This window comes from Paenibacillus aceti, assembly GCF_003614185.1.
In the GTDB taxonomy this organism is placed as follows: domain Bacteria; phylum Bacillota; class Bacilli; order Paenibacillales; family Paenibacillaceae; genus Fontibacillus; species Fontibacillus aceti.
Genome location: NZ_KZ987724.1, coordinates 2,553,791 through 2,611,461 on the forward strand (window position 1 = coordinate 2,553,791; position 57,671 = coordinate 2,611,461).

At 48.8% G+C, this 57,671-nt stretch carries 40 protein-coding genes, 1 pseudogene and 1 CRISPR repeat array (1 of these 42 cut by a window edge); of the genes and pseudogenes, 7 read left to right on the forward strand and 34 right to left on the reverse strand.

What is annotated here, in order from left to right; translation table 11 throughout:
- Positions 1-1,232: M13-type metalloendopeptidase (locus BFJ94_RS11485; RefSeq protein WP_162944410.1), on the forward strand; the 1,232-nt coding region annotated here is incomplete at its 5' end.
- A gap of 1,205 nt (positions 1,233-2,437) precedes the next feature.
- Positions 2,438-7,774: a CRISPR direct-repeat array (repeat unit 32 nt; unit sequence CTTTCAATCCACGCATCCACATAGGATGCGAC).
- A gap of 252 nt (positions 7,775-8,026) precedes the next feature.
- Here BFJ94_RS11485 and BFJ94_RS11490 read toward each other — a convergent pair.
- From BFJ94_RS11490 to BFJ94_RS11500, 3 genes are all read right to left on the reverse strand, one after another.
- A complete protein-coding gene (locus tag BFJ94_RS11490; RefSeq protein WP_229716784.1) occupies positions 8,027-10,684 on the reverse strand; it encodes a DUF5704 domain-containing protein in 2,658 nt (885 codons plus the stop codon).
- A 623-nt stretch (positions 10,685-11,307) separates the two neighbouring features.
- Complete coding sequence (locus BFJ94_RS11495) at positions 11,308-12,537, reverse strand: S-layer homology domain-containing protein (protein ID WP_162944243.1); 1,230 nt, start codon at positions 12,535-12,537, stop codon at positions 11,308-11,310.
- Between the two features lie 149 nt (positions 12,538-12,686).
- The gene (locus BFJ94_RS11500; RefSeq protein ID WP_120462800.1) at positions 12,687-14,717 is read right to left on the reverse strand and encodes a beta-galactosidase; all 2,031 of its coding nucleotides are present in this window, start codon (positions 14,715-14,717) and stop codon (positions 12,687-12,689) included.
- A 126-nt stretch (positions 14,718-14,843) separates the two neighbouring features.
- On the opposite strand from BFJ94_RS11500, the gene BFJ94_RS11505 reads away from it, so the two are divergent.
- Positions 14,844-15,710: an AraC family transcriptional regulator gene (locus BFJ94_RS11505; protein WP_240431906.1), complete on the forward strand. Its 867-nt coding sequence runs from the start codon at positions 14,844-14,846 to the stop codon at positions 15,708-15,710.
- Between the two features lie 168 nt (positions 15,711-15,878).
- On the opposite strand, the gene BFJ94_RS11510 is transcribed toward BFJ94_RS11505, so the two are convergent.
- The 17 genes from BFJ94_RS11510 to BFJ94_RS11585 form a co-directional block, all read right to left on the reverse strand.
- Positions 15,879-16,442 carry a TetR/AcrR family transcriptional regulator gene (locus tag BFJ94_RS11510; protein WP_120465201.1) on the reverse strand — a complete coding sequence of 188 codons (564 nt, stop codon included), beginning with the start codon at positions 16,440-16,442 and terminating at the stop codon, positions 15,879-15,881.
- Between the two features lie 73 nt (positions 16,443-16,515).
- Positions 16,516-18,189, reverse strand: a complete 1,674-nt coding sequence (locus BFJ94_RS11515) for a long-chain fatty acid--CoA ligase (protein WP_120462801.1) — start codon at positions 18,187-18,189, stop codon at positions 16,516-16,518.
- Between the two features lie 57 nt (positions 18,190-18,246).
- Positions 18,247-19,332 (reverse strand): phosphotransferase family protein, encoded by a 1,086-nt coding sequence (locus BFJ94_RS11520; protein WP_120462802.1) that lies wholly within the window; start codon positions 19,330-19,332, stop codon positions 18,247-18,249.
- Positions 19,333-19,415: 83 nt separating this feature from the next.
- On the reverse strand, positions 19,416-20,192 hold the full coding sequence (locus BFJ94_RS11525; RefSeq protein ID WP_120462803.1) for an SDR family oxidoreductase: 777 nt from the start codon (positions 20,190-20,192) through the stop codon (positions 19,416-19,418).
- Positions 20,193-20,275: 83 nt separating this feature from the next.
- Positions 20,276-21,490 carry an acyl-CoA dehydrogenase family protein gene (locus BFJ94_RS11530; protein ID WP_120462804.1) on the reverse strand — a complete coding sequence of 405 codons (1,215 nt, stop codon included), beginning with the start codon at positions 21,488-21,490 and terminating at the stop codon, positions 20,276-20,278.
- Between the two features lie 167 nt (positions 21,491-21,657).
- Positions 21,658-22,983, reverse strand: coding sequence for a DRTGG domain-containing protein (locus BFJ94_RS11535; protein WP_120462805.1), 1,326 nt, complete (start codon positions 22,981-22,983; stop codon positions 21,658-21,660).
- Positions 22,984-23,112: 129 nt separating this feature from the next.
- Positions 23,113-23,295 (reverse strand): hypothetical protein, encoded by a 183-nt coding sequence (locus tag BFJ94_RS11540; RefSeq protein ID WP_120462806.1) that lies wholly within the window; start codon positions 23,293-23,295, stop codon positions 23,113-23,115.
- 14 nt (positions 23,296-23,309) lie between these two features.
- Entirely contained in the window at positions 23,310-24,926 is a 1,617-nt protein-coding gene (gene aceB / locus BFJ94_RS11545) for a malate synthase A (RefSeq protein ID WP_120462807.1), read from the reverse strand.
- Between the two features lie 47 nt (positions 24,927-24,973).
- A complete protein-coding gene (gene aceA / locus BFJ94_RS11550; RefSeq protein ID WP_120462808.1) occupies positions 24,974-26,257 on the reverse strand; it encodes an isocitrate lyase in 1,284 nt (427 codons plus the stop codon).
- 34 nt (positions 26,258-26,291) lie between these two features.
- A complete protein-coding gene (locus tag BFJ94_RS25390; RefSeq protein WP_162944244.1) occupies positions 26,292-26,447 on the reverse strand; it encodes a hypothetical protein in 156 nt (51 codons plus the stop codon).
- A 632-nt stretch (positions 26,448-27,079) separates the two neighbouring features.
- Positions 27,080-28,093: an extracellular solute-binding protein gene (locus BFJ94_RS11555; protein WP_162944245.1), complete on the reverse strand. Its 1,014-nt coding sequence runs from the start codon at positions 28,091-28,093 to the stop codon at positions 27,080-27,082.
- Between the two features lie 142 nt (positions 28,094-28,235).
- Positions 28,236-29,321, reverse strand: a complete 1,086-nt coding sequence (locus BFJ94_RS11560) for an ABC transporter ATP-binding protein (protein WP_120462810.1) — start codon at positions 29,319-29,321, stop codon at positions 28,236-28,238.
- A gap of 40 nt (positions 29,322-29,361) precedes the next feature.
- Positions 29,362-31,020, reverse strand: coding sequence for an ABC transporter permease (locus BFJ94_RS11565; RefSeq protein ID WP_120462811.1), 1,659 nt, complete (start codon positions 31,018-31,020; stop codon positions 29,362-29,364).
- 93 nt (positions 31,021-31,113) lie between these two features.
- Positions 31,114-32,151: an ABC transporter substrate-binding protein gene (locus tag BFJ94_RS11570; RefSeq protein ID WP_162944246.1), complete on the reverse strand. Its 1,038-nt coding sequence runs from the start codon at positions 32,149-32,151 to the stop codon at positions 31,114-31,116.
- Positions 32,152-32,175: 24 nt separating this feature from the next.
- Positions 32,176-32,964, reverse strand: a complete 789-nt coding sequence (locus BFJ94_RS11575) for a DUF3919 family protein (protein ID WP_120462813.1) — start codon at positions 32,962-32,964, stop codon at positions 32,176-32,178.
- Between the two features lie 32 nt (positions 32,965-32,996).
- Positions 32,997-34,436, reverse strand: coding sequence for a sensor histidine kinase (locus BFJ94_RS11580; RefSeq protein WP_162944247.1), 1,440 nt, complete (start codon positions 34,434-34,436; stop codon positions 32,997-32,999).
- A gap of 4 nt (positions 34,437-34,440) precedes the next feature.
- Complete coding sequence (locus BFJ94_RS11585) at positions 34,441-35,109, reverse strand: response regulator transcription factor (RefSeq protein ID WP_120462815.1); 669 nt, start codon at positions 35,107-35,109, stop codon at positions 34,441-34,443.
- Positions 35,110-35,585: 476 nt separating this feature from the next.
- On the opposite strand from BFJ94_RS11585, the gene BFJ94_RS11590 reads away from it, so the two are divergent.
- Positions 35,586-36,614, forward strand: a complete 1,029-nt coding sequence (locus BFJ94_RS11590) for a CdaR family transcriptional regulator (RefSeq protein WP_120462816.1) — start codon at positions 35,586-35,588, stop codon at positions 36,612-36,614.
- A gap of 289 nt (positions 36,615-36,903) precedes the next feature.
- Here BFJ94_RS11590 and BFJ94_RS11595 read toward each other — a convergent pair whose 3' ends face one another.
- The 7 genes from BFJ94_RS11595 to BFJ94_RS11625 form a co-directional block, all read right to left on the reverse strand.
- Positions 36,904-38,064, reverse strand: coding sequence for a glycerate kinase family protein (locus BFJ94_RS11595; RefSeq protein ID WP_120462817.1), 1,161 nt, complete (start codon positions 38,062-38,064; stop codon positions 36,904-36,906).
- Positions 38,065-38,286: 222 nt separating this feature from the next.
- A complete protein-coding gene (locus BFJ94_RS11600) occupies positions 38,287-39,594 on the reverse strand; it encodes a 6-phospho-beta-glucosidase (protein WP_120462818.1) in 1,308 nt (435 codons plus the stop codon).
- Positions 39,595-39,649: 55 nt separating this feature from the next.
- Positions 39,650-40,624, reverse strand: coding sequence for an N-acetylglucosamine kinase (locus BFJ94_RS11605; protein ID WP_120462819.1), 975 nt, complete (start codon positions 40,622-40,624; stop codon positions 39,650-39,652).
- Between the two features lie 119 nt (positions 40,625-40,743).
- Positions 40,744-42,123, reverse strand: a complete 1,380-nt coding sequence (locus BFJ94_RS11610) for an ABC transporter substrate-binding protein (protein ID WP_120462820.1) — start codon at positions 42,121-42,123, stop codon at positions 40,744-40,746.
- A gap of 62 nt (positions 42,124-42,185) precedes the next feature.
- A complete protein-coding gene (locus tag BFJ94_RS11615; protein WP_308424630.1) occupies positions 42,186-43,091 on the reverse strand; it encodes a carbohydrate ABC transporter permease in 906 nt (301 codons plus the stop codon).
- Positions 43,091-43,981 carry a carbohydrate ABC transporter permease gene (locus BFJ94_RS11620; protein WP_120462821.1) on the reverse strand — a complete coding sequence of 297 codons (891 nt, stop codon included), beginning with the start codon at positions 43,979-43,981 and terminating at the stop codon, positions 43,091-43,093. The genes BFJ94_RS11615 and BFJ94_RS11620 overlap by 1 nt, the downstream gene beginning before the upstream one ends.
- A gap of 260 nt (positions 43,982-44,241) precedes the next feature.
- On the reverse strand, positions 44,242-45,267 hold the full coding sequence (locus tag BFJ94_RS11625; RefSeq protein WP_120462822.1) for a LacI family DNA-binding transcriptional regulator: 1,026 nt from the start codon (positions 45,265-45,267) through the stop codon (positions 44,242-44,244).
- A gap of 223 nt (positions 45,268-45,490) precedes the next feature.
- On the opposite strand from BFJ94_RS11625, the gene BFJ94_RS11630 reads away from it, so the two are divergent.
- Entirely contained in the window at positions 45,491-46,282 is a 792-nt protein-coding gene (locus BFJ94_RS11630; protein WP_120462823.1) for a histidinol-phosphatase, read from the forward strand.
- Positions 46,283-46,598: 316 nt separating this feature from the next.
- Positions 46,599-47,594, forward strand: a complete 996-nt coding sequence (locus BFJ94_RS11635) for a LacI family DNA-binding transcriptional regulator (RefSeq protein ID WP_120462824.1) — start codon at positions 46,599-46,601, stop codon at positions 47,592-47,594.
- A gap of 106 nt (positions 47,595-47,700) precedes the next feature.
- Here the strand turns inward: BFJ94_RS11635 and ltrA are convergent, their stop codons facing one another.
- The 6 genes and pseudogenes from ltrA to BFJ94_RS11665 all read right to left on the reverse strand — a co-directional run bounded on the left by ltrA (position 47,701) and on the right by BFJ94_RS11665 (position 54,705).
- Positions 47,701-49,032 carry a group II intron reverse transcriptase/maturase gene (gene ltrA, locus BFJ94_RS11640; RefSeq protein ID WP_120461934.1) on the reverse strand — a complete coding sequence of 444 codons (1,332 nt, stop codon included), beginning with the start codon at positions 49,030-49,032 and terminating at the stop codon, positions 47,701-47,703.
- Between the two features lie 734 nt (positions 49,033-49,766).
- Positions 49,767-50,221 (reverse strand): annotated as a pseudogene (locus BFJ94_RS11645) (aldo/keto reductase).
- Between the two features lie 64 nt (positions 50,222-50,285).
- Positions 50,286-50,723 carry an L-fucose mutarotase gene (fucU, locus tag BFJ94_RS11650; protein WP_120462825.1) on the reverse strand — a complete coding sequence of 146 codons (438 nt, stop codon included), beginning with the start codon at positions 50,721-50,723 and terminating at the stop codon, positions 50,286-50,288.
- Positions 50,717-52,222, reverse strand: coding sequence for a rhamnulokinase (locus BFJ94_RS11655; RefSeq protein ID WP_120462826.1), 1,506 nt, complete (start codon positions 52,220-52,222; stop codon positions 50,717-50,719). Before BFJ94_RS11655 ends, fucU begins: the two co-directional genes overlap by 7 nt.
- Before the next feature lie 16 nt (positions 52,223-52,238).
- Positions 52,239-52,898: a class II aldolase/adducin family protein gene (locus tag BFJ94_RS11660; protein ID WP_120462827.1), complete on the reverse strand. Its 660-nt coding sequence runs from the start codon at positions 52,896-52,898 to the stop codon at positions 52,239-52,241.
- A 16-nt stretch (positions 52,899-52,914) separates the two neighbouring features.
- A complete protein-coding gene (locus BFJ94_RS11665) occupies positions 52,915-54,705 on the reverse strand; it encodes an L-fucose isomerase (RefSeq protein WP_120462828.1) in 1,791 nt (596 codons plus the stop codon).
- A gap of 186 nt (positions 54,706-54,891) precedes the next feature.
- Between BFJ94_RS11665 and BFJ94_RS11670 the strand changes: the two genes are divergently transcribed.
- Together BFJ94_RS11670 and BFJ94_RS11675 are read left to right on the forward strand one after the other, a co-directional pair.
- On the forward strand, positions 54,892-55,302 hold the full coding sequence (locus BFJ94_RS11670; RefSeq protein ID WP_120462829.1) for a hypothetical protein: 411 nt from the start codon (positions 54,892-54,894) through the stop codon (positions 55,300-55,302).
- Between the two features lie 96 nt (positions 55,303-55,398).
- Positions 55,399-56,250: an AraC family transcriptional regulator gene (locus tag BFJ94_RS11675; protein WP_120462830.1), complete on the forward strand. Its 852-nt coding sequence runs from the start codon at positions 55,399-55,401 to the stop codon at positions 56,248-56,250.
- Here the strand turns inward: BFJ94_RS11675 and BFJ94_RS11680 are convergent, their stop codons facing one another.
- On the reverse strand, positions 56,251-57,671 hold the 3' portion of the coding sequence (locus BFJ94_RS11680) for an FtsX-like permease family protein (protein WP_162944248.1). Its footprint extends 346 nt past the window's final position; only the last 1,421 of its 1,767 coding nucleotides appear in the window; the start codon falls outside the window, past its right edge; it ends in the stop codon at positions 56,251-56,253. It lies immediately after the preceding gene.

The following is a 57,671-nucleotide window of genomic DNA, read 5'->3' on the forward strand; positions in this document are numbered from 1 at the left end:
AGTCCTTCGATATGGCAAAAATGATGAAAGAGCTTCATGTCGACAAAGCGGATAAAGTGATTGTGACGGATGTCGGGTTAGTAAAAAAATCAGCTGAACTGCTGACTGATGAAAATATCGATACCCTCAAAACTTATACGAAAGCCCTATTGTTAATGTCTGTGGGCGGCTTGCTCTCTGAAGATTTCAGTAAAGCCGGACAGGAATTCCAAGCGGAAATGTTCGGAGTTGAAGGTGAAAAGACAAATGAAGAGATCGCACTGATGACGACGAAAGCCATCATGAGCGACTATCTCAGCCAGGAGTTCGCTGAGCGCTACTTCACGAAGGAAGCCAAAGCAGACGTCGAGCAAATGGTTAAAGAATTCATTGAGGTTTATAAGGAACGGATTAAGAACCTGGACTGGATGTCCGAGGCAACCAAAGCCAAAGCCATTAAAAAGCTGGATAAAATGACGATCAAGATCGGCTATCCGGATCAATGGAATGATCCACTCAGCAAGGTTACTATTAAATCTTACGAGGATGGCGGGTCATTATTTGATAATATCATTGCCATCGTCAAAGCCAATAAGGCCAATTCAGTGGCTTCATTAGGCAAACCTGTTGATAAGAACAGCTGGATGATGAGTGTATATGACGTAAATGCTTACTATAATCCGCTGAATAACGAAATCGTATTCCCGGCAGGAATTTTGCAGGCTCCATTCTATGATCTCAATGCGAAGCATGAGACGAATTTGGGAGCCATCGGTATGGTCATTGCGCATGAGATCAGCCATGCTTTCGATAATCTAGGCTCCGCCTATGATGAGAACGGAAATGCAGTAGATTGGTGGACTCCAGAAGACTATAAGAAATTCCAGGAAAAATGCGAGCAAGTCATCGCTTACTACGACGGAGTCGAAGTCATTCCAGGCGTATACAATAACGGCAAACTGACCGTAAGTGAGAACATCGCCGATCTTGGCGGTATGGCGGCTTCGCTGCAAGTATTGTCCAAAACGAAAAATCCAGATTACAAAGCCTACTTTGAAGGCTATGCAACCATCTGGCGCACCACAATGAACAAAGAAATCGCGGCGTACATGTCAACCGTTGACACCCATTCCGCGAACAAGGTACGTGTCAACCGCACCGTCTCGAGCTTCCCAGAATTCTACAAAGCCTACGAAGTAACCGAGAAAGACGCCATGTACGTCGCCCCGGAAGACCGCGTAAGCATCTGGTAATCCTGCACGGACTTAACCTAAACGAAACAGTATTTGTAAATACAAAGCTGGCGTCGATATATTTACTGACGCCAGCTTTGTTATGTTTCGGCTTCTCAATATGGAGGGTACGATTACCGCACTTTCGGCGCACTATTAGCGCGCTTATTGCACACTATTAGCCACTTTCCACATATTTCAAAAACAGCTGCTAAAATGCAACTATTCTCGGAGATTCCCCCTGAAATCAGGAAATAACTGCGCATATACAACTATTCCCTGATTTAAGCCCCAACCGAAGCTAATTTCATCCAAATAGTTGTAGAAAAGCAGTTATATCTACTAGGGAGAGCATAATGCACCAATATAGTTGTATATTTGCACTTATGATCTGCACCACGGTACCAATTGGATGATACTGGAGCGCTATCGCAATAATGTTGCGTGATGTCAATAAAGTAACTTGCCGATTGGGCGGCCTGACCAAGCGAGGCTCTTCCCCGCTAACGTGACCTCTAACTGCATAAAGCACAGCTAAAATATCACATATCCGCTCCAGCCTCACCTTAATTGCAAAAAGTACACTTAGAATAGCAATTTTCCTAACTAAATCAAGAATCGGCTATTTTAAGTGTACAAAATACACTTGCAAGACGAGATTCCCAGTAATCCTGCAAAATAAATGTACCAACTACAACTAGACTAGGATAGAAACTTCCGACATTTGCACATTTATCCCTTCAACCACGCATCCGCGTAGGATGCGACGGGAGAGCATAATGCACCAATATAGTTGTATATTTGCACTTATGATCTGCACCACGGTACCAATTGGATGATACTGGAGCGCTATCGCAATAATGTTGCGTGATGTCAATAAAGTAACTTGCCGATTGGGCGGCCTGACCAAGCGAGGCTCTTCCCCGCTGACGTGACCTCTAACTGCATAAAGCACAGCTAAAATATCACATATCCGCTCCAGCCTCACCTTAATTGCAAAAAGTACACTTAGAATAGCAATTTTCCTAACTAAATCAAGAATCGGCTATTTTAAGTGTACAAAATACACTTGCAAGACGAGAATCCCAGTAATCCTGCAAAATAAATGTACCAACTACAACTAGACTAGGATAGAAACTTCCGACATTTGCACATTTATCCCTTCAACCACGCATCCGCGTAGGATGCGACTCTTAATACGCAATTATCGACAGCAATCGACAATACTTTCAATCCACGCATCCACATAGAACGCGACGATAGCCGACGCCATGGAGTCCGTGGAGATGCAAATCTTTCAATCCACGCATCCACATAGAATGCGACACTGGTGAAGGCGTCCTTAAACAAGTCGAGCGAGCTTTCAATCCACGCATCCACATAGAATGCGACGGGGCGAGGGGCTATTGTTTATCTTGACCCTGGACTTTCAATCCACGCATCCACATAGGATGCGACTTGAGCGGCAAGCTGCAGTTGAGGAGGAACGTCTGCTTTCAATCCACGCATCCACATAGGATGCGACTGCGGAAGGACTTGCGAAGTATAGCGGCGTTTCAACCTTTCAATCCACGCATCCACATAGGATGCGACTGCTAATTTACCATTATCATCAACAAACTTTAGGCTTTCAATCCACGCATCCACATAGGATGCGACGGTCCTCCAAACATATTCCCACTTCCTTTAGGTCAGCTTTCAATCCACGCATCCACATAGGATGCGACGGGAAACGTGGAAAGAGACTGTTCGGCGCGCAACGCTTTCAATCCACGCATCCACATAGGATGCGACCGGCGCGACGCGAACAAAGGACGACGTCTCTGCCGCGCTTTCAATCCACGCATCCACATAGGATGCGACGAGGGAAACGAGCTATTCGAGGGCATGTATTTTATCTTTCAATCCACGCATCCACATAGGATGCGACGAGAGTTGTACCGCGTGAAGTTGCATTTGCTCCAAATCTTTCAATCCACGCATCCACATAGGATGCGACGACGATCTTAAGAGGATGTCTTATTTTCAACTTCAACTTTCAATCCACGCATCCACATAGGATGCGACTTCGATACGTTCGATATTGCGGACGCAGGTGGATGGCTTTCAATCCACGCATCCACATAGGATGCGACCCTGGCTTAGTCGGCATTCGGCGCCGCTGCACAGACTTTCAATCCACGCATCCACATAGGATGCGACGGTTTAAAGAACATTAACAAATTCGTGATGTGCGATCTTTCAATCCACGCATCCACATAGGATGCGACAATTTCGTCATGGATGCTTGTATTACGGCTAAACTTTCAATCCACGCATCCACATAGGATGCGACCTTCTCTTAACGCAATCGCTTTGCCGATTTCTGCGTCTTTCAATCCACGCATCCACATAGGATGCGACTGAATCACTACGTTTGTCACAACGTAAGACAGTACTTCTTTCAATCCACGCATCCACATAGGATGCGACAAGCTTACAGGGATGTACGGACAGAAAGCTATCACTTTCAATCCACGCATCCACATAGGATGCGACTCGATGGTTTTGGTTTCGGTGCACCTCGGCTTCGTCACTTTCAATCCACGCATCCACATAGGATGCGACGCGTTTAATTTTTTCCTTATCTTCATCATTTATTGCTTTCAATCCACGCATCCACATAGGATGCGACGAGGTTGTAAAGACCATGCGTTTATATGATCTGACGCTTTCAATCCACGCATCCACATAGGATGCGACTTTCATTTTTCACCACTTGTTTTAATACGCCTGAAGCTTTCAATCCACGCATCCACATAGGATGCGACTAATACTGGATATGACTTTTTATCTGATCTCGTTCTTTCAATCCACGCATCCACATAGGATGCGACCACATTGCAGAATACCAATCACTTTCAGATGGGTTCCTTTCAATCCACGCATCCACATAGGATGCGACAGGATGTCGCTAGACTATAAATCTTAGTTTTCTGATCTTTCAATCCACGCATCCACATAGGATGCGACAATCGAATTTCTTGCTACAAAGGCGCACTCTAAAGCTTTCAATCCACGCATCCACATAGGATGCGACGTGTTGGAGTGACGTAAATTATGATGACTGTACACTCTTTCAATCCACGCATCCACATAGGATGCGACAATCGATTTTCTAGAAAGTGCAACTGTATCCGGAAACTTTCAATCCACGCATCCACATAGGATGCGACGGTATAGATTAGTTCGTTATTGCCTGTATTAAGGTCCTTTCAATCCACGCATCCACATAGGATGCGACCATTCCATTCTATCGCTTGCCTAAATATGCTCGCTACTTTCAATCCACGCATCCACATAGGATGCGACGCGGAGGTGTTAATTTGGGATGTATACCTCGTCCTTTCAATCCACGCATCCACATAGGATGCGACTATTTTTAAGCGGGGTATTTTTTAGATATTCTTCTCTTTCAATCCACGCATCCACATAGGATGCGACACATGGTAATACCCATTTTCAAACATTGGGGATTCCTTTCAATCCACGCATCCACATAGGATGCGACGGCTGATCGTCCCCCAAGCCGCTGTTGCTACTGCCTTGCAATCCACGCATCCACATAGGATGCGACGGCTGATCGTCCCCCAAGCCGCTGTTGCTACTGCCTTGCAATCCACGCATCCACATAGGATGCGACGGCTGATCGTCCCCCAAGCCGCTGTTGCTACTGCCTTGCAATCCACGCATCCACATAGGATGCGACGGCTGATCGTCCCCCAATCCGCTGTTGCTACTGCCTTTCAATCCACGCATCCACATAGGATGCGACTAACAGGGGAGGAAAACGGTGTGTATGGCTAAAAAAACTTTCAATCCACGCATCCACATAGGATGCGACACTAATTCGACAAGAGAACCCAAAATCCTATTACTTTCAATCCACGCATCCACATAGGATGCGACGGTGGCTATAAGCACCGAAGACACTGGCGAGGTGCTTACTTTCAATCCACGCATCCACATAGGATGCGACACTAATTCGACAAGAGAACCCAAAATCCTATTACTTTCAATCCACGCATCCACATAGGATGCGACGGTGGCTATAAGCACCGAAGACACTGGCGAGGTGCTTACTTTCAATCCACGCATCCACATAGGATGCGACGTGTTACATGTCGATCACATAAAGCCTGTAGCTCTTTCAATCCACGCATCCACATAGGATGCGACGGCCCGACAGTATTTCCTTGACCTCGAGCGTAAATGCTTTCAATCCACGCATCCACATAGGATGCGACGCAACGGAAGCGCAGTTTACTCAAATGAGTAAGGCTTTCAATCCACGCATCCACATAGGATGCGACGTGGGTTTTATTCCTTTGACTCGTCTTTCTTTATACTTTCAATCCACGCATCCACATAGGATGCGACCGGAGTCGATGCTCCGCCGGATGCCGTTGTAGATTCTTTCAATCCACGCATCCACATAGGATGCGACAGGTTATGCTTCGTGGCGGCGGCATGGAACCGGATCTTTCAATCCACGCATCCACATAGGATGCGACTGTTGAGGTTTCGAATGGTTCGGTTGCGGATTTCTTTCAATCCACGCATCCACATAGGATGCGACACAGGGGGTGAGGATAGGAAATGTCCGATAACATTCTTTCAATCCACGCATCCACATAGGATGCGACGATGCACTTGTTACTGCTTTGAAAAAACAATATCTTTCAATCCACGCATCCACATAGGATGCGACTTGCTGCTTTGATCGCTGCGGGCGTTGCATTGTACATCTTTCAATCCACGCATCCACATAGGATGCGACAACAATCTTACCTGGACAGACCCAGCAACCGGAACTTTCAATCCACGCATCCACATAGGATGCGACGCGATACGAACGATTTAAGCAAAATTGCCAGCATCTTTCAATCCACGCATCCACATAGGATGCGACCAATCTGCCGTTCAGGTCCTCACCAATAGCGTAGATCTTTCAATCCACGCATCCACATAGGATGCGACGCCTCGTTTAAAATCGAATCCGCTTTTGCGTTTGACTTTCAATCCACGCATCCACATAGGATGCGACAAGCAAGGCGTACAAACAAAGCCTGATATGACAAAACTTTCAATCCACGCATCCACATAGGATGCGACGGGCCTATGGACAGAGTGTCAAGAATCAGATCGTCCTTTCAATCCACGCATCCACATAGGATGCGACTCGCAAATCGGATAAACAATGTCTGTGATCAAATCCTTTCAATCCACGCATCCACATAGGATGCGACAGCTGGCTGTTTATATGTGCCGAACTCCTCAAAGTCTTTCAATCCACGCATCCACATAGGATGCGACTACATTGTTAGTTTGTATCTTTTGCTTGAGCAACGCTTTCAATCCACGCATCCACATAGGATGCGACCCTATCATTCTGTTTACTAGTCACAGCTTTTATAGCCTTTCAATCCACGCATCCACATAGGATGCGACAAAATTCCTGGGTCTGCTTTTGACCCCTAGGCATAGCTTTCAATCCACGCATCCACATAGGATGCGACATTTAGTAATTAATACAGGTGAGGATGCTATCAAGCTTTCAATCCACGCATCCACATAGGATGCGACCACCCAAACCGCGCACGGATCGCGCAGCTGCTCCAGCTTTCAATCCACGCATCCACATAGGATGCGACGCGGTTCGGAAAACATTTAATAGGGTTGGATATGGCTTTCAATCCACGCATCCACATAGGATGCGACGAGTAATGTTTCTAAGACGGATCGGGACCGTTACAGACTTTCAATCCACGCATCCACATAGGATGCGACAAGAAACCACGCCTTAGTTCGGATGGTGCGCCTTCTGCTTTCAATCCACGCATCCACATAGGATGCGACCGGAATCGATATGTCTCGCGGCGATTATTGCCTTTCAATCCACGCATCCACATAGGATGCGACTGTCCTGTATCACCTCAATTTGTTTTTTTCGTATACCTTTCAATCCACGCATCCACATAGGATGCGACTGCTCAAGAGAGGGCATTCAATAGAGATGGAGGCTTTCAATCCACGCATCCACATAGGATGCGACGCAAAACATCAAAACATAGGCCAGCGTATCCATCTCTTTCAATCCACGCATCCACATAGGATGCGACTAACAAAATGGGCTAAAAAATCTAATGTTCCACGCTTTCAATCCACGCATCCACATAGGATGCGACAGCTCTGCCCGATCTCGACGATCCTGAGACGGTTTGCTTTCAATCCACGCATCCACATAGGATGCGACACCTTTTCGGATCGTCCGGGAAAGCGATATATCGCTTTCAATCCACGCATCCACATAGGATGCGACGGACACTGGTTTCTGAACCAGTTACCTTAACTGGATTCTTTCAATCCACGCATCCACATAGGATGCGACATCATCAGCCAGAAGGGTTGGAGCGTTGTTGTTAACTTTCAATCCACGCATCCACATAGGATGCGACAGCCTTAGCTGCATTGGCAAGTCCTGTTACTAATCTTTCAATCCACGCATCCACATAGGATGCGACTCCGAATTTAAGGTGTGAAGACCTCAAAATCGGTACTTTCTTACTAAAATCAAAAAAGTATCACCTGAAAATATTGAATTAAATTCCAATTATGGATAAATCGCAAGATATTTCAGGTGCGAATCCCCCAGGGATTTTATGTTCACTTGAGGTTCGCACCAAATTATATTGTTGTAGACTATTAAATTTCGACTAATAATATTATATTCAACTCTCCAGGTCAATTTTCCTTTATTCTACTATAATCATATGTCAATGTGTCACCATCGATTGAAAATCATCCCGGCTCGATTGATCCGCATGGTAGAATACCACATCTCCGTCCAGCAATGTAAAATCACGACCATACGGGTCTGTAACCTTGCGTTGGAAACCCTCCATCTGCTGCCATTGGTTCATCAGCGGGGCATGGATATACTGCAAGTGTGGCTTGCCCATCTGCCCTTCACGGATTGTCTCAATATTAAAATTAACAACAATATACCCGTCCTTCAGAAAAACAGGCGATTTATCGGTTAATCCCTGATGGGTGCGTCCATATTCGGCGATATTCGTTCCCGCCTCTACTGCAAATAGCTCAGCAGGCAAGCTGTATTCCCCATACCAGCGCTGAATGGAAGCCAATGCCCGCGTGGGGTCGGCGCCTACCGGTATACTGGACTTCGGTCCAATCAAAGTACGAACATTGGCCGGAAGTTGGAGTAGACTAAGACGACCAACTGGTGTTTTTCGCTTCGTCATTTTCTCCTTATAATACTGGACATATTGAGCCCTACCAATATTCGCGATCTGCCCAAACGTATACTCATGATCATACTTGTAGAGCGCTGTATCCGTCAGTTCCTCATCAGGCACATTCCGCAATCGTTCGTTCAGGATCACGTAGCGCTGCACCTGATCCAGTGGCGAGCCGATCTTCACATAGCTTTGACGCCCTGTATGATAGTACAGATCCACTAGGCTGCGCTTACCATCCTTTGCACTTATGAAGTAGAAGGTCGGTGTAATCCTGATGTGATCCTGTACGCCGTGCATATTTCCCTTTGTCTTCAAATCGAACTTAAAATGATAGCCCGGTTTGATAACCACATTTTTATAGACAGGATGGCTCCCTGGACGAATCGGTAGCGTATATTTCTCTATATTACCCCGAGGCGCTCCGTCTATGCCGTTCCTGCCAACCCAGTAGGATATCCCTGTCTGATTCGCGCTCCCCTTCTCGGTGCGGAACACCAACTCCCAATTATAATCCATGATATCTGTAACCTGAAAATCATACACCCGACCGATCACATCGACCGGAAAAGTAGCATACGCCATATGGTGCACAAGATTCAAGTTAGCCTTTGTCTGATGAGTGGCCCCGACAGGAGCATTATGGGCAATCGTTCGAAACTCCACATCATAGAAGCCCTCATCTACCCACACCGGTAGATAGAAGGTAAAGCTCTCCTGGGACTTCTCAACTTCAATCCAAGTATTCTTGGGATAGAAGCTCGTCCTTGTCTCGTTGTACACGTCAAACGGAAAGCGAATCTGTTTGCTGCCTATGTATTTAAAAAAATTACGATTCCCGTAGCCTAGATAATCGGTATGCTGTCCACTGTGGGGCATCTGTACTGTAAACGGACGCTCCAGTATTATCGCTGAACGATTCAGAGCAGGGTTTGTCTTCTGGTTATGAGATTTATCATCGGAAACTCCCGGATAAATCACGGCCGGTGTATGTACAGTAATCGGGTTAATACCATAAATGCCAAAATTCATCGCCCCTGTCCCTTTGACCTGCTCATAGTAGATCGTGCCTGAGCTCGATTGATTTCCTTTATTGGTTTTGCTCATCGGGACCACATTACCTGATTTATATAACACGTTATCTCCAGTCATTACAGCCGTAGGGATCGGTCTTGGCGCGGGTCCGCTACTTCTCGTGGTTGACCCATTCATTAAAGTTTGATTATAGAAGGTGAAGGTGTCATTCCTGACGTTCACATGCACCGCCGATTCGGCAGCCGCTTGAGGGTTCCCAGTGTGACTCACCCTAATCCCTTCTGGAACCGGACTGGGCTCATATCTACCAGTTTGGGCTGTGGCGTAATAGGGAGCATTATACCCGCTTGGCTGAATCCGAATGCCTCCAGCATCGAACGCATAGTTCCACAGTGCAGCTTCCTTGATCTGATAGATTTCAATATTTTGTATAGTCCAATAGGAATAATCTTTGTCTACGGTAACTGTAACGATTTCCTCCACACCCGGTGTTGGATCTGGATCCTTCGGATCGGGCGGCGGTGGCATGACCGTCACATCTACCTGAAAAGTACATGTCCCAACCATTTGCTGATACTGGTACTTATTAAGATACTCTTTCGTCCACACATTTCCATACAAGCTCTCAGTTGTTGGAATACCGTCAAGGACATTGAACCTTTCATTCCCGCGGCTATCAGCTCTAATAACTGCGCTTGGATTCGGATAGAGATCCTCCCCAGTCATCGACTGACCAGAAACTGGTGTTGAGCAGTAGACACTTCCTCCGTGGCCACCACCGCCACCTCCATCTCCATCGCCCCCACAACCAGGTGCATTCGGATCGACAAGACACGGATTCGGTTCATCCCCAACGGTGATGATGGCTGTGGATTTTAGATGATAAGGTCCTTTTTTCCACTCCGCGCTGATGGTCGTTTTTCCCGGTTTCTTTGCAGTAACTTTGCCTCTAGCATCGATGCTTGCCACACTAGAATCACTAGACTCCCACTTCGTCTCAGAAGCCGTAGATACATTCACCCATTTATCATTCCAGTCGGACATATCATATTCCAAGGTTCTGACCTGGGCGAGCATATTCTTCGTTTCACCGACTTTTAGAGAAGCAGCTTCTAGCACACGAATTTGTTTCTTTTCCACAATATGACCTGTAAAGTTCACATCCATGGGGATCCAATATTCTACGATAAATTTAGGGTTACCATCAGGGCGAGTAGAGTATTTGTACTTATCGGTATATTCCTGTTCGTGACCTGTAAAAACCTTGATATTTGCTGTTTTTTCTCCTTTTTTGAATTCAGGCTTTGCCCCAATTGGTTTATATGATTTAGCTGTTGTCCAATCCATATCTTCTATTCCAAGATCCTTAATATATTGTTTGCGAAATGGATTTCCATTATTGTCTTGCATCGATGCTGGGGCATAAACAGTCATATCTATGATCTCAGAGGTAGGTTGTGTTATAGGCAATGCGTCCCAACCTTTCTTGAAAGTTTCGGTTGAAACTACCACACTCCCAAAATCCGCACTCCATCGAGTTCCATCTGATTGCACCCAAACCACTTTTGGTTTAGCCTCGGCTCGGCCAGTAACTCTTGCTTTCAAAGTTTGCATATAAGATGGACCTGCTGGACTGACTTCAATTCCTGCAGTTGGGTATCCATTATTAAAAGCAGCCTTCGAAAAATGCGGAAAAGTACTTAAAAAAAGTGAAATTATCACAAGACTGCAAATCCACCTTTTCATCATATATATTACTCCATTTACTTTTTAATTTTTATACTAACAAATGAATAATCATCTGTTGTTAATTGATCTCCAATTTTGTTATAATCTAAAAATCGCTCTACCCATAAAGTAACTCCATCGTTTTCATCTAGGTTGTCATGAAAAAATTGTTCACTATTTGTATTTGGCAAAGTAAGATAACCATATTTCCCCACAATATTCTTGTTGCTTACTCTACTTCCACTAACAATTCCATCAATTACACCATTCATGTAGTGGCCGATTCCAAATTTCTTCGATTTAGGATAAATTGTAATTTGAATATAGGCTCTATAGATCCCCTTTTTATCAAGACGCTCAACATAATCACTTCCATCTATAAACATCGGAGCATAAATACTTTTAATTTCTTTAAAATTCTCTGTATCGATCACGATATAATTGTGAAGCTTCAAGCTTCCAGATTTATTGCGAAACGTGTAAGTCTTGTTCACAACATCATTGAAAGAATTGTATCCTGTCGTAAACGGACTAATCGTCTCCATATTCGTCCGCTCGGTGCCGACTTGGCGCAGTTCTTTTAGGCCCAGGAAGTCATCCGCCTTCTTATCGCTCACGGACTCATATCTTAATAATATGGTAGAGGCTTCGGCCCGGGTTGCATGGCTATTAAGGCCAAACGTTCCGTTAGGATAGCCGCTGAGCAGCTTCGTGCCCATGGCCACGGCTACATAGGGAGCCTTCGATTCGGGAATGCCTGGTGTAAAATACTCTCGCACCGGAATGACCGTCGTCTTCGTGTCCTCCAAGGCCTGCTGATAATCGGCATCCACGGCCGCCAGGCCAGAGGTCATCCATTTGGCAATTTCAAAGCGTGTAATCGGGGTGTTCGGTTGGAAACCCTTCGGGTAATCCTTAGGATCGATAAAGCCCATGACTACCGCTCGATTTACCTCCGCTTCACTCCAATGACCAGATAGATCGGCAAAGACTTGTTCCGTGCTTTCGGCAGCATTCATCTTAGAGAGCCGTGCTAATGTCGCAGCAAATTCAGCCCGGGTCAGAGTAGCATTCGGTTTAAATGTACCGTCGGAATAGCCCTTGAAATACCCCTTACTCGCCGCGGACTCAATCGCTTTTTGGGCCCAATGGTCTGCCTTCACATCCTTAAAACCACCATTCGCCCCAGCTGATACAGGCATAGCCATACAGATAGCCCCTAATCCAATCGCTCCACCTAAAAGAACACTTAACCACTTTTTCACTAGCAATCACCCTCCCGGTATTTTTTCATAGAAACGGTAATTTCCAAGCTTTATATAGACAAAAAAACACACCCCTATTATCGCGTTAACAATAGTAGAAGTGTGCTTCACTAGTTCCAGTATATAACATTTATGTCATATCGTAAAGATTATTGCTCCAAAATCATCACTCCACGGCCCGGCACAGAAATTTTACCCGTCACCGTCTTGCCAGTCAACAAATCTACCGCTCCCGCTAAACCAAGATCTACCTCAGCCTCTTGTGCGTTATGGTTCAGCAAGAACAAGTAAGGGACACCATCCTTAACACGACGCGTTGTTTCCACGCCTGCTGGTGCATTTAGCAGCGGCTTTACGCCCTTCTCAGCACATAAGTTAGCCAGGAAGCCTTCCAGGAAGGAAGCGTCAGGGCTGCTGGCTACATAGTACGCTTTTCCTTTTCCATAGTTATTGACCGTTAGGACCGGCATCCCTTGGTAGAAATCCGAACCATATTCCGCCAAAACTTCGGCACCCTCTGAATGGATCAAATCACAGAGCAGGCCGCAGTTATATTCGCCATCCAGTTCTCCCCAAGCCTTCTTCAACACAATCTGGTTGTGCTGATCCGGGAACAGGGCGTCGATCTCCTCTGCCCAAATCCCAAGCAGTGAACGAAGCTCACCCGGGTATCCACCCAGCGTCACCAGATCATTCTCATTGACGATCCCGCTAAAGAAAGTCGTTACAAACGTGCCTCCAGAGGCGACATAATCCTCAACCTTCTTCGCAAAGCCCGGCTTCACCATGTACATGACCGGAGCGATGACGATATCATACTGGCTCAGATCCTCATGAACGCCTGCCATATCCACTTCAATATTTTTGTTAAAAAGAGCATCATAATACTTATGAACTTCCTTCACATAATCGAGAGCCACAGTCGGCCCACTCGACATCCCGACAGCCCACCGATTCTCCCAATCGAACAGGATAGCCACTTTGGCCTCGGCCCGTGCGTCGAGCAGCTTATCAGACAAGCCTTGTAGTTCCTGCCCCAGCTCGGCACATTCGCGGAAGACGCGGGTATGCTCATGACCGACATGCTCGATCACAGCCCCATGGTACTTCTCACAGGCCCCTATAGAGCGGCGCAACTGGAAGAACAAAACGGTATCCGCACCATGCGCAACAGCCTGATAGCTCCACAGCCGCATAACACCCGGACGCTTCAGCGAGTTATAGGCTTGCCAGTTCTGCTGGCTCGGCGTCTGCTCCATGAGCATGAATGGCTGCCCGCTCTTCAAGCTGCGCATGAGATCATGCGTCATCGCCGTATAACTGATTGGCGTATCAAGTGCAGGATAGTTGTCCCATGAGACGACATCGACATATGGAGCCCATTTATAATAATCCAATTCGTCGTACAAGCCCATCATATTCGTCGTCACTGGCACATCCGGCGTATGCTTCTTGATCGCTTCATACTCCCATTTATAGGCTTCCAGCAAGCTATCCGATTGGAACCGACGATAATCCAGAGAAATCCCTTGGAAATTCGTACACTTGACGTTCCAATACCATTCCTCACTCAATTCATTAGGAGGGACGATCTCATCCCAATCATAGAAGGTATGCCCCCAGAAGCGAGTATTCCAGACCCGGTTCACTTCCTCGATAGTTCCATAGCGCTCCTTAAGCCAAACGCGGAAGGCCTTCGCACAATTATCGCAATAGCAATAGCCGCCGTATTCATTAGAGACATGCCAAATCAAAAGACCCGGATGATCTTTATAGCGCTCGGCCAGCTTCTCGGCCAGAAGAGTCGAATATTTACGATAAGTAGGTGAATTCGGACAGGAGTTATGACGTCCCCCGAATTTGTGTTTTCTACCCTGTACATCGACCCGCGTCACATCTGGATATTTCTTGGCCATCCATGCCGGATGAGCGGCAGTACCTGTCGCCAGACAAGCATAGACTCCATTCTCATACAAGCGATCCATCGTTGCATCCAGCGCAGAGAAGTCATAGGTTACCTCGTCTGGCTGAATCATCGCCCAAGAGAAAACATTGATCGTCGCCACATCGATCCCAGCGAGCTTGAACATGCGATCGTCTTCCTTCCAGGTTTCAGAATCCCATTGTTCAGGGTTGTAATCCCCGCCGTACCATATCTTTGGAAGTTTGTGATTGATCATTGCAAGCACATCCTTTTATTCAATAGTATAATTATATTTCAATTGTAACCCCATCACTTTCCGCTTTATATATAATATAATTGAAACCATATATAATAATATGGAACTGGAGGAGAAAACAGACCCATGGATGGAACTATGGACAGATCTATGAAAACAACGGATACCTCGGCATGGCAGCGCTTTGTATTCTCCCCATCCGGGAACACGCAGCTTCCGCTCCTGATCGAGAGCCTTGGGTTCAATCCGGATCAGGAGAAGATCGACCGGCCCCAAGGATACCCCTGCTATCATTGGCTGCAGACGGAGGCGGGTGAAGGCATCATGTCCTACGGGCATGACAAATTCACACTGACTCGGGGCAGCGGCGTATTACTTCCGCCCGGCATGCCTCATGCTTATGAATCGGCTAAAGACCATAGATGGACGACCTTCTTCTTAACATTTGGAGGGGAAGCGGCTGGTTCAATCCTGTCTGCCTTCGGCATTCGGGATGCTCATTTTTTCCGCTGGGAATTGGACTCGCCGATCGCTTACTTCCTGGGAGAAATGATTGAGAGCTTCGGGACAGGCCCCGATTTATTCGGTCTTGAAGCGTCGGTTAACGCTTATCGCTTCCTCGGTCTGCTCGGCAGATTCGGACAAGTCAGCAATCCATCCGTATCGCGCAATATGGAGAAGCTCGCTCCGCTGCTCAGGTGGATGGAAGTCCATTATGACAATGCTGATATTGGGCTCGACGATTTGGCCGGGGTGCTGGAAGTGTCGGGCCGACATCTTAGCAAGCTTTTTCAAAATACATTCGACCTCTCCCCTTATGCCTATTTAGTACAAATGCGAATCCATAAAGCTAAAGAGAAACTGGCCGCCGACTCCATACAGACGGTTGCCGCCATCGCTCAACAAACCGGCTTCCGCGATACGAGCCATTTCATAGCCACCTTCCGTAAACATACTGGCATGACGCCGCAGCAATTTCGCAGACTGCACTAACGCCTCCCCTATCGAGTAGGAGGGGGCGGCAAGCTCCCGACACCTCTCGCAACATTTCGTACCAAATAGAGGTTTAAACGTGTTATATACTCCTCCAGGAACTACAAGAAAAAGAGCCGCCAGAAGGTCTACTCCTTCCTGTGGCTCTACTCTACTTTTGTCACTTATCTATAGCTTAAGTCCATTTAGGAACATCTCCGTATAGACAGCCGCCACCTCGGTATCGGACTTCGATCCGTCAGGCTTGAACCAGGTGTAGCACCAATTGCAGGCCCCGAGAATGCTGAATGCCACCATTTCAGCCGGCAGATCATCCCGAAATTCACCACTCTCCATTCCCTGCTCGATGATAGACTGTACATTTAACCGGAACTGGTCCCGCTTCTTTTTGATCAAGTCGAGACTGTCCCCCGTAATATGAAGAAGTTCGCGGAAAAAGATACGCGCGCTGCTTCCCCGATCTTCAATGGCCTGGATGGTCATGAGGATGACCTCTGACAACTTATCCTTCCAGGTTCGATCCGGCTGCTCGATGATGCGCTGCTGTTCCTCCAGCATGTAATCAATATAATTCAGTTGAATCTGCGTCAGTAGTTCTTCCTTGCTCGAGAAGTAATAATAGAAGGTTCCCTTAGTTACGCCCAGCGTATTGACAATGTCCTGGATCGAGGCCTCACTGAACCCTTTCGATTCAAAAAGCCTGATGCTATGCTTCATAATCTTCTCTTTCATGGACGGCTCCAAGTATAATCCCCCCTATTACCGAAAATGCCTCGCTTTAGTTAGAGTGCCTTTCCCAACTCCTCTAGTCTTCCAGGCTCGCTTTGTTCCTGGCCTCTTCCTGAAGCTTGCGCCATAATATTTTACCGCTTCCGGTTACCGGAAGCGAAGCGACAAATTCGACCTGGCGCGGATATTTATAGGCTGCCATATGCTGCTGTGCCCAGCGGATAATATCGTCCGCCTCCACCGTGCCGCGCTTGTCTTCCTGCAGAACGACGTAAGCTTTGACTTCTTCTCCTTTTTTCTTGTCAGGCACCCCGATCACGCAGGCTTCCTTAATCGCAGGATGCTTATACAAAATCGACTCCACTTCGGACGGCCACACTTTGAATCCGGAAGCGTTAATCATCCGTTTCACCCGATCGACGATAAAGAAGTAACCTTCCTCGTCACAGTAGCCGATATCTCCAGTGCGGAAGAGCAGTTTTCCATCTATCTTAACAAAGGCATTTTTCGTCTCGGTCGGGTTGTTCCAGTAGCCTTGAAATAATTGGGGGCCAGTGAGCATGATTTCCCCTTCTTCGCAGGGACTCTTCTCTTCCAGCGTGATCGGGTCAATAATACGTGCATCTACATCAAAGGACGGAACACCGAGACATTGCGGCTTCGGGCGGTCAAGCGGGTTGAAATGGGTTTGTGCCATCGTCTCAGACAAACCGTAGCCTTCCACGAACCTGAGTCCGGTAACCTGATAAAGCTTCTCGCCGACCGCCTCTGGCAATCCGGCGCCGCCTCCGGTCAGGACGATAAGTGAACTCAGATCGTATTGCGCAAGCTGGGGATTGGAGAGAAAATCAATAATCATCGTACTGATTCCCGTCCAGTGTGTACATTTGTGAGTTTCTATGAAATGAGCCGCTGTACGGCGATCCCACCGAGTCATCATGACGATGGTGGCTCCCATATAAATTGGCGCGTGCATGCCGTGGATCATACCGGTTACATGAAATAAGGGAAGTGTGCCTAGCACGATCGACTCTGGTGTCACCTCTCCCCAAAATGCCGCCGAAATCACATTCGCCTGCACCGATTTATGGGTATGCATGCAGCCCTTGGGTTCTCCTGTTGTCCCGGATGTATAAGGAAGCACCGCGAGATCGCTTCCTGCCATCTCCGGAGAGGGCTGCACATCGATCGCCATCTGCATCGCTTCCATCCATGGGATGACTTGAGGGGAAGCCACTTCCAGCCGTGGAGCCTTGACGAAGTCCGGGGCATCCACGCTTGGATTGACGCAATAGTCGGCATAAGCAGCGAGAATAATGCGTTCAAGACAGCTCGCTGCCAGCAGCGGCTCGATGCGCGGATACAGCTCCTGGCTGACCAGCCCCGTCTTGATGCTGCCGTCTTTAATATAGAAAGATAGCTCATCCGTGAGATTCATCGGATTGATCGGAACAACGATCCCGCCACACAGCAAAATCGCATAGTAGGAAATGATGAATTGAGGACTGTTCTGCATATAGATGAGCACGCGGTCGCCTTTAGTAACGCCCAGATGCATTAAATAAGCGGCCATGCGGTTCACTTCATTATTTAATGCTCGATAGGTAATTACCTGATCATAATAAATGATCGCCGTCCGATCCGGGTAGCGGCGGGCGCTTACTTGCAAATTGTCACATAGCGTCGTGTCCGGTACCGCAAGTGTAACCGGCATACGTGCAGGCCAAAACGCAAAATGGGAACATGTCACACAAATCTCCCCCTCAAGGAAATGGATGTCAAAGGATTAAAAAAGCACGGTCAGTGCTTAGAACTGCCCCCGTTTCGTCTGCCGCCAAGCATGGGTAATTAGCGCCCGGACGGTATCATCGAAGCGGGCAAACCGCTCATCATTCGTCTGTCCTTTTTTATAACGATAAAAAATCTGCTGACATATCACGGCAAGCTTGAAATAAGCAAACGTCAAATAATACGAAATGCCGGACACATCACGTCCACTCCTAGTCGCGTAAGCTTGCAGGAATTCTTCCCTCGTTATGAAGCCCGGATTCACCGTCAATGGCGAATGCCCCAGCCCGCTTAGTAGCTCCGGCGGATCTTCCGGTTCGAACCAATAGCTCAGCGCCGCGCCAACATCGGCCAGCGGATCGCCGACCGTTGCCATCTCCCAGTCGAACACGCCGATAATCTCGCTTGGGTGGCTGCGGGAGAACATCACATTGTTCAGCTTGAAATCATAATGTATGACGGTCGGGTTCGGCGAGACAGGCAGCTTATCGATCAGCCACCTCTGAAGGCTCTGCGCTTCTGGAATCTCCTCCGTCTTAGCCCGTTCATAACGTTCTACCCAGCCTTGGACCTGACGACGCATAAAACCCTCCGGTTGGCTGATCGCCTGCAGCTGTGCCTCTTCATAAGGCACTTCATGAAGCTGGGCGAGTGTCGACACCATCATTCCGGAAATCTCCTTGCATAGCGCGGGCGTATAATCCACCTGCGGAGGAAAATCCCGGTCTAGGGTGATTCCTTGCCGTCTTTCCATCACAAAAAACGGGCTGCCGATAACCGAAGATTCTCCGCAGTACAAATATGGACGTGGTGCAAGTGGAAATAATGGATGGAGCTGCTTCAGAAGCGTGAACTCGCGCTCCATATTATGCGCCTTCAGCGCCACTGGGCCGAGAGGTGGCCGGCGGAGGACCGCTTCCCACTCCCCAGCGCGAATCAAGTAGGTCAAGTTGGAATGTCCCGCCCCGAACTGCTCAACCTCCATCGAGTCGCCGCTGGGAAGGTCGAGATGTTCGCGTAGATATGCGTCAAGCGTGATCAAATCCAGTTCTTCACCCCTTCGTACAGGGATCGTATCCTTCGGAACTGCTTTTTGCTCAGACATCGTTTGAATAAGCCCCCTTTTCCATACAAAATCCTATTTTGATCCCGACATAATATCTCCTTCATCAGTTTTGTCCGCAGGCGCTAGGACGCTGACATGCCTCCATCCACAGGCAGAATCGCCCCAGTGATATAATCAGAAGCGGCCGAGGCCAAAAATACGGCACTTCCCTTAAGATCGCTGTCTGAGCCGAGTCGCCCAAGTGGAATCCGGCGGAGAATCTGTTCCTCCCCATGCAAGATGACATCCCGGGTCATTTTGGACGGGAAAAATCCTGGTGCAATCGCATTGACGTAAATATGATGCTCGCCCCATTTGGCGGCCAGATCCTTCGTCAACGCAATGATCGCTCCTTTACTCGTGTTGTAGCCGATGGCATCCAGGATTTGCGGATCGGTTCCGCTCAGTCCCGCTACGGAAGCGATATTGATGATTTTCCCGCCGCCCTGCTCGATCATGATCCGACCGACCGCTTGTGACATCAGGAAGGTACCCGTCACGTTAATATCCATGACTTTGTTCCAGGCTTCGAGCGGCATCGTGGCAGCTGGTTCCCCCCAGGAAGCCCCGCTGTTATTGACCAAAATGTCGATGCGACCATAAATTTCTGCCGTTTTCTCAACAACCTGTCGTACATCATCCGGATCTCTGACATCGCAGACAAACGCATGACAGGTTGCGCCCGTACTCTGTTCGAGGAAAGCAGCCGTCTCGCGGCATGTTTCCACTTTCCTCGAACATAGGACCAGATTGGCCCCTGATTCGGCCAGACCTTGGGCAATTTGTGCCCCAAGCCCGCGTCCGCCGCCGGTGACGATGGCCGTCTTTCCCGTCAGGTCCAATAGTTGCCTAACATTCATCCCTATATCTCCCTTCCCAATGGCATATAATTCAATTCATTCATTTCATACAGTGCATTGCATAATCCAGTACGGAATCGCTTTCATTTCTCACCATATTTGCGAAGCTCCAGCTTGGCGATGGCAGCCTGATGTACTTCATCCGGGCCATCCGCCAGGCGCAATGTTCTCGCATTGGCCCAATGCGAGGCAAGGGGGAAGTCTTCGCACACGCCTGCGGCGCCAAAAGCTTGAATGGCCCGATCCAGCACCCGCAGCGCCATGTTGGGCGCGATGACCTTAATCATCGCGATCTCCGCCTTGGCGGCTTTGTTTCCCACTGTGTCCATCATATAGGCCGCCTTCAGCGTCAGCAGACGCGCTTGTTCAATTTCAATTCGGGACGTGGCGATCCAGTCCTGAACAGCCCCCTGCTCGGCAAGCGTCTTGCCGAATGCCCTACGCTGAGTCACCCGTCTGCACAATTGCTCAAGCGCCCGCTCCGCCGCACCGATCAGGCGCATACAATGATGAATACGCCCCGGGCCGAGCCGACCTTGCGCAATGGCGAAGCCTTTGCCTGCTTCCCACAGGATGGAGTCCGCCGCTGGCACGCGAACGTGATCATATTCAATTTCGGCATGACCATGCGGTGCATGATCGTAGCCGAACACGGGAAGCATGCGATGAACTCGAACGCCGGACGCATCGAACGGAATCAGAATCATGGACTGTTGCTCATAGCGCGGCGCGTTCGGATCTGTCTTGCCCATCACAATCGCCAGCTTGCAGCGCGGATCTCCTGCCCCCGAAGACCACCATTTGCGTCCGGTTACAATATAATCGTCTCCCTCGCGCTTGATCGTAGCCTCGATATTCGTCGCATCCGAAGACGCGACATCAGGCTCCGTCATCGAGAAGCATGAACGGATATTCCCCTCAAGCAGTGGCAGGAGCCATTTATCTTTCTGCTCTCGCGTCCCATACCGGACAAGCACCTCCATATTGCCCGTATCCGGTGCCGAGCAATTAAACACCTCCGGAGCGATCAGTGATCGTCCCATAATCTCGCACAGCGGTGCATACTCGAGATTCGTCAGACCCGCTCCGTACTCCCTCTCCGGCAAAAACAGATTCCAAAGCCCAGCCCGCTTGGCCTGCTGCTTCATTTCCTCCATAACCGCCGGTACCGTCCATCTACTGTCGGCCTGCTGAAGCTGTTCTTCATACAACTTCTCATTTGGATATACTATTTCCTCCATAAACTCCAGCAACGAACGCTGCCGCGACTTCACTTTTTCCGAATAATCAAAATGCACTGAGATTCCTCCTTCAACCGGAACATACTGACCGGATAGTATGTCGACATGTTACATACTTACTAAGTCAAAACGCGAAATATTCCATGCGTTAGGAGGACTAAATAGAAAAAGCGCCTCCTGATCGGAGACGCTAGGGATAAAGAAAACGAGCTAGATCTATTTAGTTAATCCAAAAATCGGGCGGTCACCATGGCCTTTATGACCCGATGCCCTTGTACGAACATTTCCACTTCGATTCTGCAGAACCTGCGGCTTAGCTCGATAACCGTCGGGATCATTTCCACGATATTCTCGATTTCGATCGGCGTCAAATAATAAACAGAGGTGTGGTCAATAAGCAGGTCCTTTTTCTTATGCTGCTTAATGGTTCTGGTCACGGCAAGAGTGATCATACTCCCCAGAATGCCCTCGGAAATATATCCCATCTGATTGATCATCGAGGTATGGACAGGTCCCCGGAAATAAAGCCTTCCATCGTCGTCCCGAACCTCCTCGAACGCCGACCAGATCTGATCTTCTAGCGTCTCTCCCTGCTGAGGCTGAGAGTGAACCGATTGCATCGCTTTTAATATATCCTTGCGGCTAATCACACCGATCAGTTTTTCCTTCCCGTCGACGACCGGAATTAGCTCAATACCTTCCCATACCATCATATGTCCCGCCGTAGCAATTGAAGTATGAGGCATGACCGTAATCGGATTGGAGCTCATTAAGTGCTTGATCGAATCATCGTCAGAAGCGCCGATAATATCTTTGGCGATAATCATGCCGACCGGCTTGTTCGCATCATCCACCACGGGAAAGCGGTTGTGATTGGTCTCCTCAATCAGCTGTTTCAAATGCCCAACCGTACTGGACTCGTGAATCGAGGTAAGCGGCATGTCCTGCCGAATGATATCTCCAACCAAGATAATCTGCTTCTTGATCATCCGTTCGGATAAAGCACGGTTCAGGAGCGCCGCCACTGTATAAGTGTCGTATTGGCAGCTGATGACCGGAAGCGCAAGCTCGTCCGCCAGCTCGCGAACCTCTGCCGGAGTATCGAAGCCTCCCGTGATCAGCACCGCTGCACCCAAGGTCAGGGCGCTGTGATGGGCTTTGTTCCGGTTCCCGACAATCAGCAAATTGCCCGGTTCAATGTAGCGGATCATCGCTTCGAGCTGCATGGCCCCGATCACGAACTTGTTCAGCGTCTTGTCAAGACCCTTATGACCGCCCAGCACTTCTCCGTCCACCAGGCTTCGTATTTCTTCAAAGGTCAGTTTGTCGATATGCTGCGGTTCCTTCTTCTCGATTCGTACGGTCCCCAACCGCCCTCTGGTATTAACAATGCCCCGGCCTTCCGCTTCCTTGATGGCGCGGTAAGCTGTTCCCTCGCTTACGTTTAAGGCCTGTGCGATTTTGCGCACAGAAATGCGTGTCCCAATATCAAGCTCTTCGATGTATTGAATGATTTGTTCGTGCTTTGTTGTCATTTCATTAGAATTCATAGGCTATCCCCTCTGTTATATAGCGGAATATATCTATTATATAGCATGGGGAAAATATTGAAACTATAGACCAGGGACCCGTTCGCGGATGAACGGGTCCCCTTGGAATTATGTCTCGCAAGTTATTCCTCAATCATTGCGGTAGAAATAATAATTGTTAATGAAATAATGCGACAGTGGCAAGGAGGATTGCTGAACTTCCTCACTACTCGAATCATATTTCGAATCCAAGAGCTCGGGAGTCAGCGGATAAAACGCAGTACCCTCCATCATCTCGTCTTTTGCAGCGTTGTTGACCTTGTTCATCGCCATTTGCTTCAACCTCCTTAGGAAAAATGAGTGCTTTCGGATAAATGCAGATAACCTGGCCCGGTTAAAAACGACTCAAACGTATCGGCCACCGTCATATTGCGAAACAAAGAGGCCGCCAGCGCGAACCGGGAACGGGAGTCTTGCCCTTCAACGCTGTGAAGACGGAGATTCTCCAGCTCTTCCTGAAAGATTCGATCGAAGAGCTTGATCGTAACCCGACGCCCATCATCCAGCACGCCGCGCGGATGATGAATCCACTGCCAGAGCTGAGCTCTCGAAATTTCAGCGGTCGCGACATCCTCCATTAAGTGATTAATCGGCACCGCCCCCATACCTTGAAGCCAGGCCGCCAAATATTGAATGCCGACCGACACATTCAATCTCACACCTTCCTCGGTAATGGACCCCTGAGGAACCTCCAGCAAATCTGCCGCCGTGATTTCACGCTCCGGCAGCTTCTCGAGCTGGTTCGGTCCCGGCATATGGGCATCAAACACCTCCATCGCGATCGGCACGAGACCGGGATGCGCTACCCATGTGCCGTCATGACCGTTCTGCGCTTCCCGCAGTTTATCCTTCCGTACCTTCTCCAGCGCCGCTTCATTAGCCGCCGGATTGTTTTTAATCGGAATCTGGGCCGCCATCCCCCCAATGCAGTAGGCTTGACGCCGATGACAGGTCTGAATGGCCAGCAGCGAATACGCCGTCATAAATGGCGACTCCATCGTCACGATGGCCCTGTCGGGCAATATGACATCCGGCTTGCTCCGAAGTTTCTTGATATAACTGAAGATATAATCCCAACGCCCGCAGTTCAAACCAGCCGCGTGATCACGTAGCTCGAACAGAATCTCATCCATCTCGAACGCAGCCAGGATCGTCTCGATTAAGACGGTAGCTTTGATCGTGCCGCAGGGAATCCCCAATTCCTCCTGCGCGAATGCGAACACCTCATTCCACAACCTTGCTTCAAGATGGCTTTCCATTTTCGGCAGATAGAAGTAAGGACCACTGCCTTGCCGAATCAACGCCTCCGCATTGTGGAAAAAGTACAGGCCGAAATCGAATAGCGATGCTGAGACCGGCTCCCCGTCGATCAACAGATGCTTCTCTTCCATATGCCAGCCCCGCGGCCGCACGATGAGCACAGCAGGATTATCATTCAATTCATAGGTTTTGCCTGCTTCGTTAACGAACTGAATCGTGCGGTTGACCGCATCCCGCAGATTGACCTGACCTTCCAGCGTATTGGACCAGGTTGGTGAATTGGCGTCTTCGAAATCCGCCATAAATACTTTGGCACCCGAATTTAGCGCATTGATAACCATTTTTCGATCCCCGGAAGGGCCTGTAATTTCCACCCTGCGATCCTGCAAATCAGCCGGAATGGAACCCACCGTCCAATTCCCTTCCCGGACATGTGCCGTCTCTGCCAAGAAATCCGGCCACTCGCCCGCGTCCAGTCTTTGCTGTCGTTCATCCCTCATTTGGAGTAGTTCCTTGCGCCGTTTCCCGAACCGCCTTTCCAACGCTGTCACGAAGTCCAGTGCTTTAGTCGTTAAAATAGTGCGATGCGCATCGGAACTGAAATCCCCCTTCAATTCACGGTTTGACTGGCTCACACGGTTCATAGATGAACCCCCCTTTTTTTAAATGGCTGAAATGTTACGTATGATTATTAGCGGGAAAATTGCTCCTGCTCTGTCGACCCTGTCAACGCTGTCGTGCTGGACAGACCACCGGCAACAATCTGAGTCACTTCGTCAAAATAACTGGTGCCCACTTCCCGTTGGTGGCGGACCGCCTCGTATCCTTCCGCCTCGCTGGCGAATTCCGCTTGCTGCAGCTCGGCATATGCTTCCATCCCCCGCTCCTTGTACCCTTTCGCCAGACTGAACATACTGTGGTTCAATGCGTGGAAACCGGCCAAAGTGACGAATTGGAACTTATAACCCATGGCGCCGAGCTTTTGTTGGAAGTTGGCAATCTCCTTGTCGCCCAGTTTTAGCTTCCAGTTAAAGGAGGGCGAACAGTTATACGCAAGCAATTTACCGGGATAACGGGCGTGAATAGCTTGTGCGAATCGTTCTGCTTCCTCCAGATTCGGTTCGGCTGTCTCGCACCAGACCATGTCGGCATAAGGGGCATACGCCAACCCCCGCGAAATCGCTTGATCAAGCCCCGTCTTTACATAATAGAAACCCTCTGACGAGCGTTTTCCAGTCAGGAAAGGCCGATCATTGTCGTCGATGTCACTGGTGAGAAGCTGCGCCGCATTCGCATCCGTTCGGGCTATCAGAACTGTATCCACTCCCATCACGTCCGCCGCTAGCCTCGCAGCGATCAGATGGCGAATGGCCTGCCCCGTTGGCAGCAGCACCTTGCCACCCATATGGCCGCATTTCTTCTCGGAGGCAAGCTGATCCTCCAGATGGACGGCCGCCGCCCCCGCCTCGATCATGGACTTGACGAGCTCGAATACATTTAGCGGCCCTCCGAAGCCTGCCTCGGCATCTGCGATGATGGGCGCGAAGAAATCGATGTCATTTTTCCCCTCGGAATGCTGAATATGATCGGCTCGCTGCAGCGCCTGATTAATTCTCTTCACCACATGGGGAACGCTGTTCGCCGGATAGAGACTCTGATCGGGATACATCTGTCCGGACAAGTTGGCGTCCGCTGCTACCTGCCATCCGCTAAGATAAATGGCCTTCAGTCCCGCTTTGACCTGCTGAACGGCTTGATTGCCTGTCAAGGCCCCCAGCGCGTGGATATAATCTTCCGAATGAAGCAGCTCCCATAATTTAGCGGAACCACGCTGGGCCAGCGTATATTCGATTTTCAATGATCCCCTTAGTCTCAGCATGTCATCCGGTAAATAAGGACGCTGAATCCCCTCATAACGGCTTCCAGACCAGTGCTCCTTCATTTGCTCGTTTTCCGTTCTTCCTGTACCGCTCATCATCTAACCTCCCTTTATCGATTTAAAACTCGTTTCATGCTTCCTGCTCCAGATAACCGCTGCCGGAGCAACGGCTGCAAGGGATAATTTTTTTGCCGTCGCATAGCGGGCTATCGTATTGTTCCTGGTTTTCAGCCAATGGGGTCAAGCATTCCAAATCGCCATTGCCGCCGCATACAGGACAATCCATACCGGGCACCCCCTCTTTATTGTTATATAACATTAATATTTTGTTGTTGTCATTATATAACAGTAAATCAAACTGTTCAATACTGTTTTATTAAAATTTTATTGTTATATAATAAATTAGGCTTAAGCATACGACAAAAAGGCAGGATGAGTCGCATCACTCACCTGCCTTGCTTGGATATGGGCAGCATCTTCCACCGACGATGGCAAGGGGCCGTAATTAAAAGTCGATCTTCCGACTTGGAGACACCTCTTTTGCGTGCCCAAACGTGCCCCAAAATGTGAACATCCCCCTGTTCTGGCTGCGGATCACGCAGACACGGACATAAATGTCCGTTAGCGTTAATTCTGTGGCACCTCGTTCTTGTAATGGACATAAATGTCCGTTAGCGTTGATTCTGTGGCACCTCGTTCTTGTAACAGAATAAATGTCCGTTACAAGGGAAATTGTCGCGAAAAATGGCATTTTGTGCTTCTAAGGGTCAAAAGTGTCCGTTAGAGGAGCGAAGTTGTTGTTTTCAGGCTCTAACGGACATTTTTGACCGCTAGATGAGAGAGGAAGGTTGCCATGCGATAAGTCTTGCGTCTGCCAGAGCAAGCTTCGCCTTGCACGACGGATTAAGCCCCAAGAAGCTATTCGCCCGCCTCCCGCCACTTGCCCAGCAGTTGCTCACGATGCTCGGCAGCGATGTCGAAGCGGTACGTCGGCAGCAGTTGATCAAGGTCAACCGCGGCTAGCAAAGGGTGAGCCTTAATATCCGGCAGCACGGGAAAAGAGAAGGCCGAGTTCATATAATCGGTCTGGGCGCTCCGCGACAGCACGAAGTAAACCAGCTTCTTCGCCCCTGCCTTATTGTCGCTGTTCTTCAAGATGGACACGGCTCCGACCTCCCAGCCAGCCTGCGGGGGAATGGCGGAATGGATGGCGTAGCCGGAATTGCGGAAGCGGAGCTGATCGCCCATGAAGCTCACAACCGCAGCGACCTCGCCCTGGGCCAGTCTCTGCGCAGAGCTGATGCCCGAGAACGTCGTCGTGGCGCACTGCTGCTTCAACGACTGCACCAGCTTGATCGCCTGATCCTCACCGCGTTCCTGTGCGATCGAAGCCAGCAGTGTATATCCCGTTCCCGATGTCTCTGGATCTGGAATCTCTATCTTGCCTGCCAGCTCGGGACGCAGCAGATCCTCATATCGTTCCGGCAATGGCAGGGAGGCAAGCTGCGGATCCTGCTGCCACACCTGCTCATTGACGCCGATCGCCAGCGGGCCCATATACATTCCGGTCCAATAGCTGCTGCGATCCTTATATTTATCAGGAATCTGATCACTCTGTCTCGGCGCATAACGGATCAGTTTCCCGCTATTCTTCAATTGCTCATGCAGGTCTGCCGGACCGCCAAGCACGACATCTATCCCGGTTTTGTTCATCGACAGCAGATGATAGCTAGCCTCACCGCCGGACATCCGAATCACCTCATAGGGTATCCCGGTTTCCTTCTTGAACTTCTCCAGCAGAATACGCGATTCATCCTCCTGGAAGATCACGTAGATCTTCAGCGGCTGATTGCTGGACTGCCCTGGATAGAACCAGACCACGGCAAGGATGATAAGTACGAACAATGCGAGCATAACGCCCCTCTTCTTCAAATGAACCACTCCCCCTGTTAAAACAAGTCTGAACCAGCCCCGCACGGCTATGTTTCCGAAATACATAAAAACACGCCAAAAAAGGAAAACCATCGTTTTCCTTTTTCTGGACTTCTAAACTCATGAGTCTGATCCTGATCGATTATGAGTCCGTCTTCTTGATAATATGAATTTTCTCGGCAGCCGCAGTTATCCGCACGACCCCTTCAAAAGTTTTCTTACCGATATCATAAGCATCGACAATCCACTCTTTGCCGATCTCATCGACGAGGAAGTAACGCTGCTTCTCACCTAAGAACATCGAGGATTTGATGAGCCCGGTCATATGGAATTCACCAATCTCCGGCTGTTCAATCCGTAGCGACTCCGGCCGAACGCATAGCAGAACCTCTTCACCGACGGCAAGCTTCTCACTGGTCTCGGTCGTCACTGTATCTCCAGCCTGCCCGTATTGAACCGTCGCCATCCCGCTTTCGTATTTTACTACCTTCGCATCGGCGAAATTCGTGGTTCCGATAAAGTCGGCGACATACTGCGTCTTCGGCTCATAATAAATTTCATGCGGCGTACCATACTGATCGATGGCTCCTTTATTAAACACCACAATCTGATCCGACATCGACAGCGCCTCAAGCTGATCATGTGTCACATAAATGACGGTCAGTCCCAGCTCCTGCTGAATCGCTCTAAGCTCAACCCGCACCTCTTCACGCAGCTTGGCATCGAGATTACTGAGCGGCTCATCGAGCAGGATGATCAGCGAGTTCATAACCAGAGCCCGGGCCATGGCGACCCGTTGCTGCTGACCGCCGGACATTTGATGCGGATACCGATCTTCCAGTCCGGTTAGCTTGACCTGAGCCATCGCCGCCTCGACCCGCTGCTGGATCTCTCCTTCAGGCCGCTTCATAATATCCAGCCCGTAGGCGATATTATCGAAGACGGTCATATGAGGGAATAGCGCATATTCCTGGAACACCATCGGGGTGCCGCGTTTATATGGAGGCAGATCATTCACCATCTCTCCGTCGATCCACACCTCACCCTGATCCACGGTATAGAAGCCTGCGATCGAGCGCAGCAGCGTCGTCTTGCCGCAGCCGCTCGGGCCAAGGAAGGTAATGAATTTGCCCCGTTCAATTTGCAGGTTTATATTTTTCAGGACATGGTTATTGCCGAACACCTTATTAACATCTTTCAAATCGAGCAGAATATTGGTTTCCATCATGTCCACTCCTTTCTTTTATCGCTAAAGTAAATGTTCCCTCTTAAAAATCGAATATCTTTACTTTGGAGCGGAAGATTAGCTTGATAACCCCCAGCGTACCCAGCGTTGCGCCCATCAGACCGACCGCTACCGCAGCGGCCCAATAATAGGTGCCCGTCTCCGCATAGTTGAAGATCGAGACAGAAGCAACGACCCATTTCGGGGTGATCAGGAAAATAATCGTACTCAACGTATTCATATTTTTCATGAACGCATAGACGAAATTCGCTACAACCGTCTTCTGCAGCATCGGGAATACGATCGTCGTCAACGTCTTGCGGCTGTTCGCGCCGAGATTCGTCGCAGCTTCCTCAATCGATTTATCGACCTGCTTGAAGGCTGCGGTCAAACCGCGGTAACCGACAGGCATCTGCTTCAGCAGCATGGCGATGATAATCAGCGCCGCCGTCCCTTGCAGCACAATCGGCCCCTTGCTGAACGCCACGATCAGAGCCAGACCGACGAAGGTACCTGGAAGAGCAATCGGCAGCACGGCACTGAAGTCAAGCAGCTTCTTGCCCGGAAAAGGCTTGCGGATCACGATATAAGCAAGTACCAGCGCAAAAGCAACCGCCAGAATAGCACTGATCAACGACAGAACCAAGCTGTTCATGACCGCCGGGCTGGATGAGCTGAATACGACCTGCCGGATATGATCCAGCGTAAAGCTGTTATTGCGGCCGAAATTCTTCGTGAAGGCAAACAGAATAGTCACGCCAAACATCAAAATGATGAATAATGAGATCAGGCTGTTGAACGTAAATAGCAGGGCATCCATTTTCTTAGATGTAGTAATGCGCTTCAGACCGGATACCGGCTTCCCTGTAATCGTCGAATATGAACCTTTGGATAGCAGCTTATTCTGCATCCAGAACACGAGCAGTGCTGGAATAACGAGGATGATCCCCATGACGGACGCAAGTCCTGGCTCATTGTTAATAATTTCCCCGTAGATTTCCACTGCGAGCAGCGAGTAATTACCGCCAATCAGCTTCGGATTCCCGAAATCGGCGAAGCAATTAATCGCGACTAACAGGAAAGCATTGAGCACACCGGGAAAAGCAAGCTTGAGCGTAATCGTACGGAACAGCTTGAAGCCCCGCGCCCCGAGATTCTGCGCTGCAATCTCCAGATTCGGTGAAATCGAACGCAGCACACCGGTGATTGTCATATAGGCCAGCGGAAAATAAGAGATCGTCTGAACGATCCACAGCCCCGGCAATCCATACAAGTCGAGCTCAAAATGGAAGTTCGTATTCAGCCATTGCGAGATCATCCCGCCACGGCCAAACAGGAGCAGAAACGCCAGACCACTCATAACCGAAGGGGCCAGCAGTGGCATAAAGGCGATGAATCGGAAGAATTTCTTCCCTCTAATATTGCTGTAATGTATCGCATAAGCGTAAATAAAACCGACCGCCGTCGCCGTAAATGCCGAGAGCGAGGAACTGACCACTGTATTTAATAAAGCTCTGCCGTAGCGCGGCTTACTAAAGAACGTCCACCAATTATCGAAGCCGGATGAAAATACGACCACGATCAACGGATAAATGACGAACAAGACAAGGAAAATAAAGCTGGTCAATACGAGCACAAGCGTTGACGGATCCTTGAAGAGCCTCTTGATCGACTCCCCAATGCCTGTTTTTTCTTTCATCATAGGGGGCGACTCCCACCTTTCTACTGTCTATTAGGGGCACTTGCTAACCGATCGATCCGGTAGACCATGCCCCTCTCCATCTAGATGGCTCTCTTATTTCAAATCCTTCAACGCGCTTTGCAATTCCTTGCGCTGCGCAGCAGCCTTCAGCAAATCATAGGCTGAGTTGTAATTCGTCGATTTGATGTCAATCCCGCCTTCTGGAATCGGCACCGAATCTTTCACAGATACAGCATAAGCGGACTGGGTATAAATCTGGCCTGGCTCGTTCGTAAGCATGTAATCCATCAGCTTCTTCGCAGCTTCCGTATTCGGGCCATTCTTGACGATAGACAAAGCGCCCACTTCATAGCCAGCAGCCTCAGGTACAATACTTACAATCGGATTCCCTTGATATTTGATCTTCAATTGGTCGCCGAGGAAGGTTACCCCGATCGTGTACTCCCCTTTTGCCGCCTTTTGAATCGGTTCAATACCGGATTTCGGTCTCTCTTTCAGATTAGGCAGCAATTCTTTCATATAGTTCAGCATTTCATCTTCGCCCCATACTTGAGCGAGGGAAGCTACCGCCGTATAAGCCGTACCTGATGTCGCCGGGTCAGACATACCGATTTCACCTTTGAATTTCGGATCAGTCAGGTCTTTGAAGGACTCAGGATAAGGTGCGTCGCCATATTTTTCTTTCCAACGATCCTCGTTAATGCCGATAGCTACAGGATTCAGATAGAATCCAGTCCAATAGCCCTCTTTATCCTTCACATTGTCAGCAATGTCCGCCGCATTCGGGGACACATAGGCCTCAAGTGTACCTGCTTCCTTCAATACCTGGTGGGAGTCAGCCGGGCCGCCCATCAGGAAGTCAGCTTGCGGATTTCCCGCTTCATTCTGAATCCGGGATACAGCCTCGCCGCTAGGCAAGCGGAGAATATCATAGTCTATACCGGTTTCCGCCTTGAATTTGTCCAGAATTTTACGCGCTTCTTCCTCCTGGAAGATAGAGTAGACGGTAATTTTCTGTTTTTCTTTTCCGCCGAACACTCCAGATTTGTACATAAAGAACCCCGCTACTAATACGATCACAACGACTGATAAAATGATGACCGAGCCGCTATTTCTTCTATTTCTCGCCATTGAAGTTAACCATCCCTTCATGTTTCAATATGAGGCATCGTTTAACTTGAAATAGGCTCTTTGGTTCGTCTCATCCAGCAGGTCATACACCACGATATAAGCACTGTTATACCGATCCAGATGAATCCAGTGCTTCTTCGCCTGCTCGCCGCCTTCCAGCTGAATGACAAAATGTGCATCCGGTGGCTGCTGCAGATCGGTAAAATGGCTGAAATCGATAATTCGCGTAGCCGCCGTAATCTGCGCTGCAAGCTCCTCCCTCTCGGCTTGTGACAGTACCGTCAGCTCACCCGCTTCCAGCGTGAACACCTCATTCCCCCCGTTCTCTACCGCAGAACTGATCATCGCGGCCGACAGGATTTTATCAATGAGAGTGCTCTGCAGCTTGCGGATTCCCGCGCTGACATCCAAGGAATTAACCGTCTCTTCGCCAAACTGGAATGCACTTGTCTCCACCTGAAATGGGGTATCCTCCTGATCCAGATAGGTCATCCTTCCCGTCAACAGCAGCCGTGGGGTCTGTTTCTGCTCGCGCAGCTTGCCGGCGGACAGCAGGCCGGAGAAGGAGGATTTCAATTTCAGCAATTCCTTCGGATCCTCAATGGAGATCGTGCCGAGCCCCGGATAGGTAATATCGACACGCATCGGTACCCCCGATATACGCTCAAGCCGATCCTGCTGCTGTGGCACAATCTGCACCACATCAACAGGTACCCGGAAGGAGTACGCGCAGATGCCGATGAACAAGCATCCTACGATGACTTGCAACAGGATGAGGCGAAACCATGAAAGCCCTTTCTTATCCTCTGGCATTAACTTTACCCTCCATATATATCAAAAAAATTTTAGATTTGTATCAGTTTTGTAACAGCGCTTACATTCGGCGGATTCATCGAAAACTCCAATCTGACCTCCGTCCCCTGCCCCGCTTCGCTGGCTATGATGATGCTTCCCCCCTGCAGCTCCATGAACTGTTTGCAGATCGGCAGCCCCAGACCATGCGAATCCTCCGAGATGACGCGATCCTGCTTCTCATCCGCAGGCAGGAATAACCGCTCCTGCTCAGGAATCCCCTTGCCGTTGTCCACAATGCGGACGATACCGCAGCGCTCCTGCTGGGCAAGCTCAATATGAAGCAGCGTGCATTCGCTATGCTTAGTCGCATTATCGATGACATTGAACAACACCTGCTGCGCCCGCTTCGGGTCCAGGTAGACGATACAGGGTGATATTTTCACCGAGGTCGATATATTCGACTTCTTGAGCGTTGGTTGCAAGACATGTAGCGTATCCGATATAATGTCGCCCAGCTCGGCCTGCTCCACCAAGATATGCCAGGCTTCCTCGCCTTTCAACGAGGTCTGCAGCAGCTCCTCGACCATGTTCAGCAACCGGGTACTCTCCTTGCGAATGTAGAAGTTACAGTCCTGAATATCCTCGATCCGCTCCATTCGGGCTATAAGATCGGAGAATCCGATAATGGAGGTGAGGGGTGTTTTTAACTCATGGGTGATGTTATCGTAAAAAGCTTTCTGCTTGCCCCGTTCATAGTGAAGCATATCGATATGATGCCGCAGTGCATCTGACATATGGTTGAAATCTCTGGCTAACTCGCCGACTTCATCCTGCGTGTTCACTTCAATCCTCCGGCTGAAATCACCGACAGATACTAGCTTGAGTGCTTGCTGCAAGGCATGCAGTGGCCGCATCAAGAAGGAGGAGAAGGAGTAGCTGGCTAACAGCGATAGCGCGAGACAGCCCAGCGCCGCTCCGATGAACCAGATACGCATCTGATTCATGGTGGCGATATTCTCATGCAGATCCAACAAATAGCGGAATCCGTCTACGATTTTCCCCTCATACCAGAAAGGTACGGAATATATTAAATATCGGGTGCCGTCCCCCTCGGCCATCACTGTAGCCGTCTCTCCGGCCAGAGCCGCCTTAATATCATCCCGTTTCAGCAAATTCTCCTTATCACTGCTGCTGCCGACGATCGTCTCATCCGGCGCGAACAGCTGCACCTGAAAGTTAATGCTCGAGGCCAGGTGGGACGCGATGAAAGGGGCATATTTGCCGGAAAATAATTGCTCGATATCGATCTTCTGATCATTCACAATCTTCAAGGCCTCGATCCGATGGAGTGCAGAATACTGGTTCAAGGTCTGTGTATCGCTCTCGATCATGCTCTTATTGAGCGTATAGGTGACGATGAAATACATCGCCGTCAACAGCATCACGATCGTAACCGCGTGCTGGATGAACATTTTATTACGCAGCCCCATACCGTTAAACCTCCAGTTTATAGCCTGTACCATGCACGGTAGCTACCAAATACTCATGAGGCTTCAGCTTCTCTCGTAGCCGCTTCACCATCATATCGACGGAGCGCGTATGGCCATAATATTCATAGCCCCAGACCTGGTCGAGCAGTTCCTCGCGGGTAAATACCTTCTTGGGATTGCTGCACAGCAGCCACATGAAATCGAATTCCTTGCTGGTCATCCTGAGCGGCTGGCCCGCGATCATGCAGGAGCGTTCATCCTTATCGATCTCGATCACCCCGAGTTGAATCATCTCGGACGATGTAACCGTTTTCTGCATTCGCCGCATGACAGCCTTGATTCGTTCAATCAGCTCCCGGGTTTCGAACGGCTTCGTCAAGTAATCATCTGCCCCGAGCTGGAAGCCTAATATTTTGTCATTCATTTCATTTTTGGCCGTAAGTACGATCACTGGCACAGTTCTATATCTCTGCTGCAGTATTTGAAGCAGCTCAAAGCCAGAGCAGTCCGGCAGCATAAGATCGAGCAGGATCAAATCGATGTCGCCAGCCTCTAGCTCCTTCAAGCCTGCCGCGACAGTCCCGGCAACTCTCGGGTGATACCCCTCAACCTTCAAGCTCAATTTCAACAGCATCTGAATGCTGGGATCGTCCTCTATAATTAATATGTTCATACGTATCCCCCCATTTTATCGCTTTATGACCTACCTTTATCATAACGGATGGTTCGGCTGTAGCGCATTATTTTCCATTAATTGTTATTTTCCGTTCGGTAGTACAAGTCTCTCGAAGCTCTAACGAAACGCCATATCGTTATTTCGGCAAAATCAGCAACTTTTCAAATCTAATGAAACACCTTATCGCTATTGGAGTAAAAATCCACCGTTTTGCCCCTTTTCTGCGGCAATAGCGATACCCAGTTTCGTTACATTTTAAAATCGCCCCTTTTGGCGAAAATAGCGATACCTAGTTTCGTTATAATTCCAGGGGCAGGTATTTACCTTTGGAGAGTGACAAGCGGATATATACACGTATGCGGATTCCGCAAGTTATGCTATGATTTGAACCATAGTTTAGTTCATTTGCACAATTCATTATCCAAATTATGTATATCACCCGAAGTATTCCAGCAGATAGAGGAGGAGCCACATTGTTTCAACTTTCGCGTGAGCAAGCCCAGAAGATTGTCGATCAAATGATGGAGGATATCCCTTACAACATCAATATTATGAATCACGAAGGCATCATTATCGGCAGCGGAAATCCGTCGAGGGTCGGGACCGTTCATCAGGGAGCTGTCCAAGCGCTGGCGAGCGGAAAAATGGTGAAAATCTGGAAGGATGGCCGCTATGAGAAGCAGGGTACTAACGAACCGATCGTCATTAACCATAAACGGGTCGGGGTCATCGGTATCAGCGGAAATCCAGAGGAGGTCAGCCCGTTCTGCCGCATCGTGAAGACGACGGTCTCTCTCCTGATCGAGCAAGGAATCGCCCTGAAGAGTCTGGAGGATGAAGCGAACCGCAAAAAAGCCTTCCTGGAAAGCTTGCTCAGTCATGCTGGCGCTTATTCCCAAAGGCTACAGAAAGAAGCTCTGCAATATAAAATCGATCTGCTGCTTAAATCTACCGTACTGCTCGTTCGAAATTGCAAATTAGGCAAGGAATATTCCAAGCTATGGCTTCTCGCCCCCTCGTTCATGATTGAAGAGAATACCCGGATGCTGGTCATTCAGGATAAGGGCAGTGTAGGTAATTTCATTGAGCGACTGCTTGCTGGTCAGCCGGATATTCTGATCGCCGCCGGGAATCATGAAGCTAATATAGCTACCAGCTACGTTCAGGCCAAGAGCACGATGAATGTAATGCAAGCGCTTGAGCTGCCCCAACAGATCATTCACTATGACGAAGTGGAGTTTCTCGTCAAGCTAAGCGACGCTCGATTGCATGAGAATGGAAATATCGTCAGCAAGCTGGAGGACACCGCCGATCTCTTGGATACACTGCGGGTCTTCATCAATCAGGATGGCAGCATCTCCAATACGTCCGAGCGATTGAATATTCATCGCAACACCCTGCAATATCGGCTGAAACGGATCAAAGCGATCACCGGCAAGGACCCGAGGAACCTACTTGAGCTGTTCGAACTGATGCATAGCCTGCTGGCTTTATACAGCTAGAGTGAAAAAGTGCAGAGGGGCGGTCTAAAGTCGATCTTCCGACTTGAAAGACGCCTCTCATGCGTGCCCAAAGATGTGAACAGCCCCCTATTCTGGCCGGATCACTCGGACACGGACATCAATGTCCGTTAGCGTTGATTCTGTGGCACTTCTGCCCTTGTAACGGACAATATTGTCCATTACAAGGGCAATTGTCGCGAAAAATGGCGTTTTGTGCTTCTAAGGGTCAAAAGTGTCCGTTAGAGCCGCGTAGTGGTTGTGTCATTGCTCTAACGGACATTTTTGACCGCTAGATTAGCGGAGAGTCCTGACCACTTAGAGCGATCAGTCTGGCGATATTCTCGCAGGTACGTTCCACATTCTGCGCACCTTCGGCCAGTACCTTCTCCAAATTAGCAGCTCCCGGCACTATGCCGAATACCGCGTCGATCCCTTCATCATAGAGAGTATCGATGCCCTCGCCGAGATAACCAGCCACGGCGATCACCTTCTTGCCTTGCTCCTTGGCCGCCTGGGCCACCCCATAAGGCGTCTTACCGAACTTCGTCTGGAAGTCGATGCCGCCTTCGCCAGTCAGTACATAGTCGGCCTGGGCCAGCTTATTCTTCAAATCGGTATGCTCTATCACGATTTCAATGCCCTTCTTAAGCGTAGCTCTGGTGAAAATGAGCAGGCCCGCTCCAAGCCCCCCGGCTGCGCCTGCGCCGGGATAATCACGCACGTCCTTGCCCAGCTGCCGCTTGACAACCTCGGCATAATGAGCCAGGTTATGATCCAGCTGCTGCACCATGTCCGGCGTGGCCCCCTTCTGCGGGCCGAACACCCGCGATGCGCCATGCTCGCCGCATAGCGGATTCGTGACATCGCTGGCTACGATCAGGTTTACCTCCTGTAATCGCGGATCCAATCCGGATACATCGATCGAAGCCAGCTGGTCCAGCCCGCCGCCGCCGCGCGGAATCTCCTTCCCCTCCGAGTCGAGGAATCTCGCGCCGAGCGCTGCGGCCATCCCCGCGCCACCATCATTCGTGGCGCTTCCGCCGATGCCGATAATGATCCGCTGCACCCCGCGATCAAGACACTCGGCAATCAGCTCTCCCGTCCCGTAGGTCGTCGTGATCAGCGGATTCTTCGTCTCCTTGCTCACCAGATGTATCCCGCTTGCCGAGGCCATTTCAATAGCCGCGGTTACACCATCGCCAAGCATCCCGAATTTCGCCATAACTCGCTGCCCCAACGGGCCGGTAACTTCCTTCTCGTAAATCCGTCCGCCACTCGCATCAACGAGCGACTGCACCGTGCCTTCGCCGCCATCCGCCATCGGCACGTGGATATAATTCGCCCGCGGATACACCTTTCGCAGCCCTCTCTCCATCGCCATACATACTTCCTTGGCCGTCATACTCTCTTTGAATGAATCCGGCGCCAACACAAATGTCTTCTCCATCATTCTCTCACCCCACCCGTATCTTTTGTTCCTCCTAAGTTGAATTTTTCTGTCTCTATCTATTGGATACGCTTTCATTATAGGGCTTTACAGCTTATTTTTATATTGATTAACGGACGAAATTCATTGTTCAAATGCACAATCAAGTATCAAATGATCAACCCAAAAGAGACCAGCCAAGGCTGATCTCTTTTGGGTTGATTCCCTACTTACTCTGCTCCAAATTTATTTAAAAAATGCTGGTAAATATTGCCTGTTACATTCCAGCATCTCGTCCAGCAATATCTTGGCTACCTTGACGGATGGAACTAACGGATGGCTTGCCATCGCTTGTAGTGCGATGGATCTGTCACCAGTTATTGCGGCTTCAATCGTGAGTCTCTCATAGGTTTTAACCGCTTGGATAAGACCTTTCGTTTGCTCAGGTACACATGTGACCGACACTGGAATGGGACCATTACTCGTCACGAGACAGTTCACCTCAATGCTGGCATCAGCCGGAAGGAAATCGAGAATATTCCCGTTCGAGACATTCAAAGTCTGAACATCGCGCTTATCATTACATAGCGATTCCATCAGATTCACAGCTGCTTCAGAATAATACGCACCCCCACGTTGTTCCAGTTGCTTCGGCTTATCTTGCAAATTGGGGTCCTTGTAAAGTTCAAATAATTCATCTTCGACTCTCTTCACGACATCGGCACGAGTACCATTGGCGTTCAATGATTCTATTTGCTCCTCAAGCATAACGTCCGTCATGTAGAAATATTTCAAATAATAAGAGGGATATCCGCCTAATCCACTCAGGAATTCAGGATCCCATTCAGATGGGGGAACATTCTTGGCGGAATAATCCTCACGATGATCTAGCATTTCCTGAAGCTTATCCTCACCATCCACCTCGATCCGAGTTACCCAGTGCAGGTGATTCAATCCTACAAACTCCGTATAGATGTGATCGATCGGCGTATTGTACTGTTCGCTTAATCTCTTCTGGAGACCAATGGGCGCATTGCAAAGTCCGATACTTTTTACATTCGTATGCCGGTTAATCGCCTCGGTAACCATCCCCGCTGGATTTGTAAAATTCAACAGCCAGGCGTCAGGACTTAACTCCTCGATATCCTTGCAAATATCCAGTAAGACAGGGATGGTCCGCAGGGCCTTCATCATTCCCCCTGGTCCCGTCGTTTCTTGACCGATCACCCCATGCTGGTTCGGAATATGCTCATCCCATTTCCGCGCCTCCAGCAGCCCCACTCTCATTTGCGTTGTAATAAAATCAGCTCCAGCGATAGCTTCACGGCGATCCAAAGTCAGGAAAACTTGAATCGGAAGGCCCGATTTAGCCACCATACGTTTAGCTAGTTCTCCGACAATTTCAAGTTTATGTCTGCCTTGCTCAATATCAACCAGCCATAGTTCTCTAACTGGCAATTGTTCATATCTCTGAATAAAACCTTCTACAATTTCCGGAGTGTATGAAGAGCCCCCACCGATGACTGCGATTTTCAAACCTTTACGTCGTTCCATGCTGATTCATCTTCCCTTCAACTAATGAATTATGATCATTGTATTTTTGAACCCATTACACCAGATTGTAATCCGATACCGTCCGAAGCTGCTCATATACTTCCTCAGGAAGAGAGCCCCCCTCAGCTTCAAAAGCCAACCATAACGCTCCCACGACAGGTTCCACTTGAAGCTTCACAAGAGAAGCATGAGGGGCGCATCCCTTAACCGCTTGCTCAATATAGGGATGAATAAACCGCGCTTCACCTCGGGTAATAACGCTTCCTGCCAGCACGACATCAAACTTGTCATTCTCCATACCCAAACGTCGGATGACAGCCTGTGCCGACTTGCCTAGCTCCTCCCCTTGTACTCGCAGTATATGGGTGGCCACTTCATCTCCTTCGGCTGCAGCCTGAAAAATCAATTTCACGGTGCTAAGCGGAGGATACTTGTCATGATCCAAATAATCATTAAACATGGTCGATACATCGTTATATCCCAGATGCTCTAGAAGCAGTTCCGTTAACCGTGTCGGCTGCTCACGTCCGTCCCAAGCCCGAATAACCGCCCGAAAGGCCTCGACACATAACGTTGCGCCGCCGCCGAAATCCCCGAACATATAAGAAAAACCACCGCATTGATAAAATTGTTCCCGGGGACTAATCCCCGCACTATTCGTGCCCGTTCCGCAGATCAACACAATTCCATACGGACGATCTGTTCCGGCCCGAAGAGCAATCACCGTATCGCAGTTCAGATCATATTTCGGAAATTCCATTTCTGCGAGCATCGGTCTCAATATTTGATAATCTGCTTCGCGATCGGCACCAGCTAACCCAAAATAAGCAAAGGTAATGTCGTTTCGACTAAGGCCCGCTTGACCGAGTGCCATCTCCACGGACTCCCTGAGACTATATTTAGCTTCCTCATAATCGATTTGATGATTGCCGTTCCCGCTATGCCCTTTTCCAATGATCCTTCCATGTTCATCAGCGATCAGCGCATACGTCTTGCTTCCGCCAGCATCTACGCCTAAATAATATTTCAATGGATCCACTCCTATGATTGCATGTTTGTCTGAGTCTAGATGAGTTATTTAGTGAGAGTAAAAATGAGGGAAGGGATGACTCCACTCCCCCCACCATATCGCACTCCAGTTGCCGGATGTTATTTGTTCACACGTTCCAACAGTTTATCTAATTTCTTCTGAATTCCTTGCATCACTTCAGGTACTGGTTTCGTATTATTCTCAGCGGCGGCAAACTCATTGATGAACAGTTCATTAATTTGCGAATAGTTCGCTACCAAGTGGTTGTAAGACTCCACGCCGTATTTGTTCGCGCCATCATATACATTCTTAATGGCTTCCGGATCAACACCCTCGAAGCTGTTATAATATTTATCTTTCGCTTGATCATTAATTGGAGGTGTCCCCCCGCTGAGCTCGATTGACTTTTCCTGAACATCCTTGGAAATGAGGAACTTAATGAATTCATAGGCCTCTTTGGGATGCTTGGAATCCTTCAATACGAATAAGGGGTCAACATACAGCACGCTTCTTTCTTCATCATTGCCGCCATAAGGAACAGCCGCTACACCAATTTTAAAGTTGAATTGGTCTTGACTCGCCAGGCTCCATGAACCGCCAACCGTCATCCCCACTTTACCGGACAAGAATGGATCTCCAAATTGACCTGCTACAGATTTAGACCATGCTGGAGTTGGGGATACCTCTTTATCCCAAATCAAGTCGATCAGTTGCTGGTAAGCGTCAATCGCTTCCGGGGAATCGAAATGTGTTTCACTTGGTTTACCTCCATTGGTCCAGGTGTCATCGGAGTATACTTTGACTCCGAAATACGCTGGTCTCATATCCAATTCGCCCCAACCAAAGTTTACGCCATAAGCTGATTTTTCAATATCATCATCACGAACGGTCAGCTTGTCTGCAACTTCGACCATTTTGTCGAATGTCCAGCTTTTGTCTTCATAATCTGAAGGGGGATACGGCAAGCCTGCATGATCAAACATATCTTTGTTATAGAGCAATACGGTCACATAGTTGCTGAAAGGAATACCGTATGTTTTACCGTCAACCTTGTAAATGTCCATGAGTTCATCTTGAATGCCAAAATCAGAAGGTTTGAAGCCATCCTCGTTCATAATATCCGTTAGATCGGTTAACAAGTCTTTATTGTAGTATTCCGCGAAACCACCGTAGCCGAAATGAGAGGTGATATCCGGTGCATTTTTCGCCGCGATATTCGCTTGTAGCTTGGAGTCGAATTGCTCGTATGGGGCTTTCTCTACCTTCACCTTAATATTCGGATGAGCGCTTTCAAAGTCAGGGATTAGTTTCTCTACATAAGTTCTATCTGGAGAGTCGATGGTATAGTAAGTAATGGTTACAGGGCCTGAGCTTTTTTCTCCAGTACCGGAGCTCTCCTTGCCACTACTATTACTATTACCACCGCAAGCAGACAAAACGAAAACCAATACCAGAATCAGACCTGGAAGTAAGCGCAACTTCTTCTTAGCTTGTTTCATTCAAATATCCCCCTTTAAAAAAGTTTGTATATATCAAATAATTGAACGCATCCTTCGATCAATTACTTAATACCGGTAAGGACAATCCCTTCCGTAAAGTGCTTCTGTGCTGAGGCAAAAATCGCTATTATCGGCAGTGTCGTCATGATCGAGGCACACATCAACAAGTTGTAAGGAGCAATCCGGAACTTGGATGACATCATGGCTGCCAAACCTACAGGCAAAGTGAACTTCTCCTGAGAACTCAGGTACAATACAGGGCCGAGCAAGTCATTCCATGTCCAAATAAATGTAAAGATCGCAACGGTAGCAAGGGCTGGGCCCGAGAGTGGAAGCGCTATTTTCCAAAATAAACGAAATTCCGTGCAGCCATCGATTCTTCCTGAATCATACAGTTCATTAGGTAGCGACATGAAGAATTGTCTTAATAAGAAGATTTGATAAGCTGAGCCTAAGAAAGTCGGTACGATCAGCGGCAAGAATGAATTGACCCACCCCAAATTAGAGAAGAGAATGAATTGGGGGATCATCACGGCCGGATAGGGCAGCATCATAGTAGAAATCATCAGCATGAACAGAATTCTCTTGCCTTTGGCCCGATATCTCGTAAATCCATAAGCGACTAAGGCGGATGAGAATACGGTACCGATCACAGATACTACGGCGACAATGATACTGTTCTTATACAGGATGCCGAATTTGATTTCTTCATTCGCGAAGAGTGTCCTAAAGTTCTCCCAAGCGAACACCCGCGGAATAATGGTAGGCGGAAATTGCAGCATTTCCTTCGATGTCTTAAGGGCTGTGGATACCATGAATACCACGGGGAAGATCATCGTGATGGTAATGCAAATTAATAGAATAAAAGCAATAATCTCGCCAATTGTCATTTTCCGCCGTGAATCCGCCTTTAAAGCTGCAGGGTCCATGGTGACATGCGTATTTCTCTCAGTTACGGAGTTACTCATTAATCCCGTCCCCCCTCATAGTAGACAAATCGATTTGATGATTTCATAATGATCACGGTTACGATGAGTATGGCGAGCAGCAGTAGCCAAGCCATCGCAGAAGCATACCCGAGTCGGAAGTCCTTGAATGCGCTTACATAGACGTTAAAGACGTAGAATCTTGTTGAATAGTTCGGCCCCCCCTGCGTCATTACGTAAGCTTGCGTAAATACCTGGAAGGACTCAATGACAGCCATAATCAATTGGAATAAAAATACGGGGGAGATCATCGGGAAGGTGACGTTCCAGAATGTCTTCCATTTACTTGCCCCATCCAATCTTGCTGCCTCAAGCAAACTCGCCGGAACACCTTGCAAGCCAGCCAAGAATATAATCATCCCTGCTCCTACGCCCCAAAATGTCATGATGATTAGTGCCCACATAGCGAACTTCTCATCTAAGAACCAAGCGGGTCCTTTAACCCCGAATAATGAAAGAATGTAATTGAAGATTCCTGCCTCCGGATTAAAGATCCAGAACCATAACAGGGACATCGAGACGCCGGATATCATACTTGGAAAGTACATCGCTGTTCGAAAAAATCCTTGAGCCGGAATTTTCATATTAATGAGCATTGCAAAGATCAAAGAAAGGAATAGGCCCAGAGGAACACTAATAAAAGTGTATTTCAACGTAACTACAATAGATTTGTAGAATAATTCATCCTGGAACAGTTCCCTGAAATTGTCCAAACCGATAAATGTAGGCTTACTGATAATGTCGTAATCTGTAAAACTATAATACAGTGATGATAAAATTGGATATAACGCAAAGACTAAAAATCCGATTAACCATGGCGAGATAAATAGATAGAAATAGAAATTCTCGCGTTTGGACTCAGATAATTTCATCCTTACAATCCCTCCCCTTTTTTGTGTTTTTGCAATGCCCTGATTTTTTATTAAAGTTAAAGGGCTTTAACTTTATCAATATGTGTTAATCCTAATCATATTCATGACATTTGACAATACTTTTTTAACTTAAGTTAAACTTTCGGTTTATTTTCTGGATATAACTTGATAAATTCAACCTTTTCTCTTACAAGTTCTTTGTAGAACTATAGGATTCCCCTCGGAAATTCTGCTGATTTTATCGAAATATATTAAAGCGTTTAAACTTTTATCGGCAAATTATCCGATGGATTGTCCCGCCGCGGTGTTCCCGTAGATTCTCTTACAATTAACTCGGGATCAAACTCCGCAATTATATTTCGCTTAGCTGGCTCTTCGATCAATTTCAGCAGCATCTCGACGCCTTGCCTTCCGATCTTCTCAACGGGCTGACGGACCGTGGTTAGGGAAGGATGAAATTCTTTGGAGTATATCTGGTCATCAAATCCAACCACCGAAACATCTCGCGGAATCCGTATCCCCTCATTCTTAAATGCATCTATAATGCCAAAGGCTATAAAATCATCCGCTGCGAATACCGCGGTAGGCAATTGCCCTGACTCCATCCAACGCTTCGCGATCTCATAACCTGAAGTAATACTGAATATGCCTTGTTCAATACTGAATGGTTCCAGCCCAGCCTCTTCAAGAGCAGCGAGGAAGCCTCTCTCCCGTTCTCGGCTGCTTAAAAGCGGTTCAGAACCTCGAATATGAGCAATTTGAGTATGCCCGAGCTCTATCAAATGCTTGGTCGCATCATAACCCCCTTTGTAATTGTTCACAATAACGGAAGGCACTGTAGGATTACGCTGCTGGTTATCAAGAATCACAAAAGGGATCTTCCGTTTCTTAAGCTCCATTAAATAGATATCGGCATTAGTCGGTGACAGCAAGATGACTCCATCCACCCGATCTTCTTGAAACATAGAACGATGAAAGGTATCTTCATGCTGCGAAATAGAAAGTGCCAGGAAATAATCATGCTCCGCTAAACAGTCGTTCACTTCTGTAACTATAGCATCAAGAGCGGTATCATGCAGGGTATTCAACATGAGCCCGATGATTCCCGTTTTGCCGCTTGCCAAGCTTCGAGCAGACGAGTTCGGTCGATAATCTAACTCCTTCATAGCCTGTAATACCTTTTCCCTGTTCTTCTCGCGCACGGAGGAAGCATTATTAAGCACTCTAGATACGGTAACAACGGATAGTCCCGACTTCTTGGCTACATCAAAAATACTAACTCTCATGACAAACCGCCCCTATTTACCACGATTTTACAATAACATAACATATTTCGAGTGATTTATCACATGCAACGTCAGGATTTTCTGAGCCATCCAATATTGGAAGGTAAGATAGAAAGTAAGATAAGTAGAAAAAAAGAAAAATGAGTCATATATGTGATGAAAAATGATCCTATCCTACGTTATAGTTTGCTTCAGACCGACAAACCGTGGGAGGATTTGAACTATGAAATTTGATTTCCATACGCATCATGAACGTTGTGGCCATGCTACAGGAACTTTGCGGGATTATGTTACAGCCGCAGTGGAGAAGAATTTACAGAGCATTGGACTTTCCGACCACTTGCCATTATTCGCAGAGGAAGCCGATCATCCTTCTCCTGATGGATGTATGGCTAAGAGCGAGTTTCCCCATTATGTAAAAGAAGTGCTGCAATTAAAACAGGAATTCGCAGGAAAGATCGATGTTCTTCTAGGCGCAGAAGCCGACTTTATCCCAAATGGCTTAGACATTTACCGCGAGATCATCACGAGTTACCCGTTCGATTATGTCATCGGCTCCGTGCATGAATTCGCTGGCCATGGTCTCTATGATTCCGAACATTGGGATCGATTGACCACGCAAGGCAAGCTCGACTTTAAGAATAGTTATTACTTCCATGTTGCCCAATCTGCAAAGACCGGCTTATATGATATTCTAGGTCATGTTGATGCTTTGGATCGTTATTTATCCGACTATAAAGCGTACCACACAGAAGTTGCGGATGAGACACTTCGGACGATTGCTGAGCATGATGTGGTGATCGAGATTAACTCCTCGGATGAGCATTGGGTACCCAATGGAGCATTGCTGGAGAGAGCCTTCCATTATGGTGTAAAGGTTACTTTCGGGTCCGATGCCCATGAACCTGAACAGGTAGGAGATCATTTCGAGGAAGTAAGACAACATCTGTTACAGATTGGATATCGTGAATGGGCCTTATTCAAGCAACGAAAAAGAACGATGATCTCTCTCTAATCTGTGGTGCAAACGCCATCTGCGTTCGAATAAATCACAATGACCAGCCAGCTAACCTCATTATGAATCAAGGTTAGTGGGCTGGTCATTTTTGCGCATTACCTGGGAGTCTTCTTCCCGCGATTCTGCTCTAGCCTAGGCAGCATAAATCTTAATTAAATGGAAGGGTTCGTTTATAATAAAGAATAAGCCTGCCATTTGTTCAAAATCTGCATGATCAATGACCAGGTATACGGCATTCCAAGCCATATGTATGTTACACTCATGCTATATAAACAAGGATAAATCGCGGAATATACACGCAAGGAGAATGTAAATGAAGGTAAGCATTTTTGATGTTGCAAAAAAATCCGGTCTATCCGTTGTCACCGTGTCGCGTGTATTAAACGGGGCAGAGACCGTACGAGAGAAAAATCGGCAAAAAGTGCTGGAAGCCATCAAGGAACTGAACTACCAGCCTAGCGCAGCTGCTCGTAGTCTGGCCCGGGGAAAGACGGGGATCATCGGCCTGATCGTGACGACGCTTCAGGACTCCTTCTTCGACGCGGTCGTTAAGGAACTGAATGAGATTCTGTCGCTGCAGGGGTATTTCCTGGCCGTATCGGTATCGACCGGTATGAACTCCGATGGCAACCATGATCTGTTACAGGAAGATCGGGTCGACGGCCTGATTCTCCTCTCTCCGATGGAGGAGAGCAAGTATCTCTTGGAATTGAAGCGGCGTGCCATCCCCTATGTATTGATCGATAACCAGCTTCCAGAGAATGATTCCTATTCGATCACGGTCGACAACTATGATGGCGGATATGCAGCTACGAAGCATCTGCTAGAGCTTGGCCATACTTCCATCGCCCATATATGCGGAGAGGAAATGTTCCGCAGTACGCGGGAGCGGCGCAGCGGATTTCTTCAGGCCCTTCAAGATCACGGGCTGGCTCCATTTGAAATCGTGCATGGCGAATTCGATATTGCCTCTGGCTACGAGGCCTGCCAGCGTTGGCTCGCTGAGGGGAATTTGCCCTCGGCAGTCTTCGCCGGAGACGATCATATCGCTCTCGGCGTGATCAATGCTCTGCTGGAGGCCGGAGTTCCCGTGCCCGGCCAGGTCTCGATCGTCGGCTATGACGATCATTATATCGCTTCCCAGCTGCGGCCGCATTTGACGACCGTCCGCCAGCCTGCGGACAAGATCGCCCTGGCAGCGGCCGACATGCTGCTGAGCCGCATCTCCGGCAAAATGAAGCGCGGCGCCGGCATCCGCATCGATCCCGAGCTGATCGTGCGGGAATCGACCGTCGCCGCCGCAGATTAGGTTAGAGAAGCCATTTTGAATTCTGTAGAGTAAAGGGCTGGGTTTACCAGCCCCTCCTCATCAAACCGTACGTGCGGTTTTCCCGCATACGGCTTTCCGACATTCTTCACCTTGGGCAGTACGTACTTTTCCTTTTCCACGTCGTAACCGAGTTCAAACCCTCTCGTTGGAGTAACTCAAAGATCCCCTGGCTCGGTCTGCGTCTATGGTGTTTCTTCCTCCAGAAGATTAGCAATCTTCTTCGAATATACCAATCGATCTTACTCAGAAAACGGTTTGCTATCCCTTTATCCGCTTGGGTGTAGTAGTTCCTCCATCCTCGGATTTTTGGATTGAGTTCCCCGATCAAGTCATTTATTTTCTTGTGGAGTAGATGTCGTGAGCCCGTTATCTCTTTCACCGTCGCTCGCATTTTCTTCATCGCCTTCTTGGATGGAAAGCTTCTCAAAATATGAGCTTCCTTTCCCCCTTTGCGAGCCACTTTTAATCTCCGAAAGTGATGTCCCAAGAAATCAAAACCCACATCATCGTCCCATATGTTCACCAGCTTACTCTTCTCTAGGTTCATTTCCAGTTCCAAGCGGGTGAACACCGTTCTTAAGATGCGAATCGCCTCCATCGCTTCCGTTTTTCGGTAGCATAAAACGACTAAATCGTCAGCATACCGGACCAGCGTACCGATATGGGAGAATTGTTGCTCCCATATCGTATCCAGATAGTTGAGGTAGATATTGGCCAGTAATGGAGATATCACGCCGCCCTGCGGACTTCCCAGCTCTGATTCATAAAACTGATCATCTTTTATGATTCCTGCCTTTAACCATCCGCGGATTAGTTTCAATACTCTACGATCGTTTACTCGCCTCTCTACCAGCATCATCAGTTTCTCATGCGATATATGATCGAAGTATCCTTTGATATCCACATCGACGACCCAGTATATTTTCCCTTCATTGACCGTCGTCATGATTTTCTGGATCGCATCGTGGGCACCTCGTTTCGGGCGGAATCCATAGGAGAAGTCCTTGAAATCTGCCTCGAAGATCCCTTCTAGCACGATTTTTGTGGCCATCTGTACCAGTCGATCTCGCAGGGTTGGAATCCCCAAGGGTCTTGTTCGACCATCCCCTTTAGGGATTTCGACTCTCCGAACGGGAGAGGGGCGGTACGTTCCATTTCTGAGTTGACCACAGGTTTCCTGGATAAAGCGTTTCTCTCCATATTCTTCGGTAATCTGCTGGATCGTTACTCGATCTATCCCCGCGCTACCTTTGTTTGCTTTGATCTGTTTCCACGCGTAGGTCATGATATCTTCCCGGTAGATCTTGTCATAGAGGGCATGAAATCGACGTGTCGGTTTTTCCTTAGCCGCAAGGTATAGAGTTCTTTGTAGTTGTCGAGCTTTTTCTTTGGCGTAGTTAGCCTTTCGGGCATTCACTCGCTCTTACCTCCTCAGTTCCCATGAATGAAGTGGGGTATTGTCTTTTGACGCCCTTCCCTCCGCAAGGTTATGTTGTCCTTTGCCTCATCAGTACTATGGCCCCCTCCGACTCCCTTCCCACGGATTCCCATTTCACCTATTTAGGCTTATAGGTTCACCATTTACGTATTTTTTTCGTGTGGGTGAGGGTCTCCCTAGTTCCAGACATAACTTTCTCCACATGCCGACCCCTATACACCGGAGAGTTCTTCCGCACTGCGATCCAAGTTCTTCATGCGTTCCATGGCCTTCACCCTTTCGCTCGGGGCTCGGCACTCTCTTTTCCTCCCTTTGAGGTAGGTTAACCTTGACGATGCGGTAGGGTTCATTTTCATTACGGCCTGTGGATTTGCTTCACATGTTTTTTTTTACATGCTTTTTACAGGGCTTCAGTCCACGAATTTCGTCGTAGACTGCCTGCTAGCTACGGGGCAGCTTGGTCTTTACCCCGACTGAACTTTCATCAGTTAGTTATGCCTAGCTTGGCTAGGCGCGCAACGAAACCAGGTAACGCTATTTGCACCAAAAGGCGCCTCAAAAAATGATAACGAAACTGGATAACGCTATTGAGCATGATTGGCTGCTTAAAGCCTGAATTTAGCTCAAATAGCGTTATGGAGTTTCGTTAGATTCGAGGGAGCTTTGTTTTGGAGCAAATAGCGTTCTGTAGTTTCGTTACGATATCAATTGCTTTACCAAGCGTAAGCTTGCGGCGCAGAACCACCAGGGCCCGGGAAAATCTCATCGAGACGCTTCAGCACAGCTTCATCCAGCTCGATCTCACAGACACGAAGTGCGCCTTCCAGTTGCTCCAGGGTACGCGGGCCGATAATCGGAGCGGTCATGGCAGGGTGGACCAGCGTCCAGGCTAGGGCAACATTGGCTTCGCTCTCGCCAAGCTCATGGCAGAGCGCCGCGAACTCATCAAGCTGCTTCGCATGCTGCTCGTAGCGCGGGTTCCTCTCGGTTCTCGAGCAAAATTACTGGAACCGAGATAGCCGATCTTCCCAAAATTAATCCCCGCATCCAAAGCGGCATCCATAATCCGGAAAGCTTCCTTCTCATCCGTCGATACGCCAAAATTCATCGTACCCAGGCATAATCGGCTTACCTTCAATCCTGAACGTCCCAGCGCAGCATACTTCATCCGAACACACTCCTTATCAAAATTCTTCGGAAAGAAAATAGTTGGTTCCCTTTCCATTATAGGGTTAATATGGTTCGGATACTACGCCTTTTTTCAGAATAATATTGGCATACAGGGCACGCTCTCCAGTGGAGACCACCGCGTAAGCCCGCTTGGCCCGTTCATAGAATGCAAATCTCTCTATCTCTTCAAAAGCATCCGGCTGGGCATGATACTTCGCGACGATCCTCCGATAATGCTCCCATATAGGCGTCTCCACCGGATCTCCCGGAGTTACAGCCATAAGCGCAACTGGATGCTCCACATACGAGTCGAGGGGAAATAACGGTAATACGGCTTCTAGCAGCTCCGATACACCATGCCCGTCACAGCGTACCAGCCGCTGGGCATGGCTCGCCGCCGGGAAGTTCCCGTCGGCGAACACAATTTCATCGGAGTGGCCCATTTCCATCAATATTTTGATCAGCTCGGGCGAAATCAAGCTGGAAATTCCTTTTAACATGGCATGACCTCCATCAGTTGCTGATATCGTGCGTAAGCATTCTGCCATTCGGCCTGCTGCTCCGGTTCATAGGTGCTTATTGGAAAAGAAGCCTTCACCAGCTCCACGCCCTCCTGCATATCGGCTAGATAACCTGCGGCCTGCAGCTGCACCAGCATATTGCCGATCGCGCTAGCCTCCACCGGCCCGGTCCATACTGGTCGGCCGATCGCCCCCGCCGTGAAGCGACATAGCAGTTCATTCTGAATGCCGCCGCCGACCATATGCAGCCCCTCGAACGCCGCTCCCGTCAAATGCTCGGCCTGCTCCAGCACCATGCGGTATCTGAGTGCCAGGCTCTCCAGAATACAGCGCACCGTCTCGCCGATCGTCAGCGGCTCAGGCTGCCCGGTATCACGGCAGTAGCTCACGATTTCCTCCGGCATACTGTCCGGGTTCATGAATCGCAGATCATCGGGATCGATCAAGCTGCGAAAGGGCTCTGACGCTTCGGCCTCAGCCACCAGCTGCGGATAAGTGAGTGATTGACCCTCCAGCTCCCAAATCCGCTTGGATTCCTGGAGAATCCATAGGCCCATAATATTTTTTAGCAAATGGAAGGTTCCGCCTGCCCCTCCCTCATTAGAAAAATCCTGCTTTAATACCTCAGAATGAAGAAGAGGCTGTTTCATCGGGGTTCCGAGCAAGGACCATGTCCCGCAGACGAGATAGGCAAAGGTCTCCGATGAGAAGGGCACGGCTGCCGCCGCCGATTCCGTATCATGCGATGCAGCAGCCATCACCTTCAATCGCGGTACGCCCAGCTCTGTGCTAATCTCCTCCGTCAGTACGCCAATTTCCGTTCCCGGTTGCACCGGATCGATGAATATGGAATCAGGCAATCCCAGCTCCTGCATCAGTGCCCTATTCCATGCCTTCTTACCCGGATCATATAACTGAGTCGTCGTCGCCATCGTAAATTCACAGGCCATGCGCCCCGTCAGAAAATAGTTCAGCAAATCAGGCGTCAGCAGCAGCGTCTTGGCTGCATCCAGCTTCGGAGAGTTCGCCTTCTTCATCGCATACAGCTGGTACAGCGTATTGAAAGGCATGAATTGCAGACCGCTCTCAGCGAATAGCCGCTCCGCCCCCAGCTTGTCGGACAACTCCTCCACTAGCCCCTCCGTCTGACGGTCACGATAATGATACGGGATGCCAAGCAGCTCACCATTTGCATCCAGCAATCCGAAATCTACGCCCCAGGTATCGATCGCACAGCTCTCCGGTTTGTAGCCAAGCTGAAACGCCTTGCTGATGCCCGTTTTAATTTCCTGAAGCAATCCAAGCGTATTCCAGTGCAGATGCTCGCCGATCCGGACAGGGGTATTGGAAAATCGGTGAACCTCGGTCATCCTCAGTTGCTTGCGACCACCTGCCGGGTTCTCGACAAGCTCGCCAATCATAGCTCTCCCGCTGCCCGCCCCCAGATCAAATGCCAAGACCGTTGGTATGTGAGTCATTCGTGGCACCGCCTGTTCATTTCATTTTTTGCAGCAGCTGAATCCGGTAGTCCTCGCTCTCCAGCGCCGCAATAGCCTCTACCTCTTCCTCCGTAAGCACCGATAGCGTGCCCGCAGCCTTGGCGGCCAAATAAATTTTGGCGCTCTCTTCCACCACTTGCGTGCGATAGTAGGCCTCACGCAGATTCCTGCCCGTAGTGACAAGCCCATGGTTCCCCAATAAAATCGAGCTGGCCTCGTTCACCTTCGCGGCTACGGCATCAGCGAGCAGATCGGTCGTCGGGATGACATAAGGAATGAATGCGGTGCGCCCGACCAGAGCGGCTTGATCCGGGAACATGATCGGCAGTTCTTCAGCGATTAGGGTAAAAGCAATGCAATGCGACGGATGCGTATGCACGATCGCTTGAATATCCGGGTTGCAGCGGTAGGCGTACAGATGCATCAGCACTTCGGAGGACGGGCGCAGACCATTATCACCTATTTCACCGCTTGGGATGTCCACCTCGACCCATTCCTCCGGCCGGATCTCCTCCAGGGCAAAGCCGCTGGGCGACAAATACATTTTGTCTCCGGCACGGGCACTGATGTTGCCGCCCGGTCCTACGACAAGGCCGTGGTCGACAATTTTTTGCGCATATTTGCATAGTTCATTGCGGGTATCTATATTTTGCATTTTGTTGTTTCTCCTCCTATTTATACAACGGTCCGAAGTTCTCGCAAGCCCGGAAATCCGCGCCCTCGCTCTGCTCTGTACCGAATAAGCCCCAGGCGCGTGGACGGAACACCTTCTCCTTCGGCACATTATGCATGCTTACCGGAATCCGCAGCATGGAGGCGAGTGTGATCAGTTCCGCGCCAATATGGCCGTAGCTGATCGCCCCATGATTAGCCCCCCAATGATCCATCACATCATAGACGCTGGTGAAGGCGCCGCTTCCCGTCAGAGTCGGTGCGAACCAGGTCGTCGGCCAGGTTGGATCGGTACGCTTGTCGAGCGTATCATGTACTTCCTGCGGCAGATCGACCGAGTAGCCTTCGGCAATTTGCAATACCGGGCCAAGACCTTTGACGATATTAAGTCGGGTCATGGTCATCGGCATGCCGCCGCGGGTCAGATAGTCTGTGGAGAAGCCACCGCCGCGGAAATATTCCACCGAAGCCGGACGCCATTGGGTTGCTTTCAAGGTGGATTGCACCTCTTCATCAGTGATTTCCCAGAATGGCTTCATCGCAGGCTGGCCATCGATCTGCTGCTCGCCCGTACCGTCCAAGGCTGCGGAGCCGGAATTGATCAGATGAAGGATACCGCCTGCTGCGCGACCTTCCAGCTTATAGCCGGTGACGCGCTCCACGGAAGCTGGGCTCCAGTACGTTCTAACGTCGGCAAAGATTTGCGCCGTATTCGTAAGTAGACTAGCGAACAGCATGCCGACCCCGTTCAAGCTGTCATTCTCTGTGGCAACTGTAAACGGCGCTCTTTTCCCGTTCCAGTCAAAGGAGGAATTCAGCATCGTCTCCATAAAGTCGCCGTTCGGGAAGTGATCCGTCCACTGCCGTTGGCCCTGGAAGCCCGCCGCAATGGCGTGATGTCCATTCGCTTCCTCGCCGAAGCCCAGCTCCGACAGACGTGGATTGCCGATCATCAGATCGCGAGCGATCAGCGTCATTTTGACCACAGTCTCCCACTCCTGATCCTTACGCTCACGGGAAGTCTGCAAATGCTCCGGATTATTATCAGGCCCCTCTGCGCAATTCTCTTTCACCCAAGTGAGCGCCAATTGATATTCCTCAGGATCGTAGATTTCCTCTTCAATCCGTCTCGTAAATTCACTCATGTCGATATATTCGTTGCGCATGCCAAGATACTCCTGGAAGAAGCTGTCGTCCACGATCGAGCCGGCGATGCCCATCGCTACTGAGCCCATCGACAAGTACGCTTGATTCCGCATGATCGCTACAGCCAGACCACTACGGGCAAACCGCAGCAGCTTCTCCTGCACATCAGCTGGAATTTCGCTATCTCCCTCATCCCGCACATCCTCACCATAGATGCCGAAGGCCGGAATTCCCTTCTGGGCGTGTGCCGACAGCACGGCTGCCAGGTAGACCGCTCCGGGACGTCCTGTTCCATTAAAGCCCCAGATCGCCTTAGGCGTACTGGCGTCCATATCCATCGTTTCCGTTCCATAGCACCAGCAAGGGGTCACTGTAATCGTCAGGCCAACCTCAGCCTTTCTGAATTTTTTGGCAGCCGCTTCCGCCTCGGCGACCCCGCCGATACAATTATCCGCAATCACGCATTCTACCGGATCGCCATTCGGGTATCTGAGCTCAGACGTCAACAGCTTGGCGACAGCCTCCGCCAGATTCATCGTCTGCTCCTCCAGTGATTCCCGCACACCTCTTCTTCTACCGTCTATCGTCGGACGAATCCCGATCTTCGGAAACCCGTCTTTCCATCTGTAATCGCTTGCAACCATGACTATTTCCTCCCTTTACTGTGATCTATCTTCATTCTAGTAGGAGGCTGGAAGGGCGATAACCCACTATGCTGTCTTTTAACTGGAGGGGGTGGTCAATATAGTGTACCTGGGGGAGGGAGTGTAATGTATAATAACAATTATAGGAATATATTCAAATGAACATCTTCTTTAAGGAGGATTGAAATGCTTAGTAAATTAATGTCATCCTTCATATCGGCTCTGATTATTTCATTGTCATTTACGTTCTTTAGCGAACAGGGTAAAGAGGCCACCAGCGTTTTGTATTACACGGCGACTCATAAATTTATGACAGGCTTTGTTATTCTATTGCTCTTATATATCTGTATTGGCATCCCGGCTTCATATGTCGTTGACAGGGCGATCTATCGAGCCAGAAAACCGCTTATCACATTGCTATTATATTTCGTCATGGGTTCCATCATTGGCATGGCTTTCTTAATCATGAACCCCTCAAATCACCCTGCTTCAGCAATACAACTCATTGTTATTTTCGGATGCGCCAGTACAGTCTTCTATTTATGTCAATACCTAATGGATAGACTGGCGAGAACATTCCGCAAACCAAGAAATTAATAGGGAATCATAGGGTATGGGGTTAACCTTTTTTCAGATGACCCAAGATTATGGCATAATGAAGTTAGAATGCTATGTTATCGGGAGGGAACCGTTATGCCCAAGATTGAGATCCCCCATCAAAAAAGCGATACCTTCCGCTTTAAAAGAATCCCGGAGCTGCTCTTCGCCGGCAAGGTGGAGGATGAGAGCTTCTTCTATGCGCCACCGCAGATTCATGATTTTTGCGAGATCATCTATGTTGTGGAAGGAACCGGTGAGTTCTCGATCGGTGGAAAAAACTACGTTCTGCAGCAAGGGGATGTAGCCATCTATAATCCCGGCGTTCCTCATGAGGAGCGTTCTTCGAGCGAGGTCCCGTTCAAGGTATTCTATTGCGGTCTGGATAACCTGCATATCGAGGGGGTCCCTTACGGGATGCTGCTCCCCCCTTACGTAGACCCGGTCATTTCCTGTGAGAAATACGCTTATCGGGTGGAGAGCTATCTGTCGGAGATGCTGCAGGAATGCGATTCCCAGGTTCTAGGCTATGAGACGCTCAGCAATAACCTGTTGATGTCGCTGATTACGCTGATCTATCGCATCGTCGATGTGAAGCATCAGTTCCAGGAGCTGAAGGGCAAGAATGAAATATCGCTGCGGACGAAGGAGTTTATCGATAAGAACTATACCCAGAGCATCACACTCAAGGATATCGCCGACACGCTCTATGTCAGCCAGCACTACCTGTCCCACCGCTTCAAAAAAGACCTGGGCGACTCGCCCGTGAATTACCTGATTAACCGCAGGATTGAGGAAGCCAAGCGACTGCTGGTGGATAGCAACATTCCGGTTCACGAAATCGCCGCCCGCGTCGGCTACAGCAATGACAAATATTTCTCGATGCTGTTCAAGAAGGTCACTGGCCAGACGCCGACGGCGTTTCGGGAGGGGGAACGCAGAAAATAGTTATAAGTATTGACGAGCAGTTTCATTCCGTAGTATTGTTCTAATCTTGGCCGTAAAGGCTGACTCCACTATGACATAAATAATTTGGATGATTATCAACACCCCAAATACAATGAAAGCATTCGTTTGAAATGGAATGTAGTCGCCTGTCTGTAAGGATAAGCTTCTCTGTATTTCTTTGCATATAGCTATGCTGGGGTATAGCATTAGCAAGAAGGCGATCATAAATATCGGTCTATAGATGCTTATCAGCATTTTGTTAATTTCTTTGGGGGTATACCCTAAAAAATCTAAAATCAGCATTTCTTTGGTGCTGTCCTGAAAATTAAGAAGTAACACTAAATAAATCAGTATGCCTCCGGCGACAATGCCAAGCAATTGATTGATAATCGCACTCATTTTATTGGAAACCACGTCCTTCTGAAGTGCGGACAACCGTTCCTCCTGGGTAATAACTGTCCCGATCCCGGGAGAGTTGATGCTATTACTGTAAAGTCCATTATATGATGATTCAGCTATCCCCATCCATTTGGCTAATTGTTTTTGTGACAGATAGATGTGATGGGTTTCAGCATTTACCGCTACATCTGCAACCACAGCCGAATAGCTCTCACCGGATATTGCAATTATGATTATATCGCCTTGGTTCAGCCCATATACCTCTTGAAGCTCGGGGCCAATCAGTATTCCGTTACCGTCTGGTATAGATAATAGCTCACCATGTTTATCATAGAGCTCTAATAAACCACCTGTATGAGATAAACCGACGAACTGGTATGGAACTGGGGCATCGCTATGGCCGAGATATAAGGAAGCCGGGGTTTCCAAGTATATAAGTGCATCGGCATCGGTATAGTCTTCTGCTTTTTCTTGATAGGTCTCAGCAAATTTGATGTTATAGGAATAATGATGCCCTTCGGTCTGAGACTGGTAAACTTTATGGCTGCTCATATATAGAGAAATACTCATGATGAAAAGACTTGTGCTGACGCCAACAGCAAGTATACTTAATAAAATGGTTGTAGGCTTGCGAAGCGCGATCCTTACAGGAAATTGTTTTCTGGCAGGCAAAATAGAAGCTATTTTATCAGATACCGAGGCAATGATTCGATTTTCTTTTTGCGTATCCGAGTTATTGATTAGTAAAGCAGCCTCTTTTTTGAGAAATACCTTACAGGAGAGTGCGGTTGTTCCGCATAATACAATGACGGCCAGGAAGACTCCGTTAAATATGTGGATGGCATGAATGCCTCTTGTTACATCAGTAATGCCGAAGGAAGCGGTGTAGTCTTGCAATAATACACCTGAGGCTGCCCAGCCTAAGCACATTCCTACGACCGTCGCCAAAATGGACAATAAGCAAGTACAGGTCACGTAAGCCTTTATTATAGAAGAATTCTTAAAGCCTAAAGCCTTAAAAG

Bases quoted from the DNA above. Each gene is read 5' to 3' on its own strand.
- BFJ94_RS11500 (WP_120462800.1), bottom strand. From the start codon at position 14,717: ATGATCAATCACAAACTTCCAAAGATATGGTACGGCGGGGATTACAAC.
- BFJ94_RS11505 (WP_240431906.1), top strand. From the start codon at position 14,844: ATGGATGGAACTATGGACAGATCTATGAAAACAACGGATACCTCGGCA.
- BFJ94_RS11510 (WP_120465201.1), bottom strand. From the start codon at position 16,442: ATGAAAGAGAAGATTATGAAGCATAGCATCAGGCTTTTTGAATCGAAA.
- BFJ94_RS11520 (WP_120462802.1), bottom strand. From the start codon at position 19,332: ATGTCTGAGCAAAAAGCAGTTCCGAAGGATACGATCCCTGTACGAAGG.
- BFJ94_RS11525 (WP_120462803.1), bottom strand. From the start codon at position 20,192: ATGAATGTTAGGCAACTATTGGACCTGACGGGAAAGACGGCCATCGTC.
- BFJ94_RS11535 (WP_120462805.1), bottom strand. From the start codon at position 22,983: ATGAATTCTAATGAAATGACAACAAAGCACGAACAAATCATTCAATAC.
- BFJ94_RS11540 (WP_120462806.1), bottom strand. From the start codon at position 23,295: ATGGCGATGAACAAGGTCAACAACGCTGCAAAAGACGAGATGATGGAG.
- aceB (WP_120462807.1), bottom strand. From the start codon at position 24,926: ATGAACCGTGTGAGCCAGTCAAACCGTGAATTGAAGGGGGATTTCAGT.
- aceA (WP_120462808.1), bottom strand. From the start codon at position 26,257: ATGAGCGGTACAGGAAGAACGGAAAACGAGCAAATGAAGGAGCACTGG.
- BFJ94_RS25390 (WP_162944244.1), bottom strand. From the start codon at position 26,447: ATGGATTGTCCTGTATGCGGCGGCAATGGCGATTTGGAATGCTTGACC.
- BFJ94_RS11560 (WP_120462810.1), bottom strand. From the start codon at position 29,321: ATGATGGAAACCAATATTCTGCTCGATTTGAAAGATGTTAATAAGGTG.
- BFJ94_RS11565 (WP_120462811.1), bottom strand. From the start codon at position 31,020: ATGATGAAAGAAAAAACAGGCATTGGGGAGTCGATCAAGAGGCTCTTC.
- BFJ94_RS11570 (WP_162944246.1), bottom strand. From the start codon at position 32,151: ATGGCGAGAAATAGAAGAAATAGCGGCTCGGTCATCATTTTATCAGTC.
- BFJ94_RS11575 (WP_120462813.1), bottom strand. From the start codon at position 32,964: ATGCCAGAGGATAAGAAAGGGCTTTCATGGTTTCGCCTCATCCTGTTG.
- BFJ94_RS11580 (WP_162944247.1), bottom strand. From the start codon at position 34,436: ATGGGGCTGCGTAATAAAATGTTCATCCAGCACGCGGTTACGATCGTG.
- BFJ94_RS11585 (WP_120462815.1), bottom strand. From the start codon at position 35,109: ATGAACATATTAATTATAGAGGACGATCCCAGCATTCAGATGCTGTTG.
- BFJ94_RS11595 (WP_120462817.1), bottom strand. From the start codon at position 38,064: ATGATGGAGAAGACATTTGTGTTGGCGCCGGATTCATTCAAAGAGAGT.
- BFJ94_RS11600 (WP_120462818.1), bottom strand. From the start codon at position 39,594: ATGGAACGACGTAAAGGTTTGAAAATCGCAGTCATCGGTGGGGGCTCT.
- BFJ94_RS11610 (WP_120462820.1), bottom strand. From the start codon at position 42,123: ATGAAACAAGCTAAGAAGAAGTTGCGCTTACTTCCAGGTCTGATTCTG.
- BFJ94_RS11615 (WP_308424630.1), bottom strand. From the start codon at position 43,091: ATGAGTAACTCCGTAACTGAGAGAAATACGCATGTCACCATGGACCCT.
- BFJ94_RS11620 (WP_120462821.1), bottom strand. From the start codon at position 43,981: ATGAAATTATCTGAGTCCAAACGCGAGAATTTCTATTTCTATCTATTT.
- BFJ94_RS11625 (WP_120462822.1), bottom strand. From the start codon at position 45,267: ATGAGAGTTAGTATTTTTGATGTAGCCAAGAAGTCGGGACTATCCGTT.
- BFJ94_RS11630 (WP_120462823.1), top strand. From the start codon at position 45,491: ATGAAATTTGATTTCCATACGCATCATGAACGTTGTGGCCATGCTACA.
- BFJ94_RS11635 (WP_120462824.1), top strand. From the start codon at position 46,599: ATGAAGGTAAGCATTTTTGATGTTGCAAAAAAATCCGGTCTATCCGTT.
- fucU (WP_120462825.1), bottom strand. From the start codon at position 50,723: ATGTTAAAAGGAATTTCCAGCTTGATTTCGCCCGAGCTGATCAAAATA.
- BFJ94_RS11655 (WP_120462826.1), bottom strand. From the start codon at position 52,222: ATGACTCACATACCAACGGTCTTGGCATTTGATCTGGGGGCGGGCAGC.
- BFJ94_RS11660 (WP_120462827.1), bottom strand. From the start codon at position 52,898: ATGCAAAATATAGATACCCGCAATGAACTATGCAAATATGCGCAAAAA.
- BFJ94_RS11665 (WP_120462828.1), bottom strand. From the start codon at position 54,705: ATGGTTGCAAGCGATTACAGATGGAAAGACGGGTTTCCGAAGATCGGG.
- BFJ94_RS11670 (WP_120462829.1), top strand. From the start codon at position 54,892: ATGCTTAGTAAATTAATGTCATCCTTCATATCGGCTCTGATTATTTCA.
- BFJ94_RS11675 (WP_120462830.1), top strand. From the start codon at position 55,399: ATGCCCAAGATTGAGATCCCCCATCAAAAAAGCGATACCTTCCGCTTT.